This window comes from Mesorhizobium zhangyense, from assembly GCF_011045115.1.
GTDB lineage: Bacteria > Pseudomonadota > Alphaproteobacteria > Rhizobiales > Rhizobiaceae > Mesorhizobium_M > Mesorhizobium_M zhangyense.
The window spans coordinates 223,240-279,890 of the sequence record NZ_JAAKZG010000005.1; the positions used below are offsets into that span (position 1 = coordinate 223,240).

Below are 56,651 nucleotides of genomic sequence, written 5' to 3' on the forward strand. Positions count from 1 at the left end.
GCCTGCGAAACCTGTGCCTGCACCGCGGCGACCTGCTGGCCGGCAGCGACGTTTGCCTGCACTACCACTGTGCGGGCGCCGTCGATGCGGTGGAGGATGCCGGTGGTCGGTTCCGGCTTGCGAACGACGAAGTTGGAGATCGGCACGGAGCCCTGGCTTGTCTGGACCCGAAGTTCGTCGAGCGCCGACAGGGTGCGCCGGTCTTCCGGCAGGCGCAGGCGGATGTCGACCGCGTCGTCGGCGCCGGCGGGCCGGTACTCGCTGAGCTTCAGGCCGTTGGTCACCAGCTGGACGACGGTTCCGACCGAAGTCGGGCTGATGCCGTATTGTGCGGCCTTGGCCCGATCGACCGTCAGCGCCCAATCGACGCCGGGCGGCGGCAGGCCGTCCGAAATGTCGATGACGCCGGGTACCTGGGCAATGCGGGCGGCGACGTCGCGCGCCTTCTGTTCGAGGCCGGCCGGGTCGGCGGCAGAAAGCCTGATCTGCACCGGTTTGCCGGTTGGCGGGCCGGCGTCAGGCACGCGGACTTCCACGTCGACGCCCGGAATACCGGCCATCACGCCACGCAGGTCGTCGAGGATGCTGTTGGCCGACTTGCGTTCGCGCCAGTCGACGAACTCGTACTGGATCACGCCGACGACGTCTTCCGGTATGTCCTGGCCGCCGCCCTGCGTCTTGCCGACACGGGTGTAGACCGACTTGATGCCGGGCCATCCGAGCAGCCTGTTCTCGGCAGCCTTGGTGGCGGCGTCCATTTCAGCGAGCGACAGGTTGCCGCGCGCATGGACGTAGAGAAGGCCGTAGTCGGGCTCGACATTGGGGAAGAATTCGACGCCGGCGCCGTATTTGCCATAGGCCATGAACACGCCCACGAGCAGCGCCACGGTCAGCAGGCAGACGGTAATCGGATATTTCACGGCCTGCTTGACGATGGCCATGTAGCGGCCGTCGCGGTGCTCCTCCTCGTGGACGGGCGCCTTGGCGAAGATGGCCCCGAGCGTCGGCGCGAACACCAATGCGTAGAGCATCGACGCTGCAAGCGTGACGATCAGCGTGATCGGCAGGTATTTCATGAAATCGCCGATGATGCCGGGCCAGAACAGCAGCGGCGAGAAGGCGGCGATGCGGGTCATGGTGGCGGCGATGACCGGGCCGGCCATGCGCTGCGCGGCCAGCGCGAAAGCCTCTTCCTTCGGCATGCCTTCGCTCATGCGTCGCTCGGCGAATTCGGTGACGATGATGGCATCGTCGACCAGCATGCCGACCGCCAGGATCAGGCTGAACAGCACGATCATGTTGATCGTGAAGCCCATCATGGCAAGCAGCAGGATGCCCATCAGGAACGATGACGGGATCGCCAGGCCGATAAGCAGCGAAGCGCGGCCGGACAGCGCATAGAGGATGACGATGAACACCAGGATCACGGCGATCATGACGTGGTTCTGCAGGTCGCCCAGCAACTGGTTGACGAAGACCGACTTGTCCTGCGTGTAGGTCACGTTCATGCCTTGCGGCATGACCTTGATATAGGCGTCGGCCACTTCCTTCACATGGCCGATCGTATCGATAAGATTGGAGCCGATACGCTTCTTGACCTCGATGGCGATGGCCGGCTTGCCGTTAAGCCGGGTGATCGTCTCTGCGTCGGCGAAGGTCGATCGCACCGTGGCGATGTCCTTGGCCTGGACTACAGCGTTCGGGCCGGCGACGATCGGGAGTGAGGCCACATCCTCGGGCGTCTCGATCAGGGACGGTACCTTGACCGCGTATTTGCCTTCTGAACCTTCGATGTTGCCGGCGGCGACAAGGCTGTTGGACGCCGCAACGCCCTGGATCAGCTGGTCGAGCTGCAGGCCGTAGGACGACAGCTTCATCGGGTCGATAAGCACCTCGACGAGGTCGTCGCGGGCGCCCTGCAGCGAGCCTTCGAGCACGCCGGGGATCTCTTCGATGCGGTCGCGCAGTTCGCGCGCGGCAGCGGTCAGCACGCGCTCCGGCACGTCGCCCGACAGCGTCACGACAAGGACGGGAAACTCCGAGATATTGACTTCGTTGACCGTCGGTTCCTCGGCCGCCTGCGGCAGGTCGGCCTTGGCGTCCTGCACCTTGGAGCGGGTGTCCTGCAAGGCTGTCGCCAGGTCGATCTGCGGCTGGAATTCGACCAGCACGTAGCCGCCGCCCTGGAAGGCGGCAGAGCGCATTTCCTTCAGGCCCTTGAGGCTTTTCAGCTTGCTTTCCATCGGCCGGAGCAGAAGGCGCTCCGAATCTTCCGGCGAAATGCCCTGGTAGATCAGGCTGACATACATGATCGGAATCGGAACGTCGGGTTCCGCTTCCTTGGGCGTGGACTCATAGGCAATGGCGCCTGCCAGCACGAGGAAGAACAGCACCGATATTGTTAGGCGCGCGTTGTTTATTGCGAGCTTGACGATATTCATGCTCTGTGGTCCCGCTTATTGCGTGCTGCCGGTAGTTTCGCCCATCAGCTTGCGCAAGGTTTCCTGGTCGGCATCGACGGGCTTGACCACGTCGCCTTCCTTCACCAGTTCCTGGCCAGCTACGATAATCCGCGCGTCACTTGGAATGCCGCCGAGCACGAGGCCTTTCGGCGAATCATCGACGAGGTCGATCGGGAAGAAGGTGACCTTGTCGTCCTTGTCGACCGAACGAATGCCGAGATCGCCCTTGTCGCCCAGCGTCACCACCGAGCGCGGCAGCATCACTGCGTCGGTCGGCTGTGCGCTCAGCGCGATTTCGGCGGTCATGCCGGCCGGAATGGCGCCGTCGGCATTGGGGATGGCGATTTCGATGCGGAAGGTGCGGGTCGCCGACGACGCATCGCGGCTGATGTAGCGCACCTTGCCCTTGACCGTCTGGTCGTTGACCATGCGCACATCGGCCTCGTCGCCGATCTTGATGTAGCGCAGGTCGCGCTCGCTGATTTCGCCGCGCGCGATCACCGGGTCGAGCGCGAGGATGGTCGCGACCTCGCCGCCCTGCATGACCGCGCTGCCGAGTTCCACCGGAACCCGGTCGATGACGCCGTCGAACGGGGCCTTCACTTCGTTGCGGTCGAGTTCGGCCTGGGCCGTGTCGAGCAGGGACTGGGCGGAGGACAGATTGGAGCGCGCCGTATCGAGCAGGAGCTTTGCCAGGTTGCCGGTCTTGGCCAGCCGCTCGGCTGCGTCCAGCTCTGCCTTGCGCTGCACCAGGACCTGCTTGGCGTTGGCTACCGCCGACAGTTTTTCCTCAGCCGCCAGCATCAGCACGAGATCGCCGGTCTTGATGCGGTCGCCCTGCTTGACCGGCAGTTTGTCGATGACGCCGGCGACGCGGGTCGCCAGAACGGCGCGCTTGTCGGCCTCGGTCAATCCGGAAATGCGGATGACGCGCGCATAGGTGCGCTGCGGCGGCGTGATGACGGCGACGGTGCGGGGCGGAGCCTTTGGCACCTCGGTCTCGGCCTTCTTCTTGTCGGCTTCAGTAGCCGCGCTGCCGACGGAGGAGAACTCGCCCGTGCCCATCCAGGCGGCGAAGCCGATGAGCACAATGATAGCGGCAAGCTTGTGGAACCTAATCTTGGCCATGACCATTTCCAATGTGAGGGCCCCGGCGAGGCCACTCTCGTGCTTGAGGCGCGCCGCCGGATATGGGTGCGCCTATCGCCGGGTTCAATCGGTTCGTTCGCGAAAAGTTGAACGGTGTGCGCCTTTTATCGCAAGTTTGTGACGCAAAATAGTCAGAAAAATTCATAGGTCGCCCAATCCTGACAATGGGTTGTCAGGAGCTCTGGTTAACCGGCGAAGATGACGTCAGCCTTGCATATCCAGGCCGACGGTTTGCAGATTACGGGCAGGGCGCGCCGGCGGCCGCCCATTTCTCGATTGCCTGATAGGTTTCCTCGGCCGATCCGGGAGCCGGTTCGCGCCCAGGCCCGGGGCTCCAGCCCCAGCCGACGAGTTTGTCGCTGCGCACATGCTCGGCGACTTCGGCGAGCGTCCTGCCACCATTGCGCGCTGGGTCCTTGATCTGGGCGCAGATTTCGCCGGACGACTTTCCGAACCAGACCATTTCGGCTGGTGCCAGATGCCAGTTCTCGGCACCGGGCGGGCCGTGCAGCACGGCGGAGTTGGTCTCAAAATGGCAGGTCATGCAGCGCAACCCCGGATTGCCCAAGCCCGAACCGTCAATGCCGCGCTGAACGTTGAAGGCGTGGAAGCGGGTCTTGCCGTAATGCGCGCCCGACCAGCGCGGATGATCGTCCTCGACATGGCAGTTGGCACAGCGCGGATGCGAAAACACCGCGTAGATCTTTTCCCATTCCGGCAATCCCGCCGCTGCATCGACAGTCGCCGGCGTCTGGGTTTCCTGCGCCAGAACCCATGTCGCCATGGCAAAGACCATGATGGCCGAGGTCGCGATGACGATGAATGCCCTCATGCGAAACTCACTTCCTTCGAGAGCGGAAGGCTGCGTATGCGCTTGCCTGTCAGTGCGAAGACGGCGTTGGCGAGTGCGGGAATGGCCGGGGGCGTGGCGACCTCACCGACGCCTCCCATCTTCTTGGCGTTCTCCAGAATGGCGACCTCGAAGGTCGGGCACTGGAAGATGCGCATGGCGTCGAAATCGTGGAAGTTCGATTGCTCCACCATGCCGTCGGCAAAGGTGATCTCCTGGCCCATCGCCGCCGACAGGCCGTAGATCGCGCCGGAGACCAGTTGTGCCTCGATGATGCCGGGATCGATCGCCGTGCCGACGTCGGCGGCGATCCAGACCTTTTCGATGCGGATGCCGGCCGGCGTGTCGGCAACTTGGACGACCTCACCGACCCAACTGCCGAAGCTCAGCGTGAAGGCAAAACCCTTGGCCTTGCCGGCTGGCAGCGTCTCGCCCCATTTCGACATCTCGGCGACTTTCTCGACAACCTTCAGTGCGGTCGGGTGCGTCGTCATCAGCTTCCGGCGCAGCTCGACCGGGTCGGTTTTTCCGGCGGTCGCGATCTCGTCCATGAAGGCTTCGTGGAAGAAGCCGTTGTAGGAATTGCCGACGGAGCGCCAGAAGCCGACGGGCACCGAAATCTGCGCAGGGATCGCGGCGACGCGATAGTTCGGCACGACATAGGGCTGGTCGAACGAGCCCTCGGCGATGGTCTTGTCCGGCCCGACGGGCGACAGCGACGGAAACGTCCGCCGCAGCACGCTGGCGATGATCGAGGGGGAGGCGATCTTCATGTCGATGGCCACCGGAAGGCCGTCATCGCCGAGCCGGGCCTGGAATTTTCCGGCTGCCGCAGGGCGGTAGACATCGTGGCGGGTGTCCTCCTCGCGTGTCCAGATGACCTTCACGGGTTTCCCGCCGGCTTCCTTCGCCAGAAGGGCGGCATAGATGGAAAAATCCATCTCGCCGCGCCTACCGAAGCCGCCGCCGAGGAAAGTCGTGTGGACATTGACCTTGTCCTGCTCGATACCGGCGGCACCGGCGCAAAGCTGGCGGGTGATGGTCGGCATCTGGTTGGGCGACCAGATATCGAGCACGCCGTCCTTCAGCCGTGCCGTGGCATTCATCGGCTCCATGCAGGCATGGGCCAGATAGGGCACTGCATAATCGGCCTCGACGATCTTTTCGCGCGGCGCATCGGCGAAGGCGGTGTCGACATTGCCATCGTCGCGCAGCGCCGAGCCTTGCGTTGCAAGCGCGTCGGTCAGCGCCCTGGAGATTGCGGCGCTGTCGGCGGGATATTCAGCATCGGCCCATTCGACCTCGATGGCGTCGGCCGCCTTGAACGCCGCCCAGGTATTTTCGGCAATCACGCCGAAGCCGTGGCCGTAGGTGGTGTCGAGCGGCACGATCTTGATCACGCCGGGCATCTTCTCGGCCTTGGAGAGATCGGATTTCACCGGCTTCGACCAGAAGCGCGGGCTCATCTTCACCGTGCCGTGCAGCATGTCGGGCAAGGTGACATCGACGCCGAAGATCGGCGCACCGGTGACCTTGGCCAGCATGTCGGTGCGCATCTGCGGCTTGCCGAGTAGCTTCCACTCGGCCTTTTCCCTGAGCTTCAGCATTGCCGGCGGCTCGATCTGCGCGGCTGCAACTGCAACCTCGCCATAGGTCAGGCTCTTGCCTGACGCCTTGTGGGTGATGGTTGCGTCGGCCGTCTCCAGTTCGGAAGCCGGCACGCCAAGTTTCTTCGCTGCTGCTTCCACCAGGACATGGCGGGTTGCGGCGCCGGCCTGGCGCATCTTGTCGAAACCGTCGCGGATCGAGGAGGAACCGCCGGTGCCCTGGAAGCCGAGAATCTTGCCGAGCGCGCCCATGGCTCCACGCGCCGTCTCGGCGAAGAGGCCGTCATTGTAGAAGGCGAAGGGGCCGCCTTCGGCCAGCATTTCGGAATTGTAGTAGGCGTAGGCAGCCGGGCCGTGCTCGACCTTGATCCTGTCGAGGCCGACATCCAGTTCCTCGGCCACCAATGCGGCAAGCGAGGTTGAAACGCCCTGTCCCATCTCGGCGCGTGGAGCGATCACGGTGATGGTGTTGTCGGAGGCAACCTTCACATAGGGGTTGAAGGTGGCTTCGCCCTCGGCAAGCTCTCCTTCGAGCGGGTTGGGGTAGGGCTTGCGATAATAGTAATAGCCGATGGCGACACCGCCGGCGATGGCGGCTGCGCCGATCAGGAATGTGCGGCGGGCGATCTTGCCAACGCTGGCCATGGTCAGATCCCCGCCGTCTTGAGTGCTGCCGCTTTCTTGATCGCGGCGCGGATGCGCGGATAGGTGCCGCAGCGGCAGAGATTGCCGCCCATGGCGTTGTCGATGTCCTCGTCGCTCGGGTTGTCGATCTCGTCGAGCAGCGCCACCGCGCTCATGATCTGGCCGGCCTGGCAGTAGCCGCATTGGGCGACCTGCTCTTCCAGCCATGCCTGCTGCACCGGGTGCAGCTTGCCGTCGGTCGAGATGCCTTCGATGGTGGTGATTTCGCCCTGCACCTCTCGGAGCGGCAGGATGCAGGAGCGGACGGGCGTGCCGTCCATATGCACGGTGCACGCACCGCAGGCGGCGATGCCGCAGCCGAATTTCGGCCCGGTCTTGCCGGCGAGGTCGCGCAGCGCCCACAGCAGAGGCATCTCCGGATCGGCTTCGATGTCGATTGGTTTTCCGTCGACGATGAGGTGCATGGGGATACCCTTTGTTGTCGTCCACAGCCTGCCGCGAAGCTTGCGCTTCGTGCATTTCGACATCTTGACAAATTCCGTCATTTTGTCAATACAGGCTTTGCCAGGATAGATTTGCCGTGCTTGAGACCACAGAAACCGCCACCGACCCGAAACGCGCCCGTATCCTCGATGGGGCGTTGAAGATGTTTCTCGCCTACGGTTTCTCGCGCACGACCATGGATGACATTGCCCGCGCCGCCGAGGTTTCACGCCCGGCGCTCTATCTCCTGTTCAAGAACAAGACGGATATCTACCGCGCGCTGGCTTCCGTCGTGTTCGAGGAATCGATCGCCAAAGCGCGCGCCGAACTGGCAGGCGACGCACCGCTTGGCGAGCGGCTGTTTCAGGTGATCGATACGGCGCTGATCTCCGTCATGGCAAAGATCGCGGAATCGCCGCACGGTGCCGAAATCCTCGACATGAAGGGTAGCCTCGCCGGCGATGTGGTCGAGGGGTGGCGCGCCGCGATGGTCGGTCAATTCACCGCGGCGATCGGGGAAGAAGCCAGGGCCACGGGCGTTGACCTCGCAGCGCGCGACCTGTCGCCGGTAATGCTCGCTGACGTGCTGTTTGACGGGCTGGAGGGCATGAAGATGCGGGTCAGCGGCGCTGAAGAGCAGCGCAAGGCAGTGCGCGGACTCGTCAAAATGGTAGAGCTCGCTATCCGGCCTTAAGCTTGGGGCCGGGCGCCAGCCGGTTTCTTGCGGGTCGCAAGGAATTCGCGCACGCGCTTGCCTGGGTCCCTGCGATGCAGCGGGCCGAAGCGGCCCTCGAACTCGTCGGTCAGGTCGAGCGTTGCGCGTTTCCCGACGGCGTCGAAATTCTCTTCCAGCCAGTCGCCAGCGGCATTGCGGCCGAGGTCGCGCAGATATTCGAGGAAGGCCCATTCGGCATTGATCTTCGATGACGCCGAAAGGTTTTTGAAGGCCTCGTCCGCATCGATGCGGTGCATGCGGATGTCGCGATACTCGCCATGCGGCAGCCGGCCGGAGGCGATCATCTCCTTGATGAAGGCGATGGCGCGGAATTCGCGCAGCAGGGCTGCGTTGAAGGTGATCTCGTCGATGCGGTTCTGAATTTCGTTGGCGGTTTTGGGCGTCTCCTCGCGCACCACCGGGTTGATCTGCACGAGCAGAACATCTTCGGTCGCGGCCTGATCGAAGAACGGAAAGATCGCCGGATTGCCGCCATAGCCGCCATCCCAGTAAGGCTTTCCCTCGATCTCCACCGCCTGGAAAATCTGCGGCAGGCAGGCCGAGGCCATGACGACGTCGAGGGTGATCTCATTGTGGTCGAAGACCCGCAGCTGGCCGGTCTCGACATTGGTTGCCGAGATGAACAGCTTGATCGCCTTGCGGGAGCGGACATTGTCGAAGTCGATCTCGGCCTCGACCACGTCGCGCAGCGGATTGACGTTGAGCGGATTGGCGAGATAGGGCGACAACGAGCGAGACATCATGTCGTACCAGATGTAGCCCGGCGTGTTCTCGATCGACCAGTTGCCCCAAAACACGTCCCAGGGTGCGCGCTGCACCGGGCTGAAGCGGCCCTTCCGCGCAATCGCCCGCCACAGGTCGTGAAGCTTCTGGCGCGCGCCGTCAGCGCCGTCGCGCACCCAGCCGTCGGCGAGTGCCACCGCATTCATGGCGCCGGCGCTGGTACCGGATACGGCCGCGATATCAAGCCGGCCATCTTCCAGCAGGCGGTCGAGCACACCCCAGGAAAAAGCGCCATGCGAGCCGCCGCCCTGAAGCGCGACATTGATCGGTTTTTTGTCTTCCGCCTTGCCGTTTGTGGTCATGGCGTTGTCCTTCGTTGTTGTCGTGCGTGCGTTGAAACTGCCTGCTTCTCCCCGTCCCTATACGGGGAGAAGATGCCGGCAGGCAGATGAGGGGCGGAGCCAGCTTTTTCGGCTTTGGTGCTGCCCTCATCCGACCCTTCGGGCCACCTTCTCCCCGTGAACGGGGAGAAGGAAGAATCGCGCTGTCACTCGGCCGTCCAGCCGCCATCGACGGAGATGTGCGTTCCGTTGATCTGGGCGGCGGCGTCGGAGCAGAGGAAGGCGGCGGTGGCGCCGATCTGCTCGACGGTGACGAATTCCTTGGTCGGCTGCTTGTCGAGCATGACCTCGCGGATCACCGTCTCGCGATCCATGTTGTGCGCCTTCATCTGGTCGGGAATCTGGGCTTCGACCAGCGGCGTCAGCACATAGCCGGGGCAGATGGCGTTGCAGGTTATGCCGTCGGTGGCGACTTCGAGCGCTACCGTCTTGGTCAGGCCCATGATGCCGTGCTTGGCCGAGACATAGGCCGACTTGAACGGCGAGGCGACAAGGCCGTGGGCAGAGGCGATGTTGACGATGCGGCCATAGCGGGCCTTCTTCATCAGCGGAAGGGCTGCGGCTGTGGTGTGGAAGGCCGACGACAGGTTGATGGCGATGATCGCATCCCATTTGTCGATCGGGAAATCCTCGACCGGCGCGACATGCTGGATGCCGGCATTGTTGACCAGGATATCGACCGTGCCGAATTTTTCCGCAGCCTTGGTAACGAGCGCGCGGCACTCTGCCGGCTTTGACATGTCGGCCTGCACATAGATCGTCTTGACCGAGTGATCCCTGGCGATCTTGTCCGCGATGGCGTGATCGTCAGACGTGTCGGAGAAGGAATTGACAACGATGTTGCAGCCTTGTGCTGCAAGCGCATGGGCAATCGCCAGGCCGATGCCGGAGGTAGAGCCGGTGACGATTGCTGTTCTTGTGGCGGCCATGGCAAAATGTCCTTTGTCCAGAATGGTGCGGCGCACTCTATATATTGCATTGCAGCAAAATTGCGAATGTGGTGCGACAGGACGGCACGGAAGGACGGGCCACAAGCCGCAAATTGCTTGACTAAGTCAAGTAATTTGACGAGGATGGACGCTTTCCATGGTGCTCCAATGCTCAAAATTCTCGCTCCCACCGACGATCAGATCACTGCCGTCCGGAACTTCAACCGCTTCTACACGCGCCAGATCGGTCTGCTGACAGAGGGGTTGCTCAAGAGCGATTTCTCGCTGACTGAGGCGCGGGTTCTCTATGAACTGGCGAATCGCGACAGCCTGACGGCGAGCGACCTGACGCGTGAGCTCGGGCTCGATGCCGGCTACCTTAGCCGGCTGCTGAAGAAATTCGAGACCCGCCGTCTTTTGACGCGCGCACCGTCCACGCTCGACGGCCGCCAGACGGTTCTGTCGCTGACCATTGCCGGCTGCGCAGCTTTCGCGCCGCTGAACCGTGCATCCGCAGAAGAGGTCGCCACGCTGCTGGGGCGTCTGTCCGTCGAGGATCGGGAAAAGGCGGTGAAGGCGATGCAGACAATGCAGCGCCTGCTTGGCGGTGCGGAACCGAAGGAACCCTATAGCCTGCGGCCATTGCAGGTCGGCGACATCGGCTGGATTACGCACCGGCAGGGCGTGCTTTATGCGCAGGAATATGGTTTCGACGGAACCTATGAGGCGCTGGTGGCGGAAATCCTCAGCACCTTCGTCAGGGATTTCGATCCTGAATGGGAGCGTGCCTGGATCGCAGAGCGTGATGGCGAGGTGGTCGGCTCGGTCTTCATCGTGCGCAAATCCGACACCGTCGCCAAGCTCAGGCTGCTCTATGTCGATCCCTCGGCGCGTGGTCTCGGCATCGGGCGCAGGCTGGTCGAGGAATGCATCGGCTTTGCCCGCGCCAAGGGCTACAAGACCATGACGCTATGGACCAACGACATACTCCTGGCTGCCCGGCACATCTATCAGACGGCGGGGTTCAAGCTGGTCGAGGAAGACCGTCACCACTCCTTCGGCCAGGATCTGGTCGGCCAGACCTGGGAGCTTGAGCTTTGAAGCTCAGCTCGCTTCGCTGGTGAGTTTTATCAGGATCACGGCTTTTCTCCCTGCTTCTGTTCGTCCTCGGCCCGCAATATGGCTTCGAGCGTGTCGAGCCGGTCCAGCCAGTAATTCTCGTAGAAACGCAGCCATTGGTCGGCGGCCTTTAGCGGCGCCGGTTCGATGCGGCAGACATGCGAGCGGCCCTGAACACTGCGCCGCACCAGCCCTGCCGCTTCCAGCACGCGGATATGCTTTGAGGCCGCGGCAAACGACATGTCGAAGGGCGCGGCGAGCTCGCCGATATTTTGCTGCCCGGTCGTCAGGCTGCGCAGCATCGCCCGCCGCGTCGGATCGGACAGAGCGTGGAAAATACCATCCAGGGCAGGAGCATCATCTAAAACCATATGGTTTAATTATCAGGCGTTCAAAAAACTGTAAACCCTTTGGTTCAATAATGGCGCTCGATATAGGCTGACGGATGAGCGAAACGTCGCGGCCATTGACATCGGGCGCGGCGTCCTCCACGTCAGGCACGACTACCTTTCGCAAAGAGGCTGCCGGCAATGACCGGATATTTTTCCTCCCCCTTTCCCCGCCGTCATTCGGTCGGCGTCGATGTCGGTGGTGTCATCGTAGGTGGCGGTGCGCCGGTCGTCGTGCAGTCGATGACCAATACGGACACCGCCGATATCGACCAGACGGTGGCGCAGGTTGCCGCGCTCCATCGCGCCGGCTCCGAGATCGTGCGCATCACCGTCGACCGCGACGAATCGGCTGCCGCCGTACCGGCGATCCGCGAGCGGCTGGAGCGGCTCGGCATCAATGTGCCGCTGGTCGGCGACTTCCATTATATCGGCCACAAGCTGCTTGCCGATCATCCGGCCTGTGCCGAGGCGCTGGCGAAATACCGCATCAATCCCGGCAATGTCGGGTTCAAGGACAAGAAGGACAAGCAATTCGCGGCGATCGTCGAAATGGCGATCAAGTATGACAAGCCGGTGCGCATCGGCGTCAACTGGGGTTCCCTCGACCAGGAGCTTCTGACGAAGCTGATGGACGAGAACCAGAACAGCGGCTCGCCGCTGACGGCGCAAGAAGTGACGCGCGAGGCGATCGTGCAGTCGGCGCTGATCTCGGCCGACCTCGCCGAAGAAATCGGCCTGCCGCGGGAGAAAATAATCCTGTCGGCCAAGGTCAGCCAGGTGCAGGATTTGATCGCGGTCTATACGATGCTGGCGCAGCGCTCCGACCACGCGCTGCATCTCGGCCTCACCGAAGCCGGCATGGGCTCCAAGGGCATCGTCGCCTCGTCGGCGGCCATGGGTATCCTCTTGCAGCAGGGCATCGGCGACACGATCCGCATCTCGCTGACGCCGGAGCCGAATGGCGACCGCACCCGCGAGGTGCAGGTATCGCAGGAACTTCTGCAGACGATGGGTTTCAGGCAGTTCGTGCCGATCGTGGCGGCGTGCCCCGGCTGTGGCCGCACGACCTCGACGGTGTTTCAGGAACTGGCCCAGAACATCCAGGCAGACCTGCGCAAGAACATGCCGGTGTGGCGCGAGAAATATCCGGGCGTCGAAGAGCTCAAGGTCGCGGTCATGGGCTGCATCGTCAACGGACCGGGGGAGTCGAAACATGCCGATATCGGCATATCGCTGCCCGGTACCGGCGAGATGCCGGCGGCCCCCGTCTTCATCGACGGCAAGAAGGCGATGACGCTGCGTGGTCCGGCCATCGCCGAGGATTTCGAAAGGCTGGTCGCCGACTATATCGAGCAGCGCTTCGGCCGCGGTAAGCAGGCAGCAGAGTAGCGCATGCGCAGCCTCGCAAAAGCAGCCCTGCTCTTTTGCGCGATCGCCTGGAGCGAGACGGCCCTTGCCGACCCGCCCGGAAGAACAAAACCGGCGACTGTCGGCCGCATCTGCAATCTCATCGACACCCATGCCGGCCGCTTCGGCGTGCCGCGCGATTTCTTTGCCCGCCTGATCTGGAAGGAAAGCCGCTTCGACGCCAATGCGGTGAGCCCGGCTGGCGCGGAAGGCATTGCCCAGTTCATGCCCGGCACGGCCAGGATACGCGGGCTGGCCGACCCGTTCGACATCGAGCAGGCGATCGAGGCATCGGCCAAATATCTCGGTGAGCTGAAAACAGGTTTCGGCAATCTCGGCCTGGCGGCGGCTGCCTACAATGCCGGCGAGACCCGGGTGTCGCGCTGGCTCTCTTCCGGCGGCTTCCTGCCAATGGAAACAGAAAACTACGTGCTCGACATCATGGGCGAGCCGGCGGACAATTTCACCAACACTTCCTATGCCGGCACGATCCATCCGCTCGACAAGAAGCAGGATTTTTCCGAAGCCTGCCGACGACTGCCGATCGTCAAAGCCGCGACGATCCCCATGGCCCGCATCAACGTCAAGCCGTGGGGCATTCAGGTGGCGGGCAATTTCCGCCAGTCGGCGGCGATCCGCCAATGGCAGCGCGAGAGGGCGAAATTTCCGGCGCTGTTGCGTGGCTATGATCCGGTGGTCAGCCGCATACGCTCGCCCATCGGCCGGCGCGGCATCTATGCTGTTAGGATAGGCGCCGACAACCGCGCCACGGCCGACATCATCTGTCAGAAATTGCGCGGCGCCGGCGGCGCCTGCGTGGTGATGCGAAACCGGTAGGCCAGATCTTTCCGGTGTGGTTCCGGTAACGCGTGGCTATGTCTGATTCGCGACATCCGACGTGACAACAGCATCTTGCGGTTGCAAGCGCGATGTGATCGAGTTGCGGGATGGGAAGCAGTGGGAAGGTGGAGGCGCCGCACGCTTACGCTGCCGCGCCGTGCCTATGAACAGCAAGACGGCGGAAGAGATTCTGGCTCATCCTCGTTTTGCTGAGGCTCGGCGCGCCCATATTGATGCCCTGGTCGGGTTGTTTGCCGACAACCGCTTCGTCACCCGGCTGATGATCGACTCCAGCACGATCATGCTGAGGGCGCTGCTCGTCGGCTTTCATGTCTCCCATGACGAGGACGACCGCACGACCTGGGCAACGCTCGGGCAAATTCAAAATGTCCTTGTAGAGCGTGGCCTGGCAAGTGCGCGCCGTGTCGAGGATCTCGTCGCCCGCTTTCGTCAGGTGGGCTACGTCGTTTCTGTTGAATCCCCATCCGATATCAGGGTCCGCATCCTCAAGCCGACCGAGCAGTTGCTGGCGCATGATCGCGATCATCTCGCCGTCTACCATCGCTTCCTGCACGATCTTTATCCCGACCGCGGCTACGACTGGGCCTTGCGGCAGGACCCCCGCGTGCATTTCGAAATACGCAAAGCGATGTTTCTGGCACTCGACAAGGCCACGGTTTTCACGCGCCATCAACCGATTATGACCTTTCTCACCCGCAATGCCGGCTACTGCGCGTTCCTGCTCGTGGCGCAGGCCGCACTCTCGCGCTACCCCCGCGAACAGAGTTTCGGCTCCATCGCGGATCGTCTTGGCGTCTCGCGAACGCATATCCGCAATATATTTGTCGATGCGGAGGCCGCGGGGTTTGTCAGCTGCGAAGGCAAGCCGGGCAGTCCGGTCGAGATCATGCAGCCTCTCTGGCAGGATTATGACAATTTCCTTGCCGATATGCAGGCGGGTCAGGACGCCATTGCGCAGGCCGCCTTCGCCACTCTGCGGGCGGATTGCGGCGCCGATCACCCAGCCTGACACGGCATCATTCAACGTGTCCCTGAGCCGATGCTATCCGGTTCATTCGTGCTGGACACGGCCGGCGTGACGGGCTTGTCTGTCGGAGATCAGAATCCTCGGAGGCAGCCACATGGAAAACTCCTTTTGCAGATCGATTGTCCTTGCCGTTGGCAGCGCGGTCGGCCTCATCCCGTTGTCACCCGCCTTCGCCGTATCGCCCGAGCCGCTGGAGGCAGAGCACGGCATGGTCGTCACCGCGCAGCATCTGGCGTCGGAGGTCGGCGTCGACGTGCTGAAGAAAGGCGGCAATGCCGTGGATGCGGCGGTCGCCGTCGGCTACGCGCTGGCTGTCGTCTATCCGACTGCCGGGAATATCGGCGGCGGCGGTTTCATGACCATCCGCCTGAAGGACGGCAAGACGACATTCCTGGATTTCCGCGAGCGCGCGCCGCTTGCCTCGACCAAGACCATGTATCTCGACGACAAGGGCGAATTCATAAAGGGCCTCAGCACCAGCGGTTATCTGGCCGTCGGCGTGCCGGGCTCGGTCATGGGCTTCGAGACGGCCCGGACCAGATATGGAAAACTGTCGCGCGAGGATCTGATGGCGCCGGCCATTCGCCTGGCCAAGGAAGGTTTTGCGCTGGAGGAGGGTGACGCGGCCTCGCTGGAGGGTGGAGCCAAGAAGCTGGCCAAGGACCCTGCCGCTGCAGCGATTTTCCTCAAACCGGACGGCAAGCCCTACGCTGCCGGCGAGATGCTGGTGCAACCCGAACTCGCGGCCTCGCTTTCCAGCATTTCTGAAAAAGGGCCGGACGCGTTCTACAAGGGGCCGATCGCCGACGCGATCGTCAGTGCCAGCATGTCGATGAAGGGCATTCTGGCGAAGGAGGATTTCGAGCAGTATTCGGTGCGCGAGCTGGAGCCAATCAAGTGCAATTATCGCGGCTATGAGATCGTGTCTTCGCCACCGCCGAGCTCGGGCGGGGTCATCATCTGCGAAATCCTCAACGTGCTGGAAGGCTATCCGCTTTCCTATCTCGGCTACGGTTCGGCCGACACGACGCATGTGATGATCGAGGCGATGCGCCATGCCTATGTCGACCGCAATACCGCACTTGGCGACCCTGACTTCGTTAAAAACCCGGTCGAAAAGCTGCTCGACAAGAACTACGCCAGGGAAATCCGCACCAAGATCAGCCCGTTCAAGGCAGGCGTTTCGCAGGATCTGAAGCCGGAGGGTTTTGGCGAGAGCAACGAGACGACGCATTACTCCATCGTCGACGACGAGGGCAATGCGGTGGCTGTCACCTATACGCTCAACGGCTCTTTCGGCGCCGGCGTGGTGGCGCCGGGCACCGGCATCCTGCTCAACAACGAGATGGACGACTTCACCGCCAAGCCCGGCGTGCCCAATCTCTATGGTCTGGTGCAGGGCGAGGCCAATGCGATCGAGCCGAAGAAGACGCCGCTGTCCTCGATGAGCCCGACCATTGTCTCGAAGGACGGCAAGCCGTTCATGGTCATCGGCAGTCCCGGCGGCGCGCGCATCATCACGATTACGCTGGAAGCCATCGTCAACGTCATCGATCACGGCATGAACATCCAGGAAGCGATCGACGCCCCGCGCATCCATCACCAGTGGCTGCCGGACAAGGTCTATATGGAGCCCTACGCGCTGTCGCCCGACACGCGGCGGCTGCTCACCGGCATGGGGCACGATGTCGATATCGACCCGGACTGGACGATATGGGGCCAGGCGGCGGGCATCCTCATCGGCGGCAAGAGCCTCGCCGAAATCGAGAAGGGTGGCGGTGCTCGCTACTACGGTGCGATGGACAGCCGTGCCGCCGCGGGAGCGCCTCGTGGCTATTAAAAGGCCCTGACAGCTTATTGCCTTTTTCGAGCGTTAACGCTGTTCCTTCGAGGAAGAGGGATGTTCGTGGGTTTGAATTGAGTCCGCGAACAGGTTCGGTTTAGGCTGCCATGTCTGCGGGGCTGCCTGCGCTTTTGACGAGGATGAAAATGACAGGAATGCGATCCATTGTTCTGGCTGCGGGTCTGACAGCTCTCATGATGCCGTTTTCGATGACCGCTTTCGCACAGGACTCGAAGACGACAAATCAGGCGATCGACGACGCACTCGGCAACCACGTCCAGTATGAAACCGCGATCAAGACGTTGCAGAAAGGCGTGAAGGACAAGGACGCCAAGGCTGTCGCGGCGTTGGTCAGTTACCCGATCAGCGTTAAGATCGGCGGCAAGGACACGGAGATCAAATCCGAGAAGGATTTCGTCACCCACTACGATGCCATCTTCACACCGAAGATCGCCAAGGCGGTCGAGGACCAGAAATATGAAGACCTGTTCGTGAACTATCAGGGCATCATGTTCGGCGACGGCCAAGTCTGGATCAACGGCATCTGCAAGGACAGCGCCTGCAAGGCTTTTGATGCGAAGATCGTCACCATTCAGGATGGCCCGTAACAGGCTCTCGCCTACGGGCGCGTGGCGCTAAGCCGTCCGCGCCAGTTCCGTCGTTTCGCTGAGCCACGCGCCGATCTTGGTGCCGAGGCGGTCGGGCGAGATCGGCTTGGGCAGGTAGTCGTCCATGCCGGCCTCGATGCATTTCTCGCGGTCTCCCTTCAGCGCATGGGCGGTGACGCCGATGATCGGCGTATGCGCACCGATAGCGGCCTCAATGCTGCGAATGGCGCGCGTGGCTTCGTAGCCGTTCATCTCCGGCATGGACACGTCCATCAGGATCAGGCGCGGGCTGAAGGTGCGGTACATCTCCACCGCAGTGCGGCCATTGGCTGCGATCCTGTAGGATAGGCCGAGCCCGTCGAGGATCTGGCCGAAGACGAGCTGGTTCACCTCATTGTCCTCGGCGACGAGGATATCGAGCGGTACATTGGCCGAGGGCTGAGCCGTACCCTGCATGGGCGTCGCGGCAGCCGAGCCGCGCAAAACGGTGAAGGCGGGTGCTGCGGGTTTGGGTGCTGGCACTGCCGCGACAACAGGTGCGGCCTCGCGCACGAACTGCGCTTTCCCAAGCACGGTGCGCGCCTTCTGGATGGCGCCGATGACGGTACCGAGAAGTATCGCCGAGCGGGCCGGCTTGGTCAGGTGCGCGGCGATGCCGTAATCGAGCACGAGGCGGCCGAAATCGACCTGGTCGACGGAGGTGAGCAGCACGACCGGAATGGAGGCAAGCCGGCTGTCGGACGACATCGCCTTGGCAACGTCAGCGCCGTTCATGCCGGGCATCTGGTAGTCGAGGATGACGCAGTCCACCGTCGCGCCAAGCTGGAAGGCGCGGTCGAGGAAGGCGAGGCCGACGGCGCCGGTCTCCGCGGCGGCGCAATCGAAGCCCCAGCTTCTGAGCTGTTCGAGCAGGATATCGCGGTTGACCGGATTGTCGTCGATGACCAGAACGCGTGCGCCGGTGACGTCGGTGGGCACGATTTCGGTCTGTGCTGGGGCCTCGTGCGCCGGCAGTGGCACGGTGAACCAGAATACCGAGCCACGGCCGACCTCGCTCTCGATGCCGATCGTGCCGCCCATCAGGTCGACAAGGCGCGCGGCGATCGCGAGGCCAAGGCCGGTGCCTTCGTGGCGGCGGGTGGAAGAGTTGTCGACCTGCGCGAATTTCTCGAACACGCTCTGCAGCTTGTCGGCGGGAATGCCGATGCCGGTATCCTCGACACGAACCCTCAACTGAACGGTGCCGTCCTCGACCGTGCCGGACACGTCGATGAGGACATGGCCCTTCTCGGTGAATTTCACCGCATTGCCGAGCATGTTGGTGATGATCTGGCGGAAGCGCCCGACATCGCCGACGACATGGGCCGGCAGGCGCGGATCGACGCGCACGATGAGCTCGAGGTTCTTTTCGGCGACGCGGGCTGAAACCAGCGTCGCGACGTCCTCGACCGCCTCCGAAAGCCGGAACGGGGCGGGGTCGAGCGTGAGCTGGCCGGCATTGATCTTCGAAAAATCGAGGATGTCGTTGATGATGGTCAGCAGCGCGTTGCCGGATTTGACGATCACGTCGGTAAAGGTCTTCTGGCGCGGCGTCAGCTCGGTCTTGGCCAGAAGCTCGGCCATGCCGAGAACGCCGTTCATCGGCGTGCGGATTTCATGGCTCATATTGGCGAGGAATTCGGATTTGGCGCGATCTGCCGCCTCGGCCTGGAACAGCGATTCCGCCGACTCGGCAAAAGCTTTGCGGATCGCCTTTTCCATCGGCCGGAATATCCACAGTGCGACCAGCCCAAGCACGGTGATCAGCGCCAGTCCGGCATAGGACAGGAAGGTGTCGCTGCGCTGCTCGACGAATGCGCGCTCGCGATCGAGCGCGGTGCGCGCGCGGATCAGCAGCGGCTGGGCGAAAAGATCGTTCTGGTTGCGGATTTCGCGGTTGCCCCACTCGTCGATCTTCTGCGCGCCGGCAAGCACGCCGAGATTGCGCACGATATCGCGTGCCGACCAGAACAGGTCGCCATTGACCGAAGCGGATTTGAGGTCTTCCAGGGTCATCGTCGAAAGATTGGGCCACACCGCCGTGAGATCGGCGGTCAGCGTGTCGATCCTTTCCTGGAGGCGGTTCGCATGGCCGGTCGCAGCATTGGAGAGGTCGGCGCGGGTTTCCGCGCGCCAGGCGGTGGTCGCGGTCTCGGAGAATGTCGTGGCGTTGCGCAGATCGCGCCCGAGCGTGGTGAGGTTGCCGCCGATCTGGTCGATCGCGTTGCGCAGGTCGTTCATGCTGTTCAGTGTGTAGAAGATCGCGCCCGAGGTCAGCGCGAAAATCAGCAGACCCGACAGGTATCTGATCCGGATCGAACGGATGAACAGCGAATAATCAGGCACGCACACACTCCGGACACATACGCACAATTTTACAGAGCCGGATTACGCTTGATTTACATTAAAATTTCGTGATCGAGGTTTCCCGATTCTTCCGCAGGTTGCGCTAGGGTGTGTGCAGATTCAGGTCAGGACGAACCGAAAATGGTGGTTTTCGAGAACCGGAGCGGAGTGGACATTTGGGTCCATGAGCACCGGAAGCGCAGAAAATTACCGTTTGCAGGTCGTCATGGCGTGAATATCCACATACCCTAGTTGCGCCGGTTGGCCACGAAGCTGGCCGCATCCTTCAAGAGGGCGGCGCGCTCGCCGTAGGGTTCAAGCAGAAGATGCGCCTGTTCCACCAGGCCGTGCAGCTGGTCCTGGGCCCAGTTCGCGCCATGCAGTCCGACCAGCGTCGCCTTGCCGGCGGCGGCGTCCTTGCCGGTCGCCTTGCCCATGGTCTCGGCGTTGGAGGTCAGGTCGAGCAGGTCGTCTGCAAGCTGGAAGGCAAGGCCGATGGCCGAGCCGAATTCGGCAAGCCGCTCGCGATCGGCGGGAGCTGCACCGGCAAGGACGGCGCCGGCCTCGCAGCCGTAGCGGATCAGCGCGCCGGTCTTCATCGCCTGAAGCGTGATGATGCCGGTCTCGTCGGGACGCTTGCGCTCGGCTTCGAGGTCGAGCGCCTGGCCGCCGGCCATGCCACCGATGCCGGCTGCCCGCGAAAGGCCGAGCACGAGGTCGAGCTTACGCTGCGCCGGCAGTTCGGTTGCTTCATCGGCTATGATGTCGAAGGCGTAGGTCAAGAGGCTGTCGCCGGCCAGAATGGCGCTGGCTTCGTCGAAGGCGCGGTGCACTGTGGGCTGACCGCGGCGCAAATCGTCGTCGTCCATGGCCGGCAGGTCGTCATGGATCAGCGAATAGCAGTGCACGCATTCCAGCGCGGCGGCGACGCGAAGAGCCGCCTCACCGTCAGCGTCGAAAAGGGCTGCACTTTCCAGCACCAGAAAGGGCCGCAGGCGCTTGCCGCCGTTGAGCACGCCATGGCGCATGGCAGCCAGCAGCGTGCCTGGCCGGACAATCTCGCCGGGCAGGATGCGCTCGTCGAGCAGGCGTCGCAACAGCGCCTCGACAGACTGGGCGCGCAACTCAAGGTGGGCTTCGAAGGGCAAGGTTTCTTCCTCGATCATGGCCGCCACGGTTTACGGCAATCGCAGCCGCGGTCAAGTTCGTCGCATTGAGACATTGCGCTGCCGGCCAAGCGCCATTATGCCGAAGGCAAGGAGCGCTGAGGGACAGAAGGCTTGGACGAACCAATAATCGATCCCGAGACGCGGGGGCTCGAAATGGCACCGAGGCGGAAGGCAAGATCGCTCGGCGATATGCGCGTGTGGGTTCGCCGCGCCGTTCTCGCGGCCATCACCCTTGCGCTGATTCCCGCTGTGCTGACGTTTCTCTATATGCTGCCCTTCGTGCATCCAGTCTCGACCTTGATGCTGAAGGATCTGGCGACTTTTTCAGGCTACGACCGCCGCTGGGTTTCGATCGACGATGTCGCGCCGGTGCTGGCGCACTCCGTCATCATGTCGGAAGATGGCCAGTTCTGCTCGCACCGGGGCATCGACTGGGGCGAACTGCGGCTGGTGATCGACGATGCGCTGGCCGGGGAGGCGACGCGCGGGGCATCCACCATTCCCATGCAGACGGTGAAGAACCTCTATCTCTGGCAAGGCCGCTCGATGATCCGCAAGGGGCTGGAGGTGCCGCTGGCGGTTTACTTCGACGCGGTCCTGTCGAAGAAGCGGATCATGGAGATCTATCTCAACATCGCCGAGTGGGGACCGGGCATCTACGGCATCGAGGCCGCCGCCCAGCATCATTTCGGCATCCCGGCCAAGCAGCTGACGGCACGGCAGGCGGCGCTGCTGGCGGTGACGCTACCCAATCCCATCGACCGCAATCCGGCGAAAGCCGGTGCCGGTTTGAAGCGGCTCGCCAACCTCGTCCAGCGGCGTGCCTCGCGGTCCGGCGCCTATGTCGGTTGCGTCGACTGAGCGAGATTGAAAAAAATTCGCCGCGGTGCTGGTCAATCGCGGCTTTGCCGTGTATAGGCACGCCACTTATCTCAGATTACGGCCTGTTACGTGCGGCCCTTTAGCGAGGGCAGTCGGGGCTTTTACGATGGATGGAGCAATTCCATGGCTGTGCCAAAACGAAAGACCTCGCCTTCCAAGCGTGGCATGCGCCGTTCGGCGGATGCGCTGAAGGCTCCGACCTATGTCGAAGACAAGAACTCGGGCGAAATGCGCCGCCCGCACCACATCGACCTGAAGACCGGCATGTATCGCGGTCGTCAGGTTCTGACGCCCAAGGAAAGCTGAGAAGCCTTCCTCGCGCCGTCATGCGGTGAAACGATCAAAGGACTGGCCGCGTGCCGGTCCTTTTTCGTTTGGTCCGCCCTAAGTCCGGCCATGTGATGATCCATCAGGCGTTCCGCCACCCTTTGCGAGAGAAATATGCTGTCCCTTGTGCCGCTGCTGATCATCCCCTTCATCCTGTTCAATCTCGGCCTTGCCGGCCTGTTCGGAACAGGTACCGGCGATCCATTCGCCACGCAGATGTTTTCCGTGCAGATGATGTCGGGCGGCATCTGGATGATGACGGTCGGCGATCTTCTCATCGTCGTGGCGCTGCTTCTGCTCTTCGTCGAGATGATGAAATCGACGCGCACCTCCAATGCCTCGATCGTCGATCACCTGCTCTCGACCTTCGTCTTCGTCGCCTTCCTGGTCGAGTTCCTGCTGGTCAGGAGTGCCGCGCATCCCGTCTTCTTCACGCTGATGGTGATCGCGCTGATCGACGTGCTCGGCGGGTTTTCAGTCTCGCTGCGCTCGGCGGGGCGTGACGTCAATCTGAGCTGACGCATTCAGCCGCTGTCGACGCCGGCAGCGGCTTTGGTGATGGGCAAGGCATCACTCTCGCCCGACAGATCGATAGCTATGCACATCCCGTCCTTCGCAGGCCGCCGCATAAACTGGCTGTCAGCCGAGGCGGTCAGGAACCCCTTGTCGTGCAATGCCTGGATGCGGCTTCGCGACAGGCCGAGTTCGCTCGCCAGCAGGCGGTCGACGCGCAAGCTGGTTTTGGACGGCGCGTGGAGACGGATTTCCATTTTCGCTGCGCAGTGCGGATTACCTGAGACAACGCTCTTTCGAACTTCAACGTTGCCGAACTCTTCGACCCGCTCGGCGCTGCGGCGCAGATCGTCGAGATCGAAGGCCAGACGCGCCGTCCATTCGGGGTCGTTCGTGCGCAGCGCGTGTAGCAGGTCCGGATCGATGGTGCGGACATTGCGGCGTTCCAGCAGCGGTCGGTTCCAGGTGCCGTCGCAATCGACGCAGCGATAGATCAGCCAGGCGTCGATGCGCTTGCCATTGGCGTTGACCCTGGCCTTGCCAGAGTTGCTGAAGGGCCTGATGTCGCCGCAGCGGCGGCAAGGGAGCCAGGGTTGCGGTGCGGTTTGGGAGATGATGGTCCATTGGACGCAGAGGAGGGCTGACATGCCGGCTTGATCTTCCTGGTCGGAAGTTCCTCAAGACGGCGGTGTCGGAGAGCCTCAGGCGAGGCACGGTTTGGCAGAAGTCGGTGCGGATCAAGGACGAGCCGGCGGCGATGACACCGGCGGCGGTCCAGCCATGCCATCCCGGTCTCGATCCGCCACCTGAAGAACACGCAAATTCGCGATTGCGACAGGCCTGCGCCATGCCGCGTTTCTGGTGGAACTGACGAGACCGGAATTACAAAGGCAAGACGAGCCGAACCTGGGATTGTTGCGTTGGAGCGCCTTTTAGCGAAAGCCGTGCAAGTTGGGAAGTGGTCGCAGCGGCTCAAGATGTGGGGCTAAGATCAGCCGCCGTCGGCTTCGAAACCAGCGGCCTGAATGCCGGCGATCGCGACCAGTTCGTCATTATCGGAGGTGTCGCCGGAAACGCCGACCGCGCCGATGACCTCGCCCTGCGAGCGGATCAGCACGCCGCCGGCAACCGGCACGACCTTGCCGCCGGAAACGCCGGACAGGCCCTGCATGAAATGCGGACGCTCCTTGGCCATCGCCTCGACCCGGCGCGAGCCTGCGCCTACCGCCAGCGCGCCATAGGCCTTGCCGGACGCGATCTCGAATCGCAAGAACGATGCGCCGTCCTGCTTCTGGAAGGCGACGACATGCCCGCCGGCATCGAACACGACAATGCCAAGCGGCTTGAGATTGATTTCCTTGGCCTTGGCAAAGGTGGCTTCGATGATTTCGTTGGTCTTGGCGAGTGTCAGGCTAGGCATGGTTTCTCCTGTGAGGCCGATTTGGCCCATTGCTTTTATGCGGCGGGACGTGAAATTTGTATGCCTTCCGGAAAAGAAGCTGTTTTGCCAAACCGGCCATGACCAGCCGCAAAGAGGGGATTGACGCTTGAGAAGATTCGATGTGCCGGGGCGCTCGCCCGTCTACGCGGAAAACGGCATGGCCGCGACCTCGCATCCGCTGGCAACCGCTGCGGCAATCGCGGTGCTGAAGGAAGGCGGCAATGCCGTCGATGCGGCCATCGCCGCCTCCGCAACACTGACGGTGGTCGAGCCGCATATGACCGGCATCGGCGGCGACTGTTTTGTCATCCTTGCTGAGCCAGATGGCTCGATTCATGGCTTGAACGGCTCCGGCCGCGCGCCTGCCGGCGCCGATGCTGCACGCTTGCGTGATCTCGGCTACAGTGCCGTGCCGGAAAGCGGGCCGCATTCGGTGACGGTGCCCGGCGCCATCAATGCCTGGGAAACCCTGCACGCCCGCTTCGGCAAACTGGCTTTCGAGCAGCTGTTTGCCGATGCGATCGGCTATGCCGAGAACGGCTATGCGGTGCATCCTCGCGTCGCCTCGGACTGGGCGGGTGTCGTCGAGGAACTCGCGACAGACGAGGGTGCCGCCCGGCACTATCTGGTCGACGGCAAGGCGCCTGCTCTGGGCACACGCCACAAGGTTCCGGCGCTGGCGGCAACGCTGCGCAAGATCGCCACGCAGGGCGCGAAAGCTTTCTACGAGGGCGAGATCGCGGCTGAAATCGCTGCCACCATCCGCGCCAAGGGCGGCTTCATGACCGAGGGCGATCTTGCCGCCACCTCCGCCGATTGGGTCGAGCTGATCTCAACCCGCTACAATGGTTACGACATTCTCGAAATCCCGCCGAACGGGCAGGGTATCACCGCGCTCATCCTGCTCAATTTGATGGCCAAGGTCGGCACCGGCAAGCTCGCGCCCGACAGTGCCGAGCGCTACCATCTCGAGATCGAGGCAGCGCGGCTGGCCTATTCGGTGCGCGACCATCTGGTGGCCGATCCGAAGTCGATGACGGTCACGCCGGCGCAGCTTCTCTCGGACGCCTATACCGCCGCACTCGCCGAAGGAATCGATCCGGCGCGGCGCAACGCAAAGATTGTGCTGCCGAAGACGCCGGCCTCTGACACGGTCTACCTCACGGTGGTCGATCGCGACCGCCGCGCCGTCTCCTTCATCAACTCGGTCTATGACAGTTTTGGCTCCAAGATCGTGACCCAGAAATCCGGTATCGCGCTGCAGAATCGCGGCGCCTGTTTTTCGCTGGAAGAGGGCCATCCCAACGAGCTCGGCCCGCGCAAGCGGCCTATGCACACCATCATTCCGGCCATGGCGCTGAAAAATGGCAAGGCTGCGGTGTCTTTCGGCGTCATGGGCGGTGCCTATCAGCCGATGGGCCACGCTCATGTCTTTTCCAACCTTGCCGACCACGGCATGGACCCGCAGGAAGCGCTCGACCATGCGCGGCTGTTCTGGGGCGAGGATGGCGTGCTCGACGCCGAGGCCGGTATCTCGGTGGACGTTCGCGAGACGCTGACTGATAAAGGCCACACGCTGCGCGACGCGGCCAAGCCGCATGGTGGCGGACAGGTCATCGTCATCGACGACAAGAACGGCTTTTTGATCGGCGGTTCGGACCCGCGCAAGGATGGGCTGGCGCTGGGCTGGTGAGGGCTCTGGCCCGGCACATCGCGCCGCAGTGACTTCGCGGCGCGGTCATGTCATTGACGCTGCATGAAGTTCATGCGGCACCTCCTGAAGGACAGGCTGTCGGTCGGCGCAATTGCTGCGCTGATCGGCTATATGCTGCTGCTTCAGGGGCTGGTCGCCGGCTTCTCGCAAGGGGCGATGGCGGCTTCGGCCCTCGATCCCTTGCATGTCATCTGTGCTTCGGACGGAACGATCTCTACCGCTGCGAAAGAGCCCGGCGGCTCGCCGGTGGACAAGGCGTTCCAGTGTCCTTGCGCGACGCTCTGCCAGCTTGCTGCGACCGCCACGCCGGCGGTTCTCGGTGAACTCGCGGTCTTTGCCTATGCCGCGCCGAAAGACACGAATGCGGTTCGTCTTGAACCGCTCGGAGTTTTCCAGCCGGCCTTCCGAGGCCTTCTCGCAGAAGCCCGGGCACCACCACTCTCCATGTGACGTCGAACGATACGAAACCGGCCTGACAGGCCGTTCGATATTTCACGCCTAGGAGATACTCATGTCCGATCTGACCATCGGGCGGGAAAGTGCTGGCATTGCCGCGCAATCCGCGTCCGACCTCTACCGCGCTGTCTGGCGCTGGCATTTCTATGCGGGCCTGCTGGTCCTGCCCTTCATGATAACGCTTGCCGTCACCGGCGCGCTCTATCTGTTCAAGGATGAACTGGACGCTGTTATTCATGCCGATTTGAAGCGCGTCGAAATCCAGCAAAGCGCTGTCAAAGTGGCGCCATCGGCGATGGTAGCTGCCGCACTTGCCGCGCATCCGGGCACGACGCTCAAATATACCGATCCCACTTCTCCCGACGCATCCGTCGAGATCACCGTCAACACGCCGGCGGAGGGCAAGCTGGCGGTTTATGTCGACCCCTATGACGGCAAGGTGCTGGGTTCGCTCCCCGATCGCGGCACGGTGATGTGGACCATCCGCTACCTGCACAGCCTGAAATATTTCGGCTCGACCGCCCGCATGGTGATCGAGATCGCCGCAGGCTGGTCGATCCTGTTGGTCGGCACCGGCATCTATCTCTGGTGGCCGCGCCGGCAGACGGGCGGCGTCCTGAGTGTGCGCGGAACGCCGAAGCGACGGGTGTTCTGGCGCGACACCCATGCCGTCACCGGCGTTTTCGTCGGCTTCTTCATCGTCTTTCTGGCCATCACCGGCATGCCCTGGTCGGGTGTCTGGGGCGGCAAGGTCAATGAATGGGCCAACGGCAACAATTTCGGCTATCCCGCCGGCGTGCGGACTGCCGTGCCGATGTCGGACGAGCATCTCGACCATGTCGCCAAGACATCATGGTCGCTCGAACAGGCGCAGGTTCCGGAGTCGCCCGCCGGCCATCACGGTGCCGCCCCGATCAGCCTGGATGACGCGGTTTCGACATTCGATCGGCTCGGCCTGCACCGCGGTTATGCCGTCAACATTCCGTCTGCGCCGACCGGCGTCTATACCGGCTCCGTCTATCCCGACGACGTGGCGCAACAGCGGGTGGTTCATCTCGACCAGTATTCGGGCAAGCCGCTGATCGACATGAGCTATGCGGATTACGGGCCGCTCGGCAAATGGCTGGAGTGGGGGATCAACGTTCATATGGGCCAGCAATTCGGGCTCGCAAATCAGCTTGTGCTGCTGGCAGCCTGCATCGCCATCGTCGCACTCGCCGTTTCGGCTGGTGTCATGTGGTGGAAGCGCCGCCCGCAAGGCTCGCTCGGCGTGCCGCCCATGCCGTCGGACAGCCGCGTGTTTCGTGGCCTGATTGCGATTCTTGCTGTCGGCGGGGTGGTGTTTCCGCTCGTCGGGGTATCGCTGGTGGTGATGCTGGCGCTGGATTGGGGATTTGGGCGGGCGAGGATGGTCAGGAAGGCTTGAGGGGAAGCAGGCTGGCCGCAACGTTGACGACCCCCTCTCCCCGTCCTTTACGGGGAGAGGGTAAGGGTGAGGGGCCGTTTCTATCAAGATCTGAAAGATAGAGTCTCCGGCAAAACGCCTCCTTCGGAAACGTCGCCGCTACCCCGGCCCTCCGCTAGGGCTCCGGGCGTTCGTCGCTTCAATCGACAAATCGTTGTCGATTGATCGCCTGCGGCGACCGCTCCTCACCCCATGGAATCAATTTTCCGCTGCATGGCGGCGATCTGTTCCTTCAGTTCCTGAAGGTCGCCAGGCTTTTCGGAACTTTCCTGCTTTGCCTGCTCGGCGGGTGCGGATGCTGGGCCGCCCTGCGGGAAAGGCGTGAACAGGCGCATGGCGTTCTGGAACATTTCCATGTTGCGGCGCGTCTGCTCTTCCAGCGCTTTCATCGGCGCAAGCTTCATCACCTCCATCGGCGACTTGCCGAGGGAGGTTTTCATCTGCTCGCGAAAGCGCTCCTGCTCCTTGGCGAAGGCCACCATCGATTGTTCGAGGAAGCTCGGCACGATCATCTGCATCTGGTCGCCATAGAAGGCGATGAGCTGGCGCAGGAACGGGATCGGCAGCATGTTCTGCCCGTCCTTGTTCTCCAGCTCGAAAATGATCTGCGTCAGCACCGGGTGGGTGATGTCCTCGCCGGTCTTGGCGTCCTGAACGGTGAATTCCTCGCCCTTCTTGACCATCTCGGCCAGGTCCTCGAGCGTCACATAGGTGCTGGTGCCTGTGTTGTAGAGGCGGCGGTTGGCATATTTCTTGATCACCACCGGATCGTCTTTTGCGGGCATCAAATTCCTCCCCAGGGACCGGAACGCGAAGTATGCAGCCGGTAACGATTGCGCCATGGCGAGGATATGCGCAAAACGTCTGCAATTCCAAGCGCTTTGTGCAGTGCGGGAAATTTGCCCGCAAATGCTGCGCAGCATAGGGCGATTTTTTGGCGGCGTTTTATTGCGGCAGCAATCCTGACCAATCGATTTCCAGTTTGACTCGGGTTCTTTAACGGGCAAGAAAAGCCCTTGAGGAGACCGTCTTCGGTCACGCCCTAACTGTTCTGGAGAGTGAAATGCCCGCCTCGAATTCCATCGTCGTCGCCAGCGCCGCCCGCACCGCGGTCGGTTCCTTCAACGGCTCATTCGCCAACACGCCGGCCCATGAACTGGGCGCGGTAGTCGTCAAGGAAGTGCTGGCGCGTGCCGGTGTGGAGGCGGCTGAAGTCGATGAAGTCATTCTCGGTCAGGTGCTGACGGCGGGGCAGGGGCAGAACCCGGCGCGCCAGGCGTCCATCGCCGCCGGCCTGCCCATTGAAACCACCGCCTGGGGGCTCAATCAGGTCTGCGGCTCCGGCCTGCGCGCCATCGCGCTCGGCATGCAGCAGATCGCGACCGGTGACGCCAAGATCATCGTTGCCGGCGGCCAGGAATCGATGTCGCTGTCCACGCACTGCCAGCATCTGCGGGCCGGCACCAAGATGGGCGACCTGAAGCTCATCGACACGATGATCAAGGACGGTCTGTGGGACGCCTTCAACGGCTACCACATGGGCAACACCGCCGAAAACGTCGCGCGCCAGTTCCAGATTACCCGCGACGATCAGGACGAATTTGCGCTCGCCTCGCAGAACAAGGCCGAGGCGGCGCAGAAGGCCGGAAAGTTCAAGGACGAGATCGTCGCCTTCACCGTCAAGGGCCGCAAGGGCGACACCATCGTCGACCAGGACGAATATATCCGCATCGGCGCGACGATCGATGCCATGCAGAAGCTGAAACCCGCCTTCGACAAGGACGGCACGGTGACCGCCGCGAACGCATCCGGCCTGAATGACGGTGCCGCCGCAGCCGTGCTGATGACCGAAGCCGAAGCCGAGAGGCGCGGCATCACCCCGCTTGCCCGCATCGTCTCCTGGGCAACCGCCGGCGTCGATCCGCAGATTATGGGCACAGGCCCGATCCCGGCATCGAAGAAGGCGCTGGAAAAGGCCGGCTGGTCGGTGGCCGATCTCGACCTCGTCGAAGCCAACGAGGCTTTCGCTGCCCAGGCCTGCGCGGTCAATAAGGGTCTTGGCTGGGATCCGGCCATCGTCAACGTCAATGGCGGCGCCATCGCCATCGGCCACCCCATCGGCGCATCCGGCGCGCGCATCTTCAACACGCTGGTCTTCGAGATGAAGCGCCGCGGCGCCAAGAAGGGCCTCGCCACGCTGTGCATCGGCGGCGGCATGGGCGTGGCGATGTCTGTGGAAGCGATTTAGGAATCTAGGGGAATAAGGGAATAGGGCAGTAGGGGAGTAGGGGAGTAGGGGGAAGTAGCCAGTAAGGATGTGGTTGTTTCCAAGCCGTCTTCCTTACTGCCTTACTCCCCTACTCCCATAAAAAATAAGAGGAGGACAATCATGACAAGAACAGCACTCGTAACCGGGGGATCGCGTGGCATCGGGGCGGCGATTGCCGTCGCGCTGAAGGATGCCGACTACAAGGTTGCCGCCAATTATGCCGGCAATGACGAAGCGGCGCAGAAATTCACCGCCGATACCGGCATCAAGACCTACAAATGGTCGGTCGCCGACTATGACGCCTGCGAGGCCGGGATAAAACAGGTCGAGGCCGATCTCGGTCCGATCGATGTGCTGGTCAACAATGCCGGCATCACCCGCGATGCGCCCTTCCACAAGATGACGCGCGACCAGTGGCGCGAGGTCATGGAAACCAATCTCAACGGCGTCTTCAACATGACGCATCCGCTGTGGAACGGCATGCGCGAGCGCAAGTTCGGCCGTATCATCACCATTTCCTCGATCAACGGCCAGAAGGGCCAGTTCGCGCAGGCCAATTATTCTGCGGCCAAGGCCGGCGATATCGGCTTCACCAAGGCCCTGGCGCAGGAAGGCGCGCGCGCCGGCATCACCGTCAATGCGATCTGCCCCGGCTATATCGCCACGGACATGGTCATGGCGGTGCCGGAAAAGGTGCGCGAGTCGATCATTGCGCAGATCCCGGTCGGCCGGCTCGGCGAGGCTGCCGAGATCGCGCGCTGCGTGGTGTTTCTGTCATCCGACGATGCCGGCTTCATCACCGGTTCGACGATAACGGCCAATGGCGGGCAATACTTCGTCTGAGCCCGATCGAAGCTCTTATTCTGGCGGTAGTGCCGCCCCTCACCCTTACCCTCTCCCCGTGAAGAACGGAGAGAGGAAGGCGTCAGCGTTAGAACTTCTTCCTTCTCCCCGTTTTTCAAGGGGAGAAGGTGCCGGCAGGCGGATGAGGGGCAGCTTTACATAGCCAGAAAAAAGAAAACGGCGCCCGAGGGCGCCGTTTCCGTTTGATCTGCGGCAAAAATCACTCGTCGCCGAACAGCGACTTGTGGGCGATGCCGGCGAGGATTGCGCCGACGATCGGGGCGACCCAGAACAGCCAGAGTTGCTGCAGCGCCCAGCCGCCGACGAACAGTGCCGGGCCGGTGGAGCGGGCCGGGTTGACCGAGGTGTTGGTCACCGGGATCGAGATCAGGTGGATCAGGGTCAGCGCCAGGCCGATGGCGATCGGCGCAAAACCTGCCGGAACGCGTTTCGTCGTGACGCCGAGGATGATCATCAGGAACATGAAGGTCAGCACGATTTCGGCGACAAGTGCTGCACCCATCGAATAGCCGCCCGGCGAATGCTCGCCATAGCCGTTCGATGCAAAGCCGCCGGAAAGCGAGAAATCCGCCTTGCCGCTGGCGATGAAGTACAGGATTGCCGAGGCGACGATGGCGCCGATGACCTGGGCGATGACATAGGGCACGAGGTCCTTGGCCGGAAGACGCCCGGCCACGGTGAGGCCGACGGATACGGCCGGATTGAAGTGGCCGCCGGAAATCCCGCCCACGGCATAAGCCATGGTGAGAACCGTCAGACCGAACGCAAACGCAACGCCAAGAAAACCAATACCGAGATCGGGGAAAGCGGCGGCAAGAACGGCGCTGCCGCAGCCACCGAAGACAAGCCAGAAAGTACCGAGAAACTCGGCGAAGAGACGTTTGGACATGGTAATACCCTCCTAGTACCAATGGCCTAGAGATTCACGAAATCGGGCACAACGCAATGGCGAGACATGCGGTGGGCCCCGGCACTTCAACGATTGTCACAGCTATTTACGTTGGGTCAGGCTCCGCGTTTGCAAAGCTGTGCCGGAACGAGGCATTTTGGTTAATTCCCAATTCCTGGCCGGCCTGCCAGAGCGACGTCGACAGGGGATAATTGTGCCTCGTCGCACAAGCCTCACCATATGCTGTGGTGAACAAACCGGGAAACAAGCTCCATCAGCGATTCGTCGCTGCTTCGTTCTTCCTTTGAGCGGAACGTTAACGGAAATACTCGCCGCGGGGCTCTCCGCGGTCATTTCCGCTTAAGCATTTTTACGAAAGCCTTAAGGCGCGAGCCGCGCCTTCGGCCAGGGAAAGTGCTGCGCCGGGCAAAGGTTAACAACAGTAGCGAAAAAGGCGTAATCGGGTGAATGCGCCCTCCTGCATCTGGATGCTGAATCGCTGTCAAGTCCCATATGTTGCGTCGAACAAACCATGAATCCAGCTAAATCAGTGATTCGTCGCCGATTCGTTCCGTGTTTGGCCGGAACGTTAATTTTGAGACGCGCGAGGTCGGATGTTCTCGAGGGGGAATTCTATAAAATCAAATGAATTCAGTATGTTGAGTTCTATCGAGCACATCCAGCCGGCAAAAGGTTAACGCCACGGATCGAATCTCGCGTTCGGCAAATATCAGTGATTCAGCATGTGGTGAGATTCACTGGGAGTCAGGCTACATGTGGGGGTGAACAAAAGCTGAATCTGCCGGAGTCAGCGATTCGTAGCCGATTCGTTCCAGACTCGTTCCACCTCTTAATTTTCGCGAAAATTCAGGCTTTCGTTTCCGCGCCCAAGTGCCTATCTGTCGAAACGAACGTGCTTGCCCGGAAATTGCCGCGATAGCCGGCCAGTCGGGTCTTTCGCGACAAACCGCGCCAGAAAGGCCGCCACCGCCGCCGATGAACATTCATCCCAAACAGAATGACCCGCTCGTGCTTTCCGGCCGCGACGTGACGGCCGTGCTCGGTCCGACCAACACCGGCAAGACGCATCTGGCGATCGAGCGCATGGTGGCGCATGAAAGCGGCATCATCGGCCTGCCGCTCCGGCTGCTGGCGCGCGAGGTCTATGGCCGCGTCTGCGAAAAGGTCGGGGCGCACAAGGTCGCGCTCGTCACCGGCGAGGAAAAGATACTGCCGCCGGGAGCCAAATATTCAGTCTGCACCGTCGAGGCGATGCCGCGCGAGACCAACGCCGCCTTCGTTGCCATAGACGAGGTGCAGCTTGCCGGCGATCTCGAGCGCGGCCACATCTTCACCGACCGCATCCTGCATCTGAGGGGCCGGCAAGAAACGCTGCTGCTGGGCGCTGCCACCATGCGCGGCATTCTCGAGCGGCTGCTGCGTGGCGTTTCCGTGGTCACCCGGCCACGCCTGTCGCATCTCGCCTATGCCGGCTCCAAGAAGCTGACGCGTCTTCCCCGGCGCACGGCCATCGTCGCCTTCTCGGCCGACGAGGTCTATGCGATTGCCGAACTGATCCGGCGCCAGCGCGGCGGTGCTGCCGTCGTGCTCGGGGCGCTCAGCCCACGCACCCGCAATGCGCAGGTCGCGCTCTATCAGTCCGGCGATGTCGATTACCTGATCGCCACCGACGCCATCGGCATGGGCCTCAATCTCGATGTCGACCACGTCGCCTTCGCCCAGAACCGCAAATTCGACGGCTTTCAATTCCGCGATCTCACCGCCGCCGAGCTTGGCCAGATCGCCGGCCGGGCCGGGCGGCATCTGCGCGACGGCACCTTTGGCGTCACCGGCCAGGTCGACCCGCTCTCCGACGAGCTGATCGAGAAGATCGAGGGGCATCATTTCGACCCGGTGAAGGTGCTGCAATGGCGCACGTCGCAGTTCGATTTTGCCAGCCTCGATGCGCTGAAGCGTTCGATGGAGACGACTGCTCCGGTCGAAGGGCTGACGCGCGCCTTGCCTGCGGTCGACGCGCAGGCGCTGGAGCAATTGTCGAAGGATCCCGACATCCGTGCCCTGGTGACCAGCCGCGACCGCGTCGCGCTGTTGTGGGAGGTCTGCGCGCTGCCGGACTATCGCCGCATCGCGCCGGCGCAGCATGCCGATCTCATTTCCTCGATCTTCGTCGACATCGCCGATCGTGGCCATGTCGATGAAAATTACATGGCCGAGCAGGTGCGCCGCGCCGACTCGACCGAGGGCGATATCGACACGCTTTCGCACCGCATCGCCCAAATACGGACGTGGACCTATGTTTCCAATCGCCCTGGCTGGCTTGCCGATCCGGCCCATTGGCAGGAAAAGACGCGGGAAATCGAAGACAGATTGTCGGATGCGCTGCATGAACGGTTGACGAAACGCTTCGTAGACCGCAGGACTTCCGTCCTCATGCGCCGCCTTAGAGAAAATACAATGCTTGAAGCCGAAATAAGCCCAACCGGAACGGTCCTCGTCGAAGGCCACCATGTCGGGGAATTGCAGGGGTTCCGTTTTACCGCCGACCAGAGCGCGGCCGGTGAAGATGGCAAGGCCATCAAGGCGGCAGCGCAAAAGGCGCTCGGCGTCGAGTTCGAGACGCGCGCCGAGCGCTTCTCGGCCTGCGCCAATGGCGATCTCGCGCTGGGTTCCGACGGCACCTTGCGGTGGATCGGCGCGCCGATCGGCACGCTGGTTTCGACCGAAGACGCCCTGCGCCCACGCGTCATCCTGCTTGCCGACGAGCAGCTGACCGGCCCGGCACGCGACAAGGTCGCTGTGCGCGCCGAACGCTTCGTCAATTTCCAGATCGACACGCTGCTCAAGCCGCTGCTCGACCTGAAGAACGCCGAGCAGCTTTCCGGCATCGCGCGCGGCATCGCCTTCCAGCTCGTCGAGAATTTCGGGCTGATCAATCGCCGCGATATCGCCGACGACATCAAGACGCTCGATCAGGAAGGCCGCGCCGGCCTGCGCCGCCTCGGCGTGCGCTTCGGCGCCTACCATGTCTTCGTGCCGTCGCTGCTGAAGCCCGGTCCTGCCGGGCTGGTGACGCTCTTGTGGGCGCTGAAGAACGACGGCAAGGACAAGCCGGGCTTTGGCGATGTGGTTCACGCGCTGGCTGCCGGCCGCACCTCGGTCGTCATCGACCAGACGTTCGACAAGGCGTTCTACAAGCTTGCCGGTTTCCGCAATCTCGGCCGCCGCGCCGTGCGCGTCGACATACTTGAACGCTTGGCCGATCTCATTCGTCCCGCCCTTGCCTGGAAGGCCGGCATCGGCGCGCGGCCCGATGGCGCCTTCGACGGCAGCGCCTTCCTGGTGACGCCGGCGATGATGTCGATCCTCGGCGCCACCGCCGACGACATCGAGGAAATCCTGAAGGGCCTCGGCTACCGCGCCGAGCCGAAGCCGGCCGTCGAGGTCAAGGCCCGGCTTGAAGCGCTGGACACCGCCACGCGCGAAGCCGCCGAAAAGGCAGCCGCCGCAAAGATCGAAGCGCAGGAGGCTGCTGCAAAGGCCGTCGCCGACGAAGCCAACGCCGTGTCGGAAGATGCGAGCGCGCCGGAAGCCGAAGCCGCGACGCCGGAAGCCGAAGCAACGGTGGCTGAAGTTGTCCAGCCGGAAGGTGCGGCTGCGGAGGAGACTGCCGCCGCCGCGCCGGAAGGTGATACGGTTGCTGCGGAAACTGCCGAGGCAACGCCGGAAGTAGCAGTTGAACCCGTTGATGTTCCCACATCGGAGCCGGCGGCGGAAGAACCCGTTGCGGAAGCCGCGCCGGTGGCTTCCGAACCCGAAAACGCAGAAGCAACCCCCGCTGCAGAAACCTCTACCGAGGCTCCGCCCGCCGTCGAAGCGACAGCGCCGCAGCCCGAAACGCCGGTCGAAGAGCCCAAGCCCATTCTTTTGTGGCGGCCGGCGCGTTTCGAGCGTCATCCGCGTCCACGCCATGACAACCGCTCGCGCGCTGGTCAGGCGGAAGCGCGCGGCGCACCCGGCCAACCGCGCCGGGATGGCGAGCGTCCGGCCCGCGAAGGCGACCGGCCGGCACGCGAGCCGGGCGGCAAGGAGCGTTTCGATCGCAGCAAGTTCAAGGGCAAGTCCGGCAAGCCGAACACCGAGGGTGGACGCAACGACGGCGGCAGGCATGACCGCCGCGACGATCGCGGCGGCGGCAAGGGCGGGTTCCAGGGCAAGCCTGCATTCCAGTCCAAGCCGCGCGAGGAGCGCCCGGTGCGCGTCGATCCGGACTCGCCCTTCGCCAAGCTCGCCGCGCTGCGCGACCAGCTCAAGAAGTAGGCTGCAGGGTCGATGTCCGCCGACGGTCGTCAGCGTATCGACAAATGGCTGTTCTTTTCGCGCGCGGTGAAATCGCGTTCGCTGGGTGCGAAACTCGCCCAGGCGGGCCGCGTGCGCATCAATGGCGACAAGTCCAGCCAGGCCGCGGATTCGGTTAAGCCAGGCGATGTCCTGACGATTACGCTGGAACGGCGCATCCTCGTCTACAAGGTGCTTTCCTGCGGTTCGCGCCGTGGACCGGCGGAAGAAGCCCGGCTGCTCTACGAGGATATTTCGCCCGCACCGGCGCCGAAGGATGCTCTACTTCCCGACGCACTCGTTCCCGTCCGCGATGCCGGCAGCGGCCGCCCGACCAAGCGCCAGCGCAGGGAAACAGACCGGTTGCGCGGCGGCGATTGACGGTATCGGTTGCCACCGCGGCTTGGGTGGGGTGAAAATGCATTCCGGTGTGAGGCAATTGCGCGCAAAAGCCACCCTTGCAAGACATTGGCAAAGGCGCTACCTCACCCCATCTTAAGTTCGAAGGGGCCGTCCCGGAGCAGTAGCAGCATGACCTATGTCGTGACCGACAATTGCATCAAATGCAAATACATGGACTGTATCGAGGTCTGTCCGGTCGACTGCTTCTATGAAGGCGACAACATGCTCGTCATTCACCCCGACGAGTGCATCGACTGCGGCGTCTGCGAGCCGGAATGCCCCGCCGACGCCATCAAGCCGGACACCGAGCCGGGCTTGGACAAATGGCTTCAGATCAACGATGAATACGCATCCAAATGGCCCAACATCACGGCCAAGAAGGATGCGCCGGCCGACGCCAAGGAATTCGACGGCGTCGAGGGCAAGTTCGAGAAGTATTTTTCGGCGGAGCCTGGCGAAGGCGATTGAAGGCTAGTCCAAAAAGGGCATAGGGCGGGCGCTTTTTAAGCCTTCCGGCGGACATCTCCGGCGGTCGGGTCTTCGCGCATGCAGCAAAACCTTGATTCTTTCAACTTTTTGTGGTACCACTGCTGCAACATGCCGCTGACACGCTGTCGATTTATGGCGCAACGCCCTAATCACTGAAAGGTGAACACGAACTCCGGACCAAGGCATCTTGGGCCAGGCAAACGCTTTTGATGCGATTTGCCAGGCCCTGCTTTACCGGAGGGCGTTAGCCTGTGTGTGGCATTCCCAGTTCGGCCAGTTGGCCGTCCCATCAGGTCCGCCGGCGCTCTAGCCGGGACCGCAAAAGGAGTTCAGGGCGTAATGGCAACCACAACCCCGCAGAAGAAGCCTTCCTCAACTGGCCGCCACGGCTTCAAGACCGGCGAATACATTGTGTACCCGGCACATGGCGTCGGCCAGATCATGTCCATCGACGAGCAGGAAGTCGCGGGCCACAAGCTGGAGCTTTTCGTCATCGATTTCCAGAAGGACAAGATGCGCCTGAAGGTGCCGGTCGCCAAGGCGACCTCCATCGGCATGCGCAAGCTTTCGGAAACCGACTATGTCGACCGTGCGCTGAAAGTGCTGCAGGGCCGTGCTCGCGTGAAGCGCACCATGTGGTCGCGCCGCGCGCAGGAATATGATGCGAAGATCAATTCCGGCGACCTGATCTCGATCTCGGAAGTCGTTCGCGACCTTTTCCGCGCCGAGAACCAGCCCGAGCAGTCCTATTCCGAGCGCCAGCTCTATGAAGCAGCGCTGGACCGCATGGCCCGTGAAATCGCAGCCGTCAACCGCCTGTCGGAAACCGAAGCGGTTCGCATGATCGAGATCAACCTTGCCAAGGGCCCGAAGCGTGGCGCCAAGGCCGAGGCCGACAACGAAGAAGCCGAGCAGGAAGAAGCTGCGTAAGCAGCGGCTTTCAGGCTTTCGACATTTGAAAAACCCGGCGGAGACGCCGGGTTTTTTGTTGCCGCCATCCGGAGGCACTGAGGATCGATCGTTATTGCCCTTGCCTCATAACGGTATAGAATCCCGTCCAATCCGCTATAGGAGTGCCGGCAATGGACGAAGACGCCCTCAACATGTCGATCCGCAAATTTCTGAAGGAAGTCGGCATCACCTCGCAGCGCGAGATCGAAGCGGTAGCGCGCAACGGCAAGGCAGGCGGCAAGCTCAAGCTGCGCATGACGCTGACCGCCGAAGGCACGGACCTCAATCACGTCGTGGATGGCGAGATCCAGCTGACCTGAATCTGCTTCAAAACCACTCCGGCTTCATCGTCAGCGTCGTGTCATCCAGACTGTCGAGCAGCGCGCGCTGGGTGCGGGCCTTGGGCAGTTCGTAGGCGAAGAAGTAGCGGCAGGCGGCAAGCTTGCCTTCGAGGAAGTCCGTGTTGGCCCCGTCGGTCCTCAGCTTGCGCGAGGCGGTGAGCGCCTGGCGCAGCCACATCCACGCGACCACGACATGGCCCATCATGTCGAGATAGAGCGTCGCGTTGGCAAGGCCGCTTTCGGGGGCGCTGGCGGCCCTGCCGGCAAGTTTGCCGGTCGTGGCGACCGCCTCGCCGAGATGAGCGGCAAGATCCTCGGCGTGGGCGGCGAGGTTTTCGAAGGCGTGCGCCTGCGTCACGTCGGCCATGATCCGGGTGGCCAGCGTCTTGATGCCGGCGCCGTTGTCCTGCATCACCTTGCGGCCGAGCAGGTCGAGGCCCTGAATGCCATGCGTGCCTTCGTGGATGGCATTCAGCCGGTTGTCGCGGTAGAGGCGCTCGACCGGATAATCGCGCGTATAGCCGTAGCCGCCGAGCACCTGTATCGCATGCTTGTTGGCCTCGAGGCAGAATTCCGACGGCCATGATTTGGCAATCGGCGTCAGCAGATCGAGCAGCAATTCGGTTTCGTGGCGGGTTTCGGCATTCGGTGCCGCCTTCGTCGCATCGACCAGAAAGGCTGTGTAGAGCAGCAGCGCCAGCGCGCCCTCCACAGCGGCCTTCTGGGCGAGCAGCAGGCGCCTGACATCGGCGTGCTCGATGATCGGCACCTGGGCGCTCGACGCGTCCTTGTGGCCGGGATGGCGGCCCTGCGGGCGGTCCCTGGCGTAGACCAGCGAAGCGCGGTAGCCGGCGGCGCCAAGGGCTGCTGCCCCGAGGCCGACACCGATGCGGGCTTCGTTCATCATGTGGAACATGTAGGTCAGGCCGCGATTGGCCTCGCCGACCAGATAGCCGCGGCAGGGCGTCTTTTCGCCGAGATTGAGCGCTGCATTCGTCGTGCCGCGATAGCCCATCTTGTGGTTCAGCCCGGCAAGCTCGACGCCGTTCCTTTTGCCCCGCTTGCCGTCCTTCCTGAGCAGGTATTTCGGCACGATGAACAGCGATATGCCCTTCACGCCGGGAGGGCTGTCGGGAAGCCGCGCCAGAACCAGATGGATGATGTTTTCCGAGATTTCCTGGTCGCCGCCGGAAATCCACATCTTCTGGCCATGCAGGAGATAGCTGTCCTTGTCCGGTTCTGCCTTGGTGGTGATGTCGGAGAGGGAAGAACCCGCCTGCGGCTCCGACAGGCACATGGTGCCGAAGAAGCGCCCCTCGATCATCGGTTTCAGGAAGCGTTCCTTCTGGTCGTCCGAGCCGAAGGCCGCGATGAGGTGCGCTGCCCCGACCGTCAGGAACGGATAGGCGGCGGTGCTGACATTGGCCATCGAGAAGATGAAGCTTGCGGCGCTGCGCAGGGTTTCCGGCATCTGCGCGCCGCCCCATTCCTGATCGAAGCCCGCGCCGAAGAAGCCGGCCTCGCGGTAGGCTGCCAAAGCCTGACCCACGCGCGGGTCCATCGCCACCTTGCCGTTTTCGAAGCGCGGCTCGTCGAGATCGAGCGCTGCCGCATGCGGCAGGAAGTGATCCATGGCGATACGCTCGGCGGTGTCCAGCACCTCCTCCATGGCAGTCCGGTCGTAATCGGCAAAGCGCGGCAATGCCGCCAGGCTGGCGGTCGGCAGGGCGTCGAAAAGCTGGAAAGCAAGATCGGTGCGGTCGACGGAGATCATGGAACAATCCTTCGCGCAAGACGTTTCAAGGCCTGTAGGGCGATGTGCGGCGACTTCAACCCTCCCCGACCATCCCCGCCGAATGTCCACCCCCGGGTCGGAAGCCTCGAAGTATAGAGCAATTGCGCCGGAGTTTGGGAGTGCCCGGATGATTGAAGACAAAGCAAGGCGAACCATGATCCGGGCGGCCATGAAGGCGCCCTATCTCGAGCGTGGTGAAGAGCACGAACTTGCGCTGCGTTGGCGCGACCACCGCGACCAGGCAGCGATGCACCGCATCACCACCGCTCATATGCGCCTCGTCATCTCGATGGCGACGAAATTCCGCTATTTCGGCCTGCCGATCGGCGATCTGATCCAGGAGGGCCATGTCGGCCTTCTCGAAGCCGCAGCGCGGTTCGAGCCGGATCGCGACGTGCGTTTCTCGACCTATGCGACATGGTGGATACGCGCCTCGATGCAGGACTACATCCTGCGCAACTGGTCGATCGTGCGCGGCGGCACCAGTTCGACGCAGAAGGCGCTGTTCTTCAACCTGCGCCGGCTGCGCGCCAAGCTGGCGCAAGGCCCGGGCATGCTTTCGGGCGAGGCGCTCTACAAGGAGATTTCCACCGCCCTCGGCGTTTCGGAATCCGATGTCGCGATGATGGATTCGCGGCTTTCCGGCCCCGATACCTCGCTCAATGCCCCCCTTGTCGATGATGGCGGCGGCTCGGCCGACCGCATGGATTTCCTCGTCTCCGACGATCCCCTGCCTGATGAAGTCGTCGGCGAGGCGATCGACGATGAGCGCCGTTCGGGCTGGCTGAAGAATGCGCTTCATGTGCTGAACGAGCGCGAGCTGCGCATCATCGAGGAGCGCCGGCTTCAGGACGAGGGCGCCACCCTGGAATCGCTCGGCGAAACCCTCGGCATCTCCAAGGAACGCGTGCGGCAGATCGAAAGCCGTGCGCTGCAGAAGCTAAGGGTGGCGCTCGTCAAGGAAAGCCCGGCGTTTCTGAGCGCTTGATGCTGCGATTTTCCTTCTCCCACAAGGGGAGAAGGAAAAGCTTCTTCCCTACCGATCTGAAACGATTTTCACCTTGTCGCCGGCCGACACGGTGGCGCCGGGCGCAAGGCCGTTGAGCACCCTGAACAGGTCGAGCTTGCGGTCGACACCGATCATGCCGGCAGCCAGCGTGCCCATTGTCTGCCCGGGCTTGACGGTAACGACGCGGATGCGCAGCGGCTTCAGCGCTGCCTTTTCCGCCTCGCTGAGGACATGGAAACTGCCGCCGACCGAGCGCGCCACGGCGTCGAGCGAGTTGCCGGCCAGCGGTGCGGCCGTCAGCAGGCGATAGACCTGGCCGTTGGCGCGGATGACGGTGACGTCGAATTGCCAGCCGTCGGCCCGTGCCTGGGCGACTGCCGCCTCGTTGCCATTGATGGTCTCGGTGCGCACGCTTGAATCCACCAGCCCGGCAACCCAGCCGCTGCGCAGATAGTCGGTCAGCGACATTTTTGGCTCGATGGTCACGCCATCGAAACGGATTGCCATGTCGCCGGGTCCGGTCGCGGTGACGGCTGCCGCCGTATTGTCGATGGCAAAGCCGGCGGGGACGGAAAAGGACACGCCAAGACGCGGATGCATGAACGTGTTGCCGCGCACATAGCCTTCCTCCGGCGTATCGCCGAACAACAGGCCGTCAATGCCGGCCAGGAAGGAATCGCGATCCTTGACCCCGGTGCCGGGAGGGCCGATCAAGCGAGCATGGCGCTGCGCCAGTTCGATGCGCTGCGGCGTGTTGGGGTGGCTGGCCAGGAAGTCGAGGCTTGGATCGGTCGCGCCGCTGATCGACCGGAAATCGCTATAGGCGGCCATGGACTGCAGGAAGCGGCCAGCGGCATAAGGATCGAAGCCGGCCTGCCCGATCGCCTTGATGCCGATGGCGTCGGCTTCCAGCTCCTGGTTGCGCGAGAACTGGGCGAGCCTGAGCTTGCCGCGGATAAGCGCCACCTTGGCCGTCTGGCTTTCGCCGAGAACGTCGGTGACGACCTTGTTGGCCAGAACCTCCTCGGCTTCCTTCTGCTGGCGCTGAAGCCCATGATTGGCCGTCACATGGCCCATCTCGTGGGCGATGACGGCGGCAAGCTCGGAGGAATCGTTGGCGAGCGCCAGAAGCCCGCGCGTCACATAGAGATAGCCGCCGGGCAGCGCGAAGGCGTTGACGTTGGGCGAATTGAGGATGGTGATGCGATAGGTCTGGGTCGGGTTGGCCGACACGGTGGTCAGGCTGCCGACGACCTTGGCGACCATGCGCTCAAGCTTGGGATCGGAATATTCGCCGCCATAGGTCGCGAGAATGCGCGGATGCTGGCTCTTGGCGAGCTCGGCCAGCCGGTTGTTGCGCGAAACGCTGTCGACGGTGACCGGGTTGTCGGACGGGCGGAAAGCAGATTCCGTGATGTTGTCGCCGGTCAGCGCCTGGCAGCCGGCCAACAGCGCCAGAAAAGCCACGGCAAAGCCGAAGCGCGCTGCAGGGCGCACCGGCGAGAGCATCTCTCTGGCTGTGATCCGGCAGGTCGACAGAACGGCTTCCTTTCGTCGGGCAATGACTGCCATCAACGGCAGCCCAGTGTTACGCGGACCTAGCCATACTCTTCCTGGCAAAACAAGAATGCGGATAAGCCCCTGAAACTGCTCTGGCCGCAAATTATGTCCGCTTCCGGGCGATTCAGTCGAATCGCTACGCGCCAGCATCAAAACCAATATAGTCCCGGAACGCCGCAGGTCCATCTTTGGTGAAGAATGTAACGGTTTCACCGATTGCTGCCACCGTTCCACGGTCGAGAAACACCATGTTTCCGCCAATTCTGCGGGCATCCTCGGGCTGATGTGTCACGAAAACCACAGTCATGCCGCGTTCTGGCTGAAGCGCCTTCACCAGATCGACCATGTCCTCGCGCAGCGATGGTCCAAGCGAGGCAAAGGGCTCGTCGAGAAGCAGCACCGGACGGTCGCGCACCAGAACGCGGGCCAGCGCGACGCGCTGGCGTTCGCCGCCGGAAAGCTCGCGCGGCAGGCGTTTCGGCTTGTCGCCAAGGCCCGTGCGGTCAAGCGCTTCGGCTATGGCGGCTCGGTCGGCGTCGGTGAGGCGCAGGGCCGGTGAACGGCCGAGACCGACATTCTGCTCGACGGTCAGATGGGCGAAGAGATTATTTTCCTGAAACACCATGGAGACCGGCCGTTCCGAGGGCGGTGTAGCGGTCACGTCGGTGCCCCCGATCAGCACGCGGCCCGAGCGCGGCAATTCGAAGCCGGCTATCAAATTGAGCAAGGTCGATTTGCCGGCACCGCTTGGCCCCATCACCGTGGTGATCGAGGCCGGTTCGATCGCAAGGTCGAAATCCACCCCTGTCTCGCCATAGCTGAAAGCGACTTTATTCAGCGTGATGCTAGCGCCAGCCTTGTCCGTCATCGCGAAGCGTCCTTTCCGAGCCGGTCGGCGACAAGCATCAGCACGAGGCAGAGTAGGCCGAGCATCAAGGCAAGTCCGGCCGCATCGGCGGTACGATAGCTGCCCATGCGGGCGAGCAGAAGATAGGGCAGCGTCTGCACGGAATCGCTGCCGAACAGCGCGATAACGCCGAGATCGCCGAGCGACAGCGCCATGGCGAAAGCGAAGGCGGTGGAGAGCGGGCGGCGCAGGACGGGCCAGTCGACCAGCTTCAGGCGGTTCCAGCCGCTGATGCCGAGCTGGGCACAAAGGCGCTCGTGCCGCTCGCTGGCGGCGTCATAGGCCGGGCGTATGGCGCGTATGGCGAAGGGCATCGCCATCACCGCATTGACGGTGACGACCATGATCGGCGCGACCGCAAAAACATCGCCCGTATGGCGCAGCAGCACGAACCAGCCAGCGCCGATGACGATGGGCGGCACCACCAGCACGAAGCCGGCGCCGGTGTCGGTCATGCGCTCCAGAAAGCTCTTTTCGCCGGTCCCTCGCTGCAATGCCAGCGCGCGCCGCGCCATGATCAGCGACAGCGCCAGCATGGCCGATAGGCAGGCGGAAAGCGTTGCCAGCACGAGGCTGGTGATCGTCGCCCGCCGCACCGTGCTTTCGCCGGCGAGGCGGAAAAGATCGGCATCCAGCCCGGCGAGGACGGTCGCCAGCATCGGCCCGGCAACGAAGGCAAGTGCGGCGATGAGAGTGATCGCGTTGAATGCGGTTTCGCCATGCCCGGCGGAGATATAACGGCGTTGCGTCACCGACAGATTGGCATCGCCGGTGGTGTTCGCGCCAAGCCGCATCAGCGCGAAGACGACGGCCATGGTGAGCGCGATCTGCAGCAGCGTCAGCGCTACGGCGCGGGCGGGATCGAAGTCGAAGCGCAGCGACTGGTAGATGGCGACTTCCAGCGTGGTTGCGCGCGGACCGCCGCCCAGCGTCAGCACGATGGTGAAGGATGTGATGCACAGCATGAACACCAGACCCGCGATGCCCGGCAGGCTGGCGCGCAAGGCCGGCCATTCGATCAGGCGAAAGCTGGAGCGGGCGCCCATGCCGAGCTGGCTTGCCAGCCGCCACTGGTCGGCAGGCACCGTGTTCAGAGCTTCCAGAAAGAGGCGCGTCGCCAGCGGCAGGTTGAAGAAGACATGCGCGACCAGAATGCCCGACAGGCCGTATATGCCCGGCCAGTCGCCGCCTGAAAGGCTTGAGAACAGGCCGGAGAAATAGCCGGCGCGACCGTAGAGAGCGAGAACGCCGAGGGCCACGACGATAGCCGGCAGCGCCAGCGGCACGGCAAACAGGCGCAGGATAAGGCCGCGCCCGGGGAATGCCGGATGGCGGGAGAGGGCGCGTGCGACGAAGATCGCCGGGATGATGGACAGCGCCGTCGACAGCAGCGCCTGCCACAGCGTGAAGCGCGCGACGCGGAAGAGATAGGAATCGAAGGCTGCAATGGCGCCGGACGTGTCGCGTGCGCCTTCGAGGATCAGGCCGAGAAACGCTCCGCCAATGAGGATGGTTATCGCGGCGAGAGCGATGATGCCGGCGGCGATGCGCGAGTCTGCGGGGTGGGCGGGGTGCATCCTGTGTTTACGCCGAGCGCGCCGTTGATCTGGCAACAGGAGATGCTTGTCGAGATTTGTGTTCTACGTTGCCCCCCTCTGGCCTGCCGGCCATCTCCCCCACAGGTGGGGAGATCAGCAGCTTCGATGTTCCGCTTTTTCTGCTACGCTGACGATTGGCGAAAGCCAAGCGGCCAGCTGATCTCCCCACTTGTGGGGGAGATGGCCGGCAGGCCAGAGGGGGGCAACGTAGAGCGCTCATCTTCCGATCATTCTTTGAGTATTACTTGCTCATAACCCCCAGCCACTCGTCCACCCAGGCCTTGCGGTTGGCCGCCACGTCTTCGGCGCTGATCTGCAAGGTCTTGGCCGGCTTCACGAGCTTGTCGAAGGCGGGGTTGAGCGGCTTGTCGGTCTTGCCGGCGGGGAACATCCAGTTGGTTTCGGGAATGGCGTCCTGGAAGCCGGGGCCGGTCATGAACTCCATGAATTTCTTCGCCAGCGGGTTCTTCGCGCCGGTGCTGGTGATGCCGGCGACTTCGACCTGCAAATAGTGGCCTTCCTCGAAGGCGGCTGCCTGATACTTGTCCGTGCTTTCGGCGATCATGTGGTAGGCGGGCGAGGTTGTGTAGGACAGCACCATCGGCGCTTCGCCCTTGGTGAACAGGCCGTAGGCCTCGCTCCAGCCCGGCGTCACCGTCAACACGCGGTTCTTCAGCTTGGCCCAGGCTTCCGGCGCCTTGTCGCCATAGACCGCCTTGACCCAGAGCAGCAGGCCGAGGCCCGGCGTCGAAGTGCGCGGGTCCTGTATGGCGATCTTTTCCGAAGGATCGCCATCGACCAGTTCCTTCAGGCTCTTGGGCGGGTTCTTCAGCTTTTCGGTGTCGTAGACGACGGCGAAATAGCCGTAGTCGAATGGCACGAACGTATCGTCCGTCCAGCCGCCGGGCACCTTGATGCTGGCGAGGTCGATGCCGGATGGCGAAAACAGGCCGGTGGCCTTGGCCTCGGCGGTCAGGTTGGTGTCGAGGCCGAGCACGACATCGGCCTTGGTCGAAGCGCCTTCCAGCTTGACGCGGTTGAGCAGCGCCACGCCGTCGGCCACCGAGACGAACTCGACATCGCAGCCGCATTCAGCCTCGAAGGCCTTTTCCACCTGCGGGCCGGGGCCCCATTCGGCGGTGAAGCTTTCATAGGTGTAGACGGTGAGTTTTTCAGCGGCGAGCGCGGGCAGGGCGGCGGCCACGGCAAGGGTGGAAACGAGCGAGAATAGCAGCGTGCGCATCGGCGCCTCCTTCATATCTGTTGAAAGGGAATTTGAAGCGCCGGGCGTCCGAAGCATCTAATCCCTCCGCCGGTACAAACCGGATCAGGTTCAGCGGGTTGGCCAGGTTTCCCCTTTGCCTCTCAGCCGGCTCACGAAAAATCGTGTCCAGCACCCCGTTAGAGCGGGATCAGACATAGGACCAAGCGAAGGAGCGCGCAAGCGGTAGTTTCGGGCTGCGCGGCGCATTGGCGGCTTCCCGTATGGCCGCGCGGCGTGATAGAGGCGAGCCACCATGAGCCGATTTTTCATCCTGCTTGGCGGCGAACTCGTCCGCACGCCCCGCATCGACGCGCAACTCGAAGGCAGCCGCATCATCGCGGCCGATGCCGGCATCGGCCATGCGGCGATGCTTGGCGTGACGCCGGAGCTGTGGGTCGGCGATTTCGACTCCGTGCCCGAAAACCTGCCCGAAAGCTACGCGGCGATACCGCGCGAGACCTTTCCGGCGGAAAAGGACAATACCGACGGCGAACTGGCGATTGCGGCAGCGCTCAAGCGTGGCGCGACCTCGCTGGTGCTGGCCGGCGCCTTCGGCGGCCCGCGCGCCGACCATGCCTTCCTGCATCTGGCGCTGGCCTTGCGGCTCGCCGAACAAGGCACGCCGACGGTGCTGACCAGTGGCGCGCAGGAGGGGCACCCGCTGCTGCCCGGCACGACCGATTTCGACTATGCCGACGGCATGCTGTTTTCGGTGCTCGGCTTTTCCGAGCTTTCGGGCCTCACCGAACAGGGCGCGAAGTGGCCGCTCGACAATGTCGAGGTCGCCTTCGGCTCGTCGCTGACGCTCTCCAACGAGGTGCGCGGCAGCCTGCGCATCACGCTCGAACGTGGCCGTGCGCTGCTGCTCGCCCATCCTTATCCTCTCCCGGAACACTGAACAGACATGGCGCCACCGCTTCTCAATCTCGACGGCATCCGGCTGACTTTTGGCGGCACGCCGCTGCTCGACGGCGCGGCGCTCTCGGCCTCGGCGGGCGAGCGCATCGCGCTGGTCGGCCGCAACGGCTCGGGCAAGTCGACGCTGCTCAAGATCGCCGCCGGCATCATCGAGCCGCAGGACGGCGAGGTTTTCCGCCAGCCTTCCGCGACCATCCGCTATCTGCCGCAGATGCCCGACATGGAGGGTTTTGCGAGCGTGCGCGCCTATGTCGAGGCGGGCCTTGGGCCGGCTGACGATCCCTACCGTGCCACCTACCTGATGGAACATCTGGGGCTGACCGGCGAGGAACGTCCCGACGATCTTTCCGGCGGCGAAGCGCGCCGCGCTGCCCTTGCCCGCGTCATGGCGCCGGAGCCCGACATCCTGTTGCTCGACGAGCCGACCAACCATCTCGACCTGCAGGTGATCGAATGGCTGGAAGACGAGCTCAACCGCTCGTCCTCGGCGCTGGTCGTCATTTCGCATGACCGGCGTTTTCTCGAGCGTGTTTCGCGCGCCACCGTCTGGCTCGATCGCGGCCAGACGCGCAAGCTCGACAAGGGGTTCGCGCATTTCGAGGAATGGCGCGACACGATCCTTGAGGAAGAAGAGCGCGAACAGCACAAGCTCGGCCGCCAGATCGTGCGCGAGGAGCATTGGCTGCGCTATGGCGTCACCGCGCGACGCAAGCGCAACATGCGCCGGCTGGGCGAACTCCAGACGATGCGCCAGCGCTTTCGCGGCCACCGGGGAGCGGAAGGTGTCGCGACCATGGTGGCCAGCGATGCCGCCGAATCCGGCAAGCTGGTCATCGAGGCCAAAAACATCGAGAAGAGTTTTGGCGACCTCACCGTGGTCAAGGGGTTTTCGACGCGCATCCAGCGCGGCGACCGCATCGGCCTTGTTGGGCCGAACGGCGCCGGCAAGACGACGCTGCTGAAGATGCTGACCGGTGAGTTGCAGCCGGATTCCGGCTCGGTGCGGCTCGGCACCAATCTGGAGATCGCCACCCTCGACCAGAAGCGCGAGGCGGTCGATCCGCAGGAGACGCTTGGGCATTATCTCACTGACGGGCGTGGCGACAACCTCGTCATCAATGGCGAGGAACGCCACGTCGTCTCCTACATGAAAGATTTCCTGTTCAAGCCGGAGCAGGCACGCACGCCGGTGCGCGAGCTTTCCGGCGGCGAGCGGGCGCGGCTTATATTGGCGCGGGTTCTGGCGCGACCGGCGAACCTGCTGGTGCTCGACGAGCCGACCAACGATCTCGACATGGAAACGCTGGAGCTATTGCAGGAGCTGGTCGCCGGTTTTGCCGGCACGGTCATCCTCGTCAGCCACGATCGCGACTTCCTCGATCGCACCGTCACCAGCATTATCGCGCCGGACGGCGAGGGGCGCTGGATAGAATATGCCGGCGGCTATGCCGATATGCTGGCCCAGCGCGGCGGCACGCGGCTGAACGATCGCCGTGCCGTGCAGAAGCAGGCCGGCGATGCACCGCGCGCCGAGAGCACGCCGGAAGCGCCGAAGGGACCGGCGAAGAAACTGTCCTTCAAGCAGAAATTCGCGCTGGAAAGCCTGCCGGGAAAGATGGCTGCGGTGTCTGCCTCAATCTCGACGCTGGAAAACAACATCGCCGATCCTGCCTTCTACGAACGCGACCCGAAGGGGTTCCAGAAAACCATCGCCGCCCTCGATAAGGAGCGCGCGACGCTGGTTTCGATGGAAGAGGAATGGCTTGAGCTCGAGATGCTGAGGGAAGAGTTGGAGGGGTGAGGAGCGGTCGGCCGCAAGGCCGATCAATCGACAACGATTTGTCGATTGAAGCGACGAACGGTGAGAGCCCGGTCTGCGAAGCAGATTGAAACGTCCAGTGGACGTTTCAAAGGGCATCGAACGCCCGAAGGGCCGAAGAGTCCTAGCGGAGGGCCGGGAGGCGTTTCATCGAGGAGCGCTGTGCACCTGCGACGCCCGCGATTGTCTTCCTGATTAAAGGTTCGCGCTGCCCCTCATCCGCCTGCCGGCACCTTCTCCCCGTATAGTAACGGGGAGAAGAAGCGCTGCCGCGACCTCGCCGCTTTTTCCTTCTCCCCGTTCACGGGGAGAAGGTGGCCCGAAGGGTCGGATGAGGGGCAGCGCGAACCTCGACGACGAGTCAAGCCGTCCTCAAGCCGAGAAAAAGTCTGACGCCATCACCCGCTGCGGGCGGCGTCCCAGGCTTTCATGGCGTCGTCGAAGGCCTTCTGGCCCGGAATGCCCTTTTCCATGGTGAACAGGGCGCGGCGGCCGGATTTGTAGACGATCGGCACGTCGATCCAGCTCTGGCGGCGCAGCAGGGCCATGTTGGCGTCCATCTCCTGCTTGCCGTCGTTGAGCGCGACGAGGAAGAAGCCGTCGGCGATCTTGGCCGGAATGCCGATCAGCGGGCTGCCGGCTTCCTGTTCAGATCCTTTCATCGACACGCGCAGGATGTTCTCGATGCCGCCGCCCTCGAAGCCGTCGGGCGTCAGGAAGATGACCTCGATGATGTGGCTTGCCGGCAGGGTCTGGTCCGCGTTGCGGCGGATGGTCATGCGCAGTTGCAGATCCTTGCCGGGAATGGTCGCTTCGGCGCGGATCGCCGGCTCGGGAGGCAGGTCGCCGCCCGGCGATTCCTGCACCACCGACCAGACGATGCTGCCCGGTTCGGCCGAGCCCTCGGCTACGTTGGTGCGTTCCTCGTAGAAGATCGCGCGCTGGCCGACGGCAACGCCGGGCTGGGCAGCCGGCGCGCCGGGAGCGGCAGGTGTCTGGCCCTGCGCGGCAGGCGGCGCTGCCGGGTCCGTGGTTGCGCCGGGTGCTGCGGGGGCAGGCGTCTCCGGCGGCTGGGTAACGGCGGCGACGGAGGTTCCCTCGCCGATGGCGGCAGGTCCGCCGGCGGGGCCGGGATCGATCTCGGAGCCATCGGCGTTCAGGCGCTGGGTGAATTTGGGCTCGCTGTCCGTGCCGCCATTTGCTGGAGGCGGTGCCGCGGGCGAGGGTTGCTCCCCGGCCGGCGGATTGGCAGCGGTGTTGGTCTCGGGCTTTGCCGGGCTCGTTGCCGGTGGTGTCACCGAAGGCGTCGTCGTCGCCGTCTTGCTTCCGTTCATGCCGAACAGGCTGACGAAGGCATCCTTGTTGAGCCAGACGCCGTAGCCGCCACCAGCGATCACGGCAAGGGCGATCACAGCCGCTATGAGCCCGCCATAGCCGCGCTTGCGGGTTTCGTTTTCCCGCTCGTCGGTTTGAATGTCGTCGTCGTCATTTTCCGGGCCGAACACGTCTTCCCGGACAGGGGCTTCGCTTCGGGCGGGTGCAGCGGTGGGAGGCGGCGCCACGACCGGCGTGGTTTTTGGCCACAATTCACCCTTGGGGGCAGGCTCGGCCTTGGGTTCCATTCTGGGCGCAGGGTCGAATGCAGCCGGTGCGGGCGCTGCCGGCACGGGTGGCTTCGGCGCGCTGTCTGCCTTGAATGTGTTGTCGAAACGCGGCTTTGGCGGCTCGGTCTTCTGGCGCTCGATCGAGGCGAAGACGTTTTCCAGCTCTTCCAGCGGGTCGCTGGAGATCTTCGGGCCGGGACGCGGCGGATATTCCTTCTCCACCGCCTCGATGGCATCTTCCAGCGCGCGCTTCTGGCGGTCGACGACGGCCTGCGGCGGCGGCGGGTTTATTGCCGCGAGCTTCGCCGCGATTGTTCCGCGGGCCTTGTCGTAGACCTTCTGGCGCAGTTCGGGCGTAGCTTCGCTCAACCCATCCAGCGTCTTTTTCAGAACCGCAACGAAATCTGCCATGCTTTGTCGACCTGTGGTTTCCTTCCCGCCTTGCCGCAAAGCGGCGGGAAGGGGCAAAATTAGTCTTGAAAGGGATCGGTCACAAGTATTGTGTCGTCCCGCTCAGGGCTGGTTGAAAGAAGCGCCACCGGCGCACCGATCAGTTCTTCTATATAACGAACATACTTAACAGCCTGTGCCGGAAGATCGTTCCAGCTGCGTGCGCCGGCTGTGGTTCCCTTCCAGCCTTCCAGCGTTTCGTAGACCGGCACGACGCGCGCCTGCGCGCCCTGGCTCGCCGGCAGATAGTCGATCGCCTCGCCGTCCAGCGTGTAGCCGGTGCAGACCTTGATCTCGTCGAGGCCGTCGAGCACGTCGAGCTTGGTCAGCGCGATGCCGTTGATGCCGTTGACGGCAACCGCCTGGCGCACCAGCACGGCGTCGAACCAGCCGCAGCGGCGCTTGCGCCCGGTGACGGTGCCGAATTCATGGCCTTTCGTGCCGAGGAATTCGCCGACTTCATTGTCCTGCTCGGTCGGAAACGGGCCTTCGCCGACGCGGGTCGTGTAGGCCTTGGTGATGCCGAGCACATAGCCGATCGCGCCCGGGCCGACGCCCGAGCCGGGCGATGCCTGGCCGGCAACGGTGTTGGACGAGGTGACGAAAGGATAGGTGCCGTGGTCGATATCGAGCAGCGTGCCCTGCGCGCCTTCGAACAGGATGCGCGCGCCGGCGCGGCGCTTGTCGTCGAGGATTTTCCACACCCGGTCCATATAGGGCAGGATCGCGTCGGCAACGGAAGTCAGCTCCTGCATGATCGTCTCATGCGCAACCTCGGGGTGACCGAGCCCGCGGCGCAGCGCATTGTGATGCGTCAGCAGCCGGTCGACCTTCAGGGGCAGTGTATCCAAATCAGCCAAGTCCATCACCCGCACGGCGCGGCGGCCGACCTTGTCTTCATAGGCAGGGCCGATGCCGCGGCGGGTCGTTCCGATTTTCGTTCCGGAATTGGAGGCCGCGTCTTCGCGGAATCCGTCGAGTTCCCGGTGGAGGGAAAGAATAAGCGCCGTGTTTTCGGCTATTTTCAGGCGTTCGGGCGTTACTTCCACGCCCAATGCGCGCAATTTCTCCGCTTCGGCGACGAAGGCGTGTGGATCGAAGACCACGCCGTTGCCGATGACCGAGAGCTTGCCGTCGCGCACGATGCCGGAAGGAAGCAGCGACAGCTTGTAGACCTTGCCGTCGACGACGAGCGTGTGGCCGGCATTGTGGCCGCCCTGGAATCGCACCACGACATCGGCGCGTTCCGACAGCCAGTCGACGATCTTGCCCTTGCCTTCGTCGCCCCATTGCGAGCCGACGACAACCACATTGGCCATGTTTTCTTCCCTTCCAGCGCCGCGAAGCAGGCGGCGAACACGTAAAAATGACAGGCCTCTATAGCGTCAAGCGTTTTGGAAGGCGACCATTCTTTGCACGGTTTCTCGGTAGTTGTGGGTAATCAGGCACAACAATTTCCGCGTTTGGCGCTGTTTACCTGAACTTGCATCCATTCTACGCCGGTGTATCGCGTCCACCGCCGGAAATCCCATGCATAGAAACGCCTATCTGCTGCTTGTGCTCACCGCCCTGTTCTGGGGCGCCAATGCGGTGGCGGGAAAGCTGGCGGTCGGCCACGTCTCGCCGATGCTGCTCACCACCATGCGCTGGGGGCTGGCGATGGCGATTCTTCTGTTCATCGGCTGGTCGCGGCTGAGAAATGACTGGCCGGTGGTTCGCCGGCATCTGTGGCTGCTGGTAGCACTGGGCGGGCTCGGCTTCACCGTATTCAACATGGCCCTCTACACGGCGCTGATCCACACCACTGCGATCAATGCCAGCATCGAGCAGGCGGGTACGCCGATGGTTATCTTCGCCGCCAACTTCCTGCTGTTTCGCCTGCGCGTCACCTGGGCGCAGATCGTCGGGTTCCTGCTGTCGATGGCAGGAGTGATCCTGACCGCCACCCATGGACGGCCCCTTGGGTTGCTCGGGCTCGAGGTGAATATCGGCGACGCGCTGATGCTGGTCGCGGTGCTTGTCTACGCCATCTACACGGTGATGCTGCGCTTCAAGCCGGCAATCCACTGGCAGAGCCTGATGATCATGCTGACGGGCGCGGCCTTCGTCACCAGCATTCCGGCCACGGCTGCCGAGTTCTGGACCGGCAGCATGATCGTCCCCGATGCGCGGGGCTGGGGGATCGTCCTCTTTACCGTGCTGTTTCCCTCAGTGCTGGCGCAGGCGTTCTACATCAGGGGCGTGGAACTGATCGGCGCAAATCGCGCTGGACTGTTTTTCAACCTGGTGCCGATCTTCGGCATGCTCCTGTCGGTTGTCCTGCTCGGCGAGGATTTTCACCTCTATCACGCGGTCGCCATGGTGCTGGTGCTCGGTGGCATCTGGCTTGCAGAATATGGCGGGCGGAAGATGGCAGGTTGAATGTGTGGACCCGCATCGCCAAATTTGCTATCATGATAGCAAAGGAGAGCCGCGATGGCGCAATTGCTGGTCAGGCAGATCGATGACGACGTAAAGCAGCGCCTTCAGGAGCGCGCGGCGAAGCATGGCGTCAGCATGGAGGAAGAGGTCCGCATGATCCTGCGGGCGACCGTGCTGAAGGATGATGGGCAGGAGTTTGGCCTGGGGAGCAGGATAGCCGAATTGTTTCGCGACATCCCCGACAATGACGAGCCGCTGCCGGAATTTCCTCGTCAACCGTTCAAGCCGGTCGATTTCGGCGAATGATCGTTCTGGATACGAATGTGATTTCGGCGCTTATGCGACCGGACATGAACTCTGCAGTGGTATCCTGGCTCGATCGTCAAACGTCGACCATCGTCTGGATAACCGCCATAAGTGTCCTTGAGATACGATCGGGACTGTTTCTTTTGCCAGACGGCAGGCGCAAGAACGGCCTCTTGGAGCGGTTCGATCAGTTTTTGCGAGATGAGATAGTAGGTCGCGTTCTGCCGTTTGACCGAAATGCTGCCGAAGCCGCTTCGATTTTAAGCGCCGCGCGGATCGCCGTTGGTCGCAACATCGACAGGATGGATACGCAGATCGCAGGTATTGTCGTTTCAAGGCGAGCAGTTTTGGCCACGCGCAATATCAAGGTCTTCAACGATCTCGATATTTCGCTGGTCAATCCCTGGCAGGATTGAAAAAGGCGCCGGTCACCCGGCGCCTTTCTTTAATCGAACAGCGGATAATCCGTTATCAAATACCGTTGACGTCGAACTGCAGCGGTTTGGCTGAGTCGATCGACGGGTTGGCGCGGACTTCGGCCAGCGCCTTTTCCGGGAAGGGCGCGTCGAGATAGAGCAGCGCGATGGCATCGCCGCCGGGCCGGTTGCGGCCGAGCTGGAAGTTGGCGATGTTGACGTTGTTCTTGCCGCACAGCGTGCCGAGCAGGCCGATGATGCCCGGCGCGTCGGCATTGGTCGTGTAGAGCATGTGCTGGCCGACCTCGGCGTCGAGATTGATGCCCTTGATCTGGATGAAGCGCGGCTTGTGATCGGAGAAGCAGGTGCCGGCGATGGAACGCTCCTGCTTTTCGGTCTTCACCGTCAGCTTGATATAGCCGTCGAACACGCCCGACTTGTCGCGCTTGACCTCGGCGACGATGATGCCGCGTTCCTTCACCATGATCGGGGCCGACACCATGTTGACGTCGGAAACCTGCGGCCGGATCAGGCCGGCGAGGGCAGCGCTGATCAGCGCGCGGGTGTTCATCGTCGCGGTGGCGCCGTCGAACAGGATCTCGACTTCCTTGATCGGATCTTCGGTGACCTGGCCGACAAAGGCGCCGAGCACTTCTGCAAGCTTGACGAACGGCTTCAGGCGCGGGGCTTCTTCCGCGGTGATCGACGGCATGTTGATGGCGTTCGATACCGCGCCCTTGACGAGGTAATCCGACATCTGCTCGGCCACCTGCAGCGCGACGTTTTCCTGCGCCTCGCTGGTCGATGCGCCGAGATGCGGGGTGGTGACGACGTTTTCCATGCCGAACAGTGCGTTTTCGGTCGCCGGTTCGGTCTCGAACACGTCAATGCCGGCGCCCGCGACCTTGCCGCTCTTGAGTGCTGCAATGAGGTCTGCCTCGACGATCAGGCCGCCGCGCGCGCAGTTGATGATGCGCACGCCGTCCTTCATCTTGGAGATGGCTTCGGCATTGATGATGCCGCGCGTCTTGTCGGTCATCGGCGTATGCAGCGTGATGAAGTCGGCGCGCTTGAAAAGCTCTTCAAGCTCGACCTTTTCGACGCCCAGCTCTTCGGCGCGGCCTTCCGACAGGAAGGGGTCGAAGGCTACGACATGCATCTTCAGGCCGACGCCGCGCGTCGCCACGATCGAGCCGATATTGCCGCAGCCGATGACGCCCAGCGTCTTCGAGGTGATCTCGACGCCCATGAAGCGGTTCTTCTCCCACTTGCCGGCGTGGGTCGAAGCGTTGGCTTCCGGGATCTGGCGGGCCAGCGCGAACATCAGCGCGACGGCGTGCTCGGCAGTGGTGATGGAATTGCCGAAAGGCGTGTTCATCACGATGATGCCTCGGCGCGAGGCAGCCGGGATATCGACATTGTCGACGCCGATGCCGGCGCGGCCGATGACCTTGAGATTGGTCGCGGCCGCGATCAGCTTTTCGGTGACTTTCGTCGCCGAGCGGATGGCGAGGCCGTCATACTGGCCGATGACTTCGAGCAGCTTTTCCTTGTCCTTGCCGAGATCGGGCAGGTAGTCCACTTCGACGCCGCGATCCTTGAAGATCTGGACTGCGGTGGGGGAGAGTTTGTCGGATACGAGAACGCGAGGCATGGGTTTGATCCTTGGCGGTTCTTACCCTCCTTGTGCGGAGGGTGGTCGCGGAGCGACCGGGTGGGATAAAATCATCTGATGATGGAGTGGAGGCAGCACCCCCACCCCGGACCTGCGGTCCGACCCTCCCCGCAAGGGGGAGGGTAAAGCACTCAGGCAGCCGCCTTCAGCGATGCCTTGGCCGTTGCAAAAGCCCAGTCGAGCCATGGCGTCAGCGCCTGGAGGTCGGACGCTTCGACGGTGGCGCCGCACCAGATGCGCAGGCCGGGAGGGGCGTCGCGGTAGCTGGCGATGTCGTAGGCGACCTTTTCCGCTTCCAGAAGCCCGATGAAGGCCTTCACGAAAGCCTGCTGGCCGGCGTCGTCTAGGCCCGAAACCGCCGGGTCGACGAAGCGCAGGCAGACCGACGTGTTCGACCGCGTCGCTTCGTCAGTGGCGAGGAATGCCACTGCCGGATTGTTCGCAACCCAGTCGGCCAGCACCTTGGCGTTGGCGTCGGCGCGGGCGATCAGAGCATCGAGCCCGCCGATGGACTTCGCCCAGTCGAGCGCGTCGAGGTAATCTTCAACCGCCAGCATCGACGGGGTGTTGATGGTCTCGCCCTTGAAGATGCCTTCGATCAGCTTGCCGCCGGAGGTCAGGCGGAAAATCTTCGGCAGCGGCCAGGCCGGCTTGTAGCTTTCGAGCCGTGCAACGGCGCGGGGGCTCAGGATCAGCATGCCGTGGCCGCCTTCGCCGCCCAGCACCTTCTGCCAGGAGAAGGTGACGACATCGA

The 56,651-nt window shown here is 63.0% G+C and carries 49 protein-coding genes and 1 riboswitch (2 of these 50 only partly in view); of the genes, 26 read left to right on the plus strand and 23 right to left on the minus strand.

The features are described 5' to 3' along the window. The 5 genes from G6N74_RS13875 to G6N74_RS13895 form a co-directional block, all read right to left on the minus strand. Positions 1 to 2,441: the 5' portion of an efflux RND transporter permease subunit gene (locus G6N74_RS13875; RefSeq protein ID WP_165118264.1), read on the minus strand. It extends 727 nt beyond the left edge of the window; 2,441 of the gene's 3,168 nt are visible here — the first part of the coding sequence; its start codon is at positions 2,439 to 2,441; its stop codon lies off the left edge, out of view. A gap of 15 nt (positions 2,442 to 2,456) precedes the next feature. Next, entirely contained in the window at positions 2,457 to 3,590 is a 1,134-nt protein-coding gene (locus G6N74_RS13880) for an efflux RND transporter periplasmic adaptor subunit (RefSeq protein ID WP_205826680.1), read from the minus strand. 259 nt (positions 3,591 to 3,849) lie between these two features. Continuing rightward, positions 3,850 to 4,443 carry a hypothetical protein gene (locus tag G6N74_RS13885; RefSeq protein WP_165118266.1) on the minus strand — a complete coding sequence of 198 codons (594 nt, stop codon included), beginning with the start codon at positions 4,441 to 4,443 and terminating at the stop codon, positions 3,850 to 3,852. Further along, on the minus strand, positions 4,440 to 6,713 hold the full coding sequence (locus tag G6N74_RS13890; protein ID WP_165118268.1) for a xanthine dehydrogenase family protein molybdopterin-binding subunit: 2,274 nt from the start codon (positions 6,711 to 6,713) through the stop codon (positions 4,440 to 4,442). The genes G6N74_RS13885 and G6N74_RS13890 overlap by 4 nt, the downstream gene beginning before the upstream one ends. Before the next feature lie 2 nt (positions 6,714 to 6,715). Continuing rightward, positions 6,716 to 7,177: a (2Fe-2S)-binding protein gene (locus G6N74_RS13895; RefSeq protein ID WP_165118854.1), complete on the minus strand. Its 462-nt coding sequence runs from the start codon at positions 7,175 to 7,177 to the stop codon at positions 6,716 to 6,718. A 116-nt stretch (positions 7,178 to 7,293) separates the two neighbouring features. Between G6N74_RS13895 and G6N74_RS13900 the strand changes: the two genes are divergently transcribed. Beyond that, positions 7,294 to 7,890, plus strand: coding sequence for a TetR/AcrR family transcriptional regulator (locus G6N74_RS13900; RefSeq protein WP_165118270.1), 597 nt, complete (start codon positions 7,294 to 7,296; stop codon positions 7,888 to 7,890). On the opposite strand, the gene G6N74_RS13905 is transcribed toward G6N74_RS13900, so the two are convergent. Beyond that, positions 7,887 to 9,017, minus strand: a complete 1,131-nt coding sequence (locus G6N74_RS13905; protein WP_165118272.1) for a patatin-like phospholipase family protein — start codon at positions 9,015 to 9,017, stop codon at positions 7,887 to 7,889. The two genes, G6N74_RS13900 and G6N74_RS13905, sit on opposite strands and share 4 nt — an antisense overlap. Before the next feature lie 185 nt (positions 9,018 to 9,202). Further along, positions 9,203 to 9,985 carry a 3-hydroxybutyrate dehydrogenase gene (locus tag G6N74_RS13910; RefSeq protein WP_165118274.1) on the minus strand — a complete coding sequence of 261 codons (783 nt, stop codon included), beginning with the start codon at positions 9,983 to 9,985 and terminating at the stop codon, positions 9,203 to 9,205. Positions 9,986 to 10,153: 168 nt separating this feature from the next. Between G6N74_RS13910 and G6N74_RS13915 the strand changes: the two genes are divergently transcribed. Continuing rightward, positions 10,154 to 11,086 carry a bifunctional helix-turn-helix transcriptional regulator/GNAT family N-acetyltransferase gene (locus G6N74_RS13915; RefSeq protein ID WP_165118276.1) on the plus strand — a complete coding sequence of 311 codons (933 nt, stop codon included), beginning with the start codon at positions 10,154 to 10,156 and terminating at the stop codon, positions 11,084 to 11,086. Between the two features lie 35 nt (positions 11,087 to 11,121). On the opposite strand, the gene G6N74_RS13920 is transcribed toward G6N74_RS13915, so the two are convergent. Continuing rightward, positions 11,122 to 11,475 carry an ArsR/SmtB family transcription factor gene (locus G6N74_RS13920; protein ID WP_165118278.1) on the minus strand — a complete coding sequence of 118 codons (354 nt, stop codon included), beginning with the start codon at positions 11,473 to 11,475 and terminating at the stop codon, positions 11,122 to 11,124. A 159-nt stretch (positions 11,476 to 11,634) separates the two neighbouring features. Between G6N74_RS13920 and ispG the strand changes: the two genes are divergently transcribed. From ispG to G6N74_RS13945, 5 genes are all read left to right on the plus strand, one after another. Continuing rightward, the gene (gene ispG / locus G6N74_RS13925; RefSeq protein ID WP_165118280.1) at positions 11,635 to 12,885 is read left to right on the plus strand and encodes a flavodoxin-dependent (E)-4-hydroxy-3-methylbut-2-enyl-diphosphate synthase; all 1,251 of its coding nucleotides are present in this window, start codon (positions 11,635 to 11,637) and stop codon (positions 12,883 to 12,885) included. Between the two features lie 3 nt (positions 12,886 to 12,888). Beyond that, positions 12,889 to 13,740, plus strand: coding sequence for a lytic transglycosylase domain-containing protein (locus tag G6N74_RS13930; RefSeq protein ID WP_165118282.1), 852 nt, complete (start codon positions 12,889 to 12,891; stop codon positions 13,738 to 13,740). 166 nt (positions 13,741 to 13,906) lie between these two features. Next, positions 13,907 to 14,773 (plus strand): hypothetical protein, encoded by an 867-nt coding sequence (locus tag G6N74_RS13935; RefSeq protein WP_165118284.1) that lies wholly within the window; start codon positions 13,907 to 13,909, stop codon positions 14,771 to 14,773. Positions 14,774 to 14,885: 112 nt separating this feature from the next. After that, the gene (ggt, locus tag G6N74_RS13940; protein WP_165118286.1) at positions 14,886 to 16,631 is read left to right on the plus strand and encodes a gamma-glutamyltransferase; all 1,746 of its coding nucleotides are present in this window, start codon (positions 14,886 to 14,888) and stop codon (positions 16,629 to 16,631) included. Positions 16,632 to 16,780: 149 nt separating this feature from the next. Then, positions 16,781 to 17,242, plus strand: a complete 462-nt coding sequence (locus tag G6N74_RS13945) for a hypothetical protein (protein WP_165118288.1) — start codon at positions 16,781 to 16,783, stop codon at positions 17,240 to 17,242. A gap of 27 nt (positions 17,243 to 17,269) precedes the next feature. Here G6N74_RS13945 and G6N74_RS13950 read toward each other — a convergent pair whose 3' ends face one another. Both G6N74_RS13950 and G6N74_RS13955 read right to left on the minus strand, forming a co-directional pair. Further along, positions 17,270 to 19,627 (minus strand): response regulator, encoded by a 2,358-nt coding sequence (locus tag G6N74_RS13950; protein WP_165118290.1) that lies wholly within the window; start codon positions 19,625 to 19,627, stop codon positions 17,270 to 17,272. Positions 19,628 to 19,875: 248 nt separating this feature from the next. Next, complete coding sequence (locus G6N74_RS13955) at positions 19,876 to 20,793, minus strand: polyprenyl synthetase family protein (RefSeq protein ID WP_165118292.1); 918 nt, start codon at positions 20,791 to 20,793, stop codon at positions 19,876 to 19,878. 156 nt (positions 20,794 to 20,949) lie between these two features. Here G6N74_RS13955 and mtgA point away from each other — a divergent pair, with 156 nt between their 5' ends. From mtgA to G6N74_RS13970, 3 genes are all read left to right on the plus strand, one after another. Next, positions 20,950 to 21,657 carry a monofunctional biosynthetic peptidoglycan transglycosylase gene (gene mtgA / locus G6N74_RS13960; RefSeq protein WP_165118855.1) on the plus strand — a complete coding sequence of 236 codons (708 nt, stop codon included), beginning with the start codon at positions 20,950 to 20,952 and terminating at the stop codon, positions 21,655 to 21,657. 144 nt (positions 21,658 to 21,801) lie between these two features. Then, positions 21,802 to 21,984, plus strand: a complete 183-nt coding sequence (rpmF, locus tag G6N74_RS13965; protein ID WP_008834724.1) for a 50S ribosomal protein L32 — start codon at positions 21,802 to 21,804, stop codon at positions 21,982 to 21,984. A 135-nt stretch (positions 21,985 to 22,119) separates the two neighbouring features. After that, a complete protein-coding gene (locus G6N74_RS13970) occupies positions 22,120 to 22,524 on the plus strand; it encodes a hypothetical protein (protein WP_165118294.1) in 405 nt (134 codons plus the stop codon). Positions 22,525 to 22,529: 5 nt separating this feature from the next. On the opposite strand, the gene G6N74_RS13975 is transcribed toward G6N74_RS13970, so the two are convergent. Further along, entirely contained in the window at positions 22,530 to 23,165 is a 636-nt protein-coding gene (locus tag G6N74_RS13975) for a DUF1062 domain-containing protein (RefSeq protein ID WP_165118296.1), read from the minus strand. Between the two features lie 344 nt (positions 23,166 to 23,509). Next, the gene (locus G6N74_RS13980) at positions 23,510 to 23,938 is read right to left on the minus strand and encodes a GlcG/HbpS family heme-binding protein (protein WP_165118298.1); all 429 of its coding nucleotides are present in this window, start codon (positions 23,936 to 23,938) and stop codon (positions 23,510 to 23,512) included. A 127-nt stretch (positions 23,939 to 24,065) separates the two neighbouring features. Between G6N74_RS13980 and G6N74_RS13985 the strand changes: the two genes are divergently transcribed. The 3 genes from G6N74_RS13985 to G6N74_RS13995 all read left to right on the plus strand — a co-directional run bounded on the left by G6N74_RS13985 (position 24,066) and on the right by G6N74_RS13995 (position 27,555). Then, positions 24,066 to 25,652, plus strand: a complete 1,587-nt coding sequence (locus G6N74_RS13985) for a gamma-glutamyltransferase family protein (protein ID WP_205826682.1) — start codon at positions 24,066 to 24,068, stop codon at positions 25,650 to 25,652. Positions 25,653 to 25,715: 63 nt separating this feature from the next. Next, entirely contained in the window at positions 25,716 to 26,123 is a 408-nt protein-coding gene (locus G6N74_RS13990) for a DUF2946 family protein (protein ID WP_165118300.1), read from the plus strand. A 61-nt stretch (positions 26,124 to 26,184) separates the two neighbouring features. Then, on the plus strand, positions 26,185 to 27,555 hold the full coding sequence (locus tag G6N74_RS13995; protein WP_165118302.1) for a PepSY-associated TM helix domain-containing protein: 1,371 nt from the start codon (positions 26,185 to 26,187) through the stop codon (positions 27,553 to 27,555). 224 nt (positions 27,556 to 27,779) lie between these two features. On the opposite strand, the gene phaR is transcribed toward G6N74_RS13995, so the two are convergent. Then, a complete protein-coding gene (phaR, locus tag G6N74_RS14000) occupies positions 27,780 to 28,379 on the minus strand; it encodes a polyhydroxyalkanoate synthesis repressor PhaR (protein ID WP_165118304.1) in 600 nt (199 codons plus the stop codon). Positions 28,380 to 28,657: 278 nt separating this feature from the next. Between phaR and G6N74_RS14005 the strand changes: the two genes are divergently transcribed. Then, on the plus strand, positions 28,658 to 29,842 hold the full coding sequence (locus G6N74_RS14005; protein ID WP_165118306.1) for an acetyl-CoA C-acetyltransferase: 1,185 nt from the start codon (positions 28,658 to 28,660) through the stop codon (positions 29,840 to 29,842). A 141-nt stretch (positions 29,843 to 29,983) separates the two neighbouring features. Further along, complete coding sequence (gene phbB / locus G6N74_RS14010; protein ID WP_165118308.1) at positions 29,984 to 30,706, plus strand: acetoacetyl-CoA reductase; 723 nt, start codon at positions 29,984 to 29,986, stop codon at positions 30,704 to 30,706. Positions 30,707 to 30,926: 220 nt separating this feature from the next. Here phbB and aqpZ read toward each other — a convergent pair whose 3' ends face one another. Beyond that, a complete protein-coding gene (gene aqpZ, locus G6N74_RS14015) occupies positions 30,927 to 31,616 on the minus strand; it encodes an aquaporin Z (RefSeq protein WP_165118310.1) in 690 nt (229 codons plus the stop codon). Between the two features lie 996 nt (positions 31,617 to 32,612). Between aqpZ and G6N74_RS14020 the strand changes: the two genes are divergently transcribed. The 5 genes from G6N74_RS14020 (at position 32,613) to G6N74_RS14040 (ending at position 38,134) form a co-directional block, all read left to right on the plus strand. Further along, complete coding sequence (locus G6N74_RS14020; RefSeq protein WP_165118312.1) at positions 32,613 to 35,954, plus strand: helicase-related protein; 3,342 nt, start codon at positions 32,613 to 32,615, stop codon at positions 35,952 to 35,954. Between the two features lie 12 nt (positions 35,955 to 35,966). Beyond that, on the plus strand, positions 35,967 to 36,353 hold the full coding sequence (locus tag G6N74_RS14025; RefSeq protein ID WP_165118314.1) for an RNA-binding S4 domain-containing protein: 387 nt from the start codon (positions 35,967 to 35,969) through the stop codon (positions 36,351 to 36,353). Between the two features lie 150 nt (positions 36,354 to 36,503). Then, complete coding sequence (gene fdxA, locus G6N74_RS14030) at positions 36,504 to 36,842, plus strand: ferredoxin FdxA (RefSeq protein WP_091909217.1); 339 nt, start codon at positions 36,504 to 36,506, stop codon at positions 36,840 to 36,842. 360 nt (positions 36,843 to 37,202) lie between these two features. Further along, on the plus strand, positions 37,203 to 37,793 hold the full coding sequence (locus tag G6N74_RS14035) for a CarD family transcriptional regulator (RefSeq protein ID WP_165118316.1): 591 nt from the start codon (positions 37,203 to 37,205) through the stop codon (positions 37,791 to 37,793). 152 nt (positions 37,794 to 37,945) lie between these two features. Next, positions 37,946 to 38,134, plus strand: coding sequence for a DUF6494 family protein (locus G6N74_RS14040; RefSeq protein WP_165118318.1), 189 nt, complete (start codon positions 37,946 to 37,948; stop codon positions 38,132 to 38,134). Positions 38,135 to 38,141: 7 nt separating this feature from the next. Here the strand turns inward: G6N74_RS14040 and G6N74_RS14045 are convergent, their stop codons facing one another. Beyond that, complete coding sequence (locus G6N74_RS14045; RefSeq protein ID WP_165118320.1) at positions 38,142 to 39,929, minus strand: acyl-CoA dehydrogenase family protein; 1,788 nt, start codon at positions 39,927 to 39,929, stop codon at positions 38,142 to 38,144. Positions 39,930 to 40,077: 148 nt separating this feature from the next. On the opposite strand from G6N74_RS14045, the gene G6N74_RS14050 reads away from it, so the two are divergent. Next, complete coding sequence (locus G6N74_RS14050; protein WP_119814640.1) at positions 40,078 to 40,938, plus strand: RNA polymerase factor sigma-32; 861 nt, start codon at positions 40,078 to 40,080, stop codon at positions 40,936 to 40,938. A gap of 48 nt (positions 40,939 to 40,986) precedes the next feature. Here the strand turns inward: G6N74_RS14050 and G6N74_RS14055 are convergent, their stop codons facing one another. From G6N74_RS14055 to thiB, 4 genes are all read right to left on the minus strand, one after another. Then, positions 40,987 to 42,468, minus strand: a complete 1,482-nt coding sequence (locus G6N74_RS14055) for a M48 family metalloprotease (protein ID WP_165118857.1) — start codon at positions 42,466 to 42,468, stop codon at positions 40,987 to 40,989. Positions 42,469 to 42,655: 187 nt separating this feature from the next. Beyond that, positions 42,656 to 43,387, minus strand: a complete 732-nt coding sequence (gene thiQ / locus G6N74_RS14060) for a thiamine ABC transporter ATP-binding protein (RefSeq protein ID WP_165118322.1) — start codon at positions 43,385 to 43,387, stop codon at positions 42,656 to 42,658. Next, the gene (gene thiP / locus G6N74_RS14065; RefSeq protein WP_165118324.1) at positions 43,384 to 45,003 is read right to left on the minus strand and encodes a thiamine/thiamine pyrophosphate ABC transporter permease; all 1,620 of its coding nucleotides are present in this window, start codon (positions 45,001 to 45,003) and stop codon (positions 43,384 to 43,386) included. Before thiP ends, thiQ begins: the two co-directional genes overlap by 4 nt. A 262-nt stretch (positions 45,004 to 45,265) precedes the next feature. After that, entirely contained in the window at positions 45,266 to 46,267 is a 1,002-nt protein-coding gene (gene thiB, locus G6N74_RS14070; protein ID WP_165118326.1) for a thiamine ABC transporter substrate binding subunit, read from the minus strand. Positions 46,268 to 46,311: 44 nt separating this feature from the next. Then, a riboswitch (TPP riboswitch) is annotated at positions 46,312 to 46,435 on the minus strand. A 106-nt stretch (positions 46,436 to 46,541) separates the two neighbouring features. On the opposite strand from thiB, the gene G6N74_RS14075 reads away from it, so the two are divergent. Next, on the plus strand, positions 46,542 to 47,186 hold the full coding sequence (locus tag G6N74_RS14075) for a thiamine diphosphokinase (protein ID WP_165118328.1): 645 nt from the start codon (positions 46,542 to 46,544) through the stop codon (positions 47,184 to 47,186). 6 nt (positions 47,187 to 47,192) lie between these two features. Further along, positions 47,193 to 49,007, plus strand: coding sequence for an ABC-F family ATP-binding cassette domain-containing protein (locus tag G6N74_RS14080; RefSeq protein WP_165118330.1), 1,815 nt, complete (start codon positions 47,193 to 47,195; stop codon positions 49,005 to 49,007). A gap of 416 nt (positions 49,008 to 49,423) precedes the next feature. Here the strand turns inward: G6N74_RS14080 and G6N74_RS14085 are convergent, their stop codons facing one another. Together G6N74_RS14085 and G6N74_RS14090 are read right to left on the minus strand one after the other, a co-directional pair. Beyond that, positions 49,424 to 51,040 (minus strand): hypothetical protein, encoded by a 1,617-nt coding sequence (locus G6N74_RS14085; protein WP_165118332.1) that lies wholly within the window; start codon positions 51,038 to 51,040, stop codon positions 49,424 to 49,426. Positions 51,041 to 51,099: 59 nt separating this feature from the next. Beyond that, positions 51,100 to 52,398: an adenylosuccinate synthase gene (locus G6N74_RS14090; protein WP_165118334.1), complete on the minus strand. Its 1,299-nt coding sequence runs from the start codon at positions 52,396 to 52,398 to the stop codon at positions 51,100 to 51,102. Positions 52,399 to 52,609: 211 nt separating this feature from the next. Between G6N74_RS14090 and G6N74_RS14095 the strand changes: the two genes are divergently transcribed. Genes G6N74_RS14095 through G6N74_RS14105 form a run of 3 tightly spaced genes read left to right on the plus strand, consistent with a single transcriptional unit; the run spans position 52,610 to position 54,222 of the window. Further along, entirely contained in the window at positions 52,610 to 53,500 is an 891-nt protein-coding gene (locus G6N74_RS14095; protein WP_165118336.1) for a DMT family transporter, read from the plus strand. 54 nt (positions 53,501 to 53,554) lie between these two features. Further along, the gene (locus G6N74_RS14100) at positions 53,555 to 53,806 is read left to right on the plus strand and encodes a FitA-like ribbon-helix-helix domain-containing protein (RefSeq protein ID WP_165118338.1); all 252 of its coding nucleotides are present in this window, start codon (positions 53,555 to 53,557) and stop codon (positions 53,804 to 53,806) included. Then, positions 53,803 to 54,222, plus strand: coding sequence for a type II toxin-antitoxin system VapC family toxin (locus tag G6N74_RS14105; protein WP_165118340.1), 420 nt, complete (start codon positions 53,803 to 53,805; stop codon positions 54,220 to 54,222). The genes G6N74_RS14100 and G6N74_RS14105 overlap by 4 nt, the downstream gene beginning before the upstream one ends. Positions 54,223 to 54,277: 55 nt before the next feature. On the opposite strand, the gene serA is transcribed toward G6N74_RS14105, so the two are convergent. Both serA and G6N74_RS14115 read right to left on the minus strand, forming a co-directional pair. Further along, positions 54,278 to 55,876 carry a phosphoglycerate dehydrogenase gene (gene serA / locus G6N74_RS14110; RefSeq protein WP_165118342.1) on the minus strand — a complete coding sequence of 533 codons (1,599 nt, stop codon included), beginning with the start codon at positions 55,874 to 55,876 and terminating at the stop codon, positions 54,278 to 54,280. A gap of 152 nt (positions 55,877 to 56,028) precedes the next feature. Further along, positions 56,029 to 56,651: the 3' portion of a phosphoserine transaminase gene (locus G6N74_RS14115; protein WP_165118344.1), read on the minus strand. Its footprint extends 553 nt past the window's final position; the window shows 623 of its 1,176 coding nt (coding positions 554-1,176); its start codon lies off the right edge, out of view; the stop codon is at positions 56,029 to 56,031.

Bases quoted from the DNA above. Each gene is read 5' to 3' on its own strand.
- G6N74_RS13880 (WP_205826680.1), bottom strand. From the start codon at position 3,590: ATGGCCAAGATTAGGTTCCACAAGCTTGCCGCTATCATTGTGCTCATC.
- G6N74_RS13885 (WP_165118266.1), bottom strand. From the start codon at position 4,443: ATGAGGGCATTCATCGTCATCGCGACCTCGGCCATCATGGTCTTTGCC.
- G6N74_RS13890 (WP_165118268.1), bottom strand. From the start codon at position 6,713: ATGGCCAGCGTTGGCAAGATCGCCCGCCGCACATTCCTGATCGGCGCA.
- G6N74_RS13895 (WP_165118854.1), bottom strand. From the start codon at position 7,177: ATGCACCTCATCGTCGACGGAAAACCAATCGACATCGAAGCCGATCCG.
- G6N74_RS13905 (WP_165118272.1), bottom strand. From the start codon at position 9,017: ATGACCACAAACGGCAAGGCGGAAGACAAAAAACCGATCAATGTCGCG.
- G6N74_RS13910 (WP_165118274.1), bottom strand. From the start codon at position 9,985: ATGGCCGCCACAAGAACAGCAATCGTCACCGGCTCTACCTCCGGCATC.
- G6N74_RS13915 (WP_165118276.1), top strand. From the start codon at position 10,154: ATGCTCAAAATTCTCGCTCCCACCGACGATCAGATCACTGCCGTCCGG.
- G6N74_RS13920 (WP_165118278.1), bottom strand. From the start codon at position 11,475: ATGGTTTTAGATGATGCTCCTGCCCTGGATGGTATTTTCCACGCTCTG.
- ispG (WP_165118280.1), top strand. From the start codon at position 11,635: ATGACCGGATATTTTTCCTCCCCCTTTCCCCGCCGTCATTCGGTCGGC.
- G6N74_RS13930 (WP_165118282.1), top strand. From the start codon at position 12,889: ATGCGCAGCCTCGCAAAAGCAGCCCTGCTCTTTTGCGCGATCGCCTGG.
- G6N74_RS13935 (WP_165118284.1), top strand. From the start codon at position 13,907: ATGAACAGCAAGACGGCGGAAGAGATTCTGGCTCATCCTCGTTTTGCT.
- ggt (WP_165118286.1), top strand. From the start codon at position 14,886: ATGGAAAACTCCTTTTGCAGATCGATTGTCCTTGCCGTTGGCAGCGCG.
- G6N74_RS13945 (WP_165118288.1), top strand. From the start codon at position 16,781: ATGACAGGAATGCGATCCATTGTTCTGGCTGCGGGTCTGACAGCTCTC.
- G6N74_RS13955 (WP_165118292.1), bottom strand. From the start codon at position 20,793: ATGATCGAGGAAGAAACCTTGCCCTTCGAAGCCCACCTTGAGTTGCGC.
- mtgA (WP_165118855.1), top strand. From the start codon at position 20,950: ATGGCACCGAGGCGGAAGGCAAGATCGCTCGGCGATATGCGCGTGTGG.
- rpmF (WP_008834724.1), top strand. From the start codon at position 21,802: ATGGCTGTGCCAAAACGAAAGACCTCGCCTTCCAAGCGTGGCATGCGC.
- G6N74_RS13970 (WP_165118294.1), top strand. From the start codon at position 22,120: ATGCTGTCCCTTGTGCCGCTGCTGATCATCCCCTTCATCCTGTTCAAT.
- G6N74_RS13975 (WP_165118296.1), bottom strand. From the start codon at position 23,165: ATGTCAGCCCTCCTCTGCGTCCAATGGACCATCATCTCCCAAACCGCA.
- G6N74_RS13980 (WP_165118298.1), bottom strand. From the start codon at position 23,938: ATGCCTAGCCTGACACTCGCCAAGACCAACGAAATCATCGAAGCCACC.
- G6N74_RS13990 (WP_165118300.1), top strand. From the start codon at position 25,716: ATGAAGTTCATGCGGCACCTCCTGAAGGACAGGCTGTCGGTCGGCGCA.
- G6N74_RS13995 (WP_165118302.1), top strand. From the start codon at position 26,185: ATGTCCGATCTGACCATCGGGCGGGAAAGTGCTGGCATTGCCGCGCAA.
- phaR (WP_165118304.1), bottom strand. From the start codon at position 28,379: ATGCCCGCAAAAGACGATCCGGTGGTGATCAAGAAATATGCCAACCGC.
- G6N74_RS14005 (WP_165118306.1), top strand. From the start codon at position 28,658: ATGCCCGCCTCGAATTCCATCGTCGTCGCCAGCGCCGCCCGCACCGCG.
- phbB (WP_165118308.1), top strand. From the start codon at position 29,984: ATGACAAGAACAGCACTCGTAACCGGGGGATCGCGTGGCATCGGGGCG.
- aqpZ (WP_165118310.1), bottom strand. From the start codon at position 31,616: ATGTCCAAACGTCTCTTCGCCGAGTTTCTCGGTACTTTCTGGCTTGTC.
- G6N74_RS14020 (WP_165118312.1), top strand. From the start codon at position 32,613: ATGAACATTCATCCCAAACAGAATGACCCGCTCGTGCTTTCCGGCCGC.
- G6N74_RS14025 (WP_165118314.1), top strand. From the start codon at position 35,967: ATGTCCGCCGACGGTCGTCAGCGTATCGACAAATGGCTGTTCTTTTCG.
- fdxA (WP_091909217.1), top strand. From the start codon at position 36,504: ATGACCTATGTCGTGACCGACAATTGCATCAAATGCAAATACATGGAC.
- G6N74_RS14035 (WP_165118316.1), top strand. From the start codon at position 37,203: ATGGCAACCACAACCCCGCAGAAGAAGCCTTCCTCAACTGGCCGCCAC.
- G6N74_RS14040 (WP_165118318.1), top strand. From the start codon at position 37,946: ATGGACGAAGACGCCCTCAACATGTCGATCCGCAAATTTCTGAAGGAA.
- G6N74_RS14045 (WP_165118320.1), bottom strand. From the start codon at position 39,929: ATGATCTCCGTCGACCGCACCGATCTTGCTTTCCAGCTTTTCGACGCC.
- G6N74_RS14050 (WP_119814640.1), top strand. From the start codon at position 40,078: ATGATTGAAGACAAAGCAAGGCGAACCATGATCCGGGCGGCCATGAAG.
- G6N74_RS14055 (WP_165118857.1), bottom strand. From the start codon at position 42,468: ATGCTCTCGCCGGTGCGCCCTGCAGCGCGCTTCGGCTTTGCCGTGGCT.
- thiQ (WP_165118322.1), bottom strand. From the start codon at position 43,387: ATGACGGACAAGGCTGGCGCTAGCATCACGCTGAATAAAGTCGCTTTC.
- thiP (WP_165118324.1), bottom strand. From the start codon at position 45,003: ATGCACCCCGCCCACCCCGCAGACTCGCGCATCGCCGCCGGCATCATC.
- thiB (WP_165118326.1), bottom strand. From the start codon at position 46,267: ATGCGCACGCTGCTATTCTCGCTCGTTTCCACCCTTGCCGTGGCCGCC.
- G6N74_RS14075 (WP_165118328.1), top strand. From the start codon at position 46,542: ATGAGCCGATTTTTCATCCTGCTTGGCGGCGAACTCGTCCGCACGCCC.
- G6N74_RS14080 (WP_165118330.1), top strand. From the start codon at position 47,193: ATGGCGCCACCGCTTCTCAATCTCGACGGCATCCGGCTGACTTTTGGC.
- G6N74_RS14085 (WP_165118332.1), bottom strand. From the start codon at position 51,040: ATGGCAGATTTCGTTGCGGTTCTGAAAAAGACGCTGGATGGGTTGAGC.
- G6N74_RS14090 (WP_165118334.1), bottom strand. From the start codon at position 52,398: ATGGCCAATGTGGTTGTCGTCGGCTCGCAATGGGGCGACGAAGGCAAG.
- G6N74_RS14095 (WP_165118336.1), top strand. From the start codon at position 52,610: ATGCATAGAAACGCCTATCTGCTGCTTGTGCTCACCGCCCTGTTCTGG.
- G6N74_RS14100 (WP_165118338.1), top strand. From the start codon at position 53,555: ATGGCGCAATTGCTGGTCAGGCAGATCGATGACGACGTAAAGCAGCGC.
- G6N74_RS14105 (WP_165118340.1), top strand. From the start codon at position 53,803: ATGATCGTTCTGGATACGAATGTGATTTCGGCGCTTATGCGACCGGAC.
- serA (WP_165118342.1), bottom strand. From the start codon at position 55,876: ATGCCTCGCGTTCTCGTATCCGACAAACTCTCCCCCACCGCAGTCCAG.